The organism is Ruegeria sp. YTSC002, from assembly GCF_059609845.1.
Genome location: NZ_JBXWML010000004.1, coordinates 112,622 through 168,934, shown reverse-complemented (window position 1 = coordinate 168,934; position 56,313 = coordinate 112,622). Strand labels below are relative to the sequence as shown.

Here is a 56,313-nt window from a genome sequence, read left to right as displayed (position 1 = left end):
ACGATCCGGGCTGAGCGCCAAGGCAAGGATCGGGCGACGATCCAGAGTGAAATCGCGTTCTTCACCGGTGGAAAGGTCCAGTATTCGGGTCACTCCGTCAACGGCACCGTAAGCGATCCAGTTGTCCTGTTCATTCAGGACCAGTTCGTTGATGCCGAACCCGTGTTCGATGAGCCGGGTGATCTCTTGTCCACTCCTTACGTCCCAAATGCGCAGCGATCCATCCATGCCCGCTGAATAAAGCTGTGTGCCGTCTGAAGAAAACACCACGGCGTTCACACCGCTTCCGGTCGGCCCAAGAGTTGTGGGGGCGGTTCCGTTCACGGGCCAAACCCCAATCGTTCCGTCCCAACTGGCGGTTGCGACGTGGGTCTTGGACGCTGCCAGACCCACGATCTTGCCCTGATGTCGCCCAACCACGTCGCCGCCGGGCCACTTGCGCAGAGTGAAGTCATCTCCGGCGGAATAGATGGCCGTGCCATTGAAGGCAACGGCGTTCACGGCGGCTTCGTGACCTTCCAGCCATTCGGGGGTCCGATCAGCCCAGAGCCCGACGGAATTGTCGAAACTGGCTGTTGCGATCCGCCCGTCCGGGGCTGTGGCGATCCCCATGATTGGGCCGCCGTGTCCCTTGAGCGTGAAGAATTCGGCCATGGCGGGCAGCGGGATCAGCGCCAGGGCCAGAACCAGCCCCCGCATCTATTCAGCGGGCGAGGTGGCGGTCTTGCCAGCCTCTTTTTCCTGAACTTCCTCCAGCCACAAAGAGTGGTGTTCACGGGCCCATTGTTCTTCGACCTCGCCGGTGCCCATGGCGTCAAAGGCGCCCTCCATTCCGACCGAGCCGAGATAGATATGCGCCACGATGATCGCAATGAACACATAGGCCACCATCACGTGCCAGACTTGGGCATATTGCATTTCTTCCTGCGGCGACATCTGCACCGGCAGGTTCAGGCCCATCATTTGCGGAATACCGGTCGAATTGGCGATCTGGAAGGTTTTGGCAAACAAGGGCATCTCGAACGGGAACAGCAGCGACAGACCCGACAGGCTGATCGAGACGCCCAGCAGGATGCAGGCCCAGAATATGATTTTTTGTCCGGCGTTGAACTTCTTTGCCGGTGGGTGGCTGTTTTTGGTGAACAACCCGCCACCCGCGGCCAGCCATTTCAGATCGACGCGGTTGGGGATGTTGTGGGCAATCCAGTTTACCGTGACGATGATCAGCCCAAGCATGAAAGCCCAGGCCAGATTGTTGTGCAACCACTTGCAGCCCTGCGCGATGGTTGCAAACCCCTCTTTCCCGAAAACCGGGATCAGGTAGTCGCGGCCATAAAGCGTCAGCAGGCCCGTGACGCCAAGGATCAGGAATGACCCGGCAAACAGCCAGTGGCCGAAGCGCTCGAACCCGTTGAAACGCGTGACCGTGCGTCCGGTTTTCTCGCCGTCGATGCGAATCTTGCCGCGGATCAGGAAAAACAACAGGATAATGCCCAGCATCCCGGCAATGACATAGGTGCCGTACTCGCGCAGCGGTCCGGTGCGGAAGGTCAGCCACCACATGCCGCCATCCTGAATCAGCACGCTGTCTGCCGGACCATGAGAAGACACCGTCACATCAGCCGAGCCATAGCGCAAAGCGCGATACACGTCACTGTCCGAGGCCACACCGCGCGTGCCAAGCTGCCCCAGCAACCCCTCGGCATTGCCCTGACCTGTGTTCTCGGAACGATAGCTGTTGTCGACGGTTTCACCACGCTGCCGGGCGAGAATGTCTTCCAGGGTTGTTGCTCCACCGGTCGAGGTGCGCTCATCTGCCGTGGGTTCAGAGGTCTCTTGCGCCCATGCGGCTCCGGTCAGAAAAATCGAAACCAGCAGATACTGGATCAGACGCATAGGGGTATCCTCCTGTGCAATTTCATATCAGCGGTCAAACCCGCCAATTTGCTGGTGAAAGACGGCGCCGACCGGTGCGAGCGCTTCGCGAAGATCATCCTTGGCCGGACCATACACGTCCAACCCCACTGGCGTCAGAAGGGCCAGAAACCGTTCAGCAAAATTGGCACCGAAGTTTTGCATATGTATCATGGCATCTTCGGAACTGGCGTAGCGTTCGAAGATATGGACGGCCGAACCGGTCATGTGCCATTCATAGCTTCTGGCGCCGGTCTCTTGCTGCGTGGCCGTGACCATTTCTGCCATAAGCGCTTCGAACTCATCCTTTTTATCCAGATCAAGGTCAAGCTTCAGCAGCCAGTAAACATCATTGGTCATGCGTGCCTCTCAAATATGTTTGGTGTGACGTTTCAGGAAACGGATCCCCGATCACATCACCTGAAAAGCCCCCCGCAAAGGGCGGGAGGCTGTTTTTTCAAGGCCGGACTTCAGCCGTCTTTCTGGTCGTAGGCCGTGCCCCAACCCCAGGCGCCCGAACCGAAACCGCGCGCCACGACGCGTTCGCGGTAAACTGCGGAAACCACGTCGCCGTCTCCGGCGAGCAGGGCCTTGGTGGAACACATCTCGGCGCAGATGGGCAGCTTGCCCTCGGCGATCCGGTTGCGACCGTATTTGGCGAACTCTGCGGTCGAGTGCGTTTCCTCGGGGCCGCCGGCGCAGAAGGTACATTTGTCCATCTTGCCACGCGATCCGAAGTTGCCAGCCTGCGGATATTGCGGCGCACCGAACGGGCACGCGTAGAAGCAATAGCCGCAGCCAATGCACAGGTCCTTGGAGTGCAGCACGACCCCTTCTTCGTTCTGATAGAAGCAGTCGACCGGGCACACCGCCATGCAGGGCGCGTCTGAGCAATGCATGCAGGCGACCGAGATCGAGCGTTCGCCCGGGTTGCCGTCATTGATCGTCACCACCCGGCGGCGGTTGATGCCCCACGGCACCTCGTGTTCGTTCTTGCACGCGGTTACGCAGGCGTTGCACTCGATGCAGCGTTCAGCGTCGCAGAGAAACTTTGCTCTAGCCATTTGTCGTCCTCCTTACGCTGCCCAGATCTTGCAGAGAGTCGCCTTGGTCTCCTGCATCTGGGTCACTGAATCATAGCCATAGGTCTGGGCGGTGTTGGTGCTTTCACCCAGCACATAGGGGTCTGCACCAGCGGGGTATTTCTCCCTCAGGTCCTCGCCCTGGAAATGGCCGCCGAAGTGGAACGGCATGAAGGCCACGCCGGCACCGACCCTGTTGGTCAGCATTGCCATCACCTTGACCTTTCCGCCCTCGGGACCTTCGACCCAGACCTGTGATCCGTCCCGAATGCCAAGGTTGTTGGCGTCGCGCGGATTGATCTCGACGAACATGTCCTGCTGAAGCTCCGCCAGCCACGGGTTCGACCGGGTTTCATCACCGCCGCCTTCATACTCGACCAGACGACCTGACGTCAGGATTATCGGGTAATCCTTTGAAAAGTCGTTCTTTTGAATCGATGCGTAAAGGGTGGGCAGGCGATAGGCCTGACGGTCCTCGTAGGTCGGATAGTCGGCCACCAGATCGCGCCGGTTCGTATAGAGCGGTTCGCGATGCAGCGGAATCGGATCCGGGAAGGTCCAGACAACCGCGCGGGCCTTGGCGTTCCCGAAGGGCGCACAGCCATGTGCGATCGCGACCCGCTGGATACCGCCGGACAGGTCGGTTTTCCAGTTGGTCTTTGGCCCCGCCACGGCGTCGATGGCCGCGCGTTCCTCGGCCGTCAGATCACCGTCCCAGCCAAGATCCATCAGCATCTGCATCGTAAATTCAGGGTATCCATCCTGAATTTCCGATCCAACGCTATAGACCCCTTCGGCCAGCAGGTTGTCGCCGTCGCGCTCCACACCGAAACGGGCACGGAAGGTCAGGCCGCCTTCGGCCACCGGTTTGGACATGTCATAGAGGTTTGGTGTCCCCGTATGGCCCATTTCCGGTGTGCCCCAGCACGGCCACGGCAGACCGTAGTATTCGCCGTCGTTTGGTCCACCAATGGCTTGCAACGTGGTTCTGTCGAACGTGTGCTGGTTGGCCATATGGCTTTTCAGACGTTCCGGCGACTGACCGGTATAGCCGATGGTCCAGAGGCCCGCGTTGAACTCGCGCGTGATGCTTTCAACATTCGGGGTTTCGGGGTCTTCCATCTCGATATTGCGGAAGAACCGATCCGCCCAGCCGAACTTGTTGGCGAACTTGGCCATGATGACCTCGTCCGGCAGACTTTCGAACAGCGGGTCAACCACCTTGTCACGCCATTGCAGCGAACGGTTCGACGCCGTGACCGAGCCACGCGTTTCGAACTGCGTACAGGCCGGCAGCAGGTAAACGCCATCGGTGCGGTCATGCAGAACGGCAGAAACGGTGGGATACGGGTCGATCACGACCAGCATGTCCAGCTTCTCCATCGCCGTCTTCATTTCCGTCATCCGGGTCTGCGAGTTGGGCGCGTGGCCCCACAGAACCATGGCGCGGACATTGTTGTCCTGATCCATGTTCGCCGGGTCTTCCAGAACACCGTCGATCCAGCGGGAAACCGGGATGCCGCGCTCGTTCTGCAACGGCTTGTCCTTGCCGTCCTTGTCCTTGATCGTGGCGAATTGACCGGCCAGCCACTCCGGGTCTTCTCCCCAGACGCGGGCCCAGTGACCCCATGCGCCTGCGGACAGGCCATAATAGCCGGGCAGGGTGTGGGACAGAACACCAAGGTCGGTTGCGCCCTGAACGTTGTCATGGCCGCGGAAGATGTTGGTGCCTCCGCCCGAGGTTCCCATGTTGCCCAAAGCAAGCTGAAGTACGCAATAGGCGCGGGTGTTGTTGTTGCCGTTGGTGTGCTGGGTGCCGCCCATGCACCAGACAACCGTACCCGGACGGTTGTTGGCCATCGTGCGGGCAACACGCTTCAACTGCGACCCCGGAGTACCGGTGACGCGTTCCACCTCGTCCGGATTCCACTTGGCAACTTCTTCGCGGATCTGATCCATGCCCCAGACGCGGGTGCGGATGAACTCTTTGTCTTCCCAACCGTTGTCGAAGATGTGCCAGAGGATACCCCAGATCAGCGCAACATCTGTGCCGGGGCGGAAACGGACATATTCATCCGCATGCGCCGCAGTGCGTGTAAAGCGCGGGTCGCAAACGATCAGCGGTGCGTTGTTCTGCTCTTTTGCGCGCAGAATATGCAGCAGCGAGACGGGATGCGCCTCGGCCGGGTTGCCGCCGATGATGAAGATCGCCTTGCTGTTGTGCATGTCGTTGTAGCTGTTGGTCATGGCACCGTAGCCCCATGTATTCGCAACACCCGCAACGGTGGTCGAGTGGCAGATACGGGCCTGATGGTCCACGTTGTTCGTGCCCCAATAGGCCGCGAACTTGCGGAACAGATAGGCCTGTTCGTTGTTGTGCTTGGCGGAACCCAACCAGTATACGCTGTCTGGCCCGGATTCTTCGCGGATGCTCATCATGCCGTCGCCGATCTCGTTGATCGCCTCTTCCCAGCTGATGCGCTTCCACTCTCCGCCTTCCTTTTTCATCGGATATTTCAGGCGGCGTTCGCCATGGGCGTGCTCGCGAACCGATGCCCCTTTGGCGCAGTGTGCACCCAGGTTGAACGGGCTGTCCCAACCGGGTTCCTGCCCGATCCAGACCCCATTCTGAACTTCGGCAACGACCGTACAGCCGACCGAGCAATGCGTGCAGACGGATTTGATATTTTCAACGGCTTGGTTTGCCGCTGTCTGGGCACTGGCTGGTGTCACGGTTCCACCCGTGGCGCTGATCGCGGCGAGGCCGCCGATCGTCAGGCCCGAGCCACGCAGAAATGCGCGGCGATCGACGGTTTTCTCGCCGACCTGGGACAGGATACTTGTCCGCTGGGGGCGTCTCGCAACCCCGTTGGTCTTTTTCCTAAGCATTTGTTTCCTCCCTTGCGCGCCGTGTATGCCACGGCTGGCTTGGTACTGCTGAAGCCGACGTCGGGGCCAATCGCAACCGTCAGTCGGGTGTGAAAACGTCCGATCCTAGAACCGGGTGCTCTCGATGTAGGCGCGCGTATGCGCGGTATCCTGAATGCGGGTATCGTCTGTCGGCAGTTCGGCCGCTTCGGCTTTCCCGGTCAGGCTGGCGGCGGCAACGGCAGCTGGTGCTGCGGTTCCGGCCAGTTTGAGGAAGTCGCGGCGTGTGGCGCCTTCTTCCTTGGTCTTGCTCATGGGCTCCTCCTGTCCCAATTGCGGTTTGGTGCCCACAGGGCACCGGCGATGTGCGGGCTACCCCGCCGTCATCCGGAACGCTTCGCGCTCGATCTCCATGAACACCCGACCGGCGGTGCCGACGGATGCATAGAGAACCGAGTTCTCGGCAGCTTCCAAATCCGAATAGAAATGTGCGGCCCAGGGGCCGATATGTTTGCTCCAGAACGCTTTCTGGTCACCAAGGGATGCCGGGCTGCCAAAACGCCCAACGATCATGCCTGCCATCATCTCCATCAATGAGGCGATGTTGTCCTCGGGCTCAAACACGTTCTGGGCGCGTGTGATCCCACGCACCGCCATGTCATTGCGCAGCTGCGCCAGTGGTTTCTCGTTCAGGAAGCCCGTGAGGTAGAAGCTGGCATAGGGCAGCAATTCGCCCCGACCCAAACCGATGAACAATGCATTGAATTCCCGTTCCGCGGCGGCGGGCTTGGTGACCTTTGCAACCCGCGCCATGGCTTGGATGGCCTGACCAAGATCAGTGTCATCCCCGCTGAGGCCCGCCATTTGATCCAGCAGCATCTGGTTGGGCGGGCCGGCCAGAAGCAAGCCCAGAAAGTTGTAGAAATCCGCGCGCAGGCGATCCTCGGCTGAAACGTCCAGAGCGTGCGCGTCACTTGCGGTCATTCGGTCATCCTTCAAATTCAAATGTCATTCGACGTGGCACCGGGGGAAGGTCGACTTCTTCCGGCTCTTCCGCCCGAGCGACTGAAACCGGCTCGGGAACGGGATCGGGTTCGACCGGCGCGGCCTCGGGTTCAGCGCGCGTACCGGCTTCGTCTTCGGGTGCATCATCTTTGGCCTCTTCCGCGTCGGCCGCCAGTGCTTCGATATGTGCCAACATACCTTTTCCAACCTGATAGGCGGTTTGCATGTTTTCGATCACGCAGGCCGCATCGGTATAGTCCTCGCCGTAATCAACCAGCCCGTCGACATTGGCCAGAACCGGGTTCAGCCGCCACAGCCGACGCAGGGCGCGGCGACGCAGGCGATCGGGCACGGCCTTGGCCATGAAGCCCGAAACATCGTCACCGGGTTGCAAGGTCTCTGGGTCGGGAAGGTTGAACTCGGCCAGAATCTCGGCGTCATTCTTTCCTTCCAGCTCCGCTTGCCGTTCTGCGATTACCTGTTCTTCAAGGGCCAGCGCTTCGGCTTTGGCTTCGGCCTGAACGGCGGCCTTTCGGCGAGACCAGAAACCATCGGGCCGGGTCATTGCAGCGCCTTTCTCGGGGCGCGGTACACGTCCGACGTCTGCCGGATGCGCGCGTCACCCTTGCCGTCTTCAACCAGATCTGTCCGCTTCTTGTCGCGGCGGCGCTTGACGAACACTTCGTGCTGATGATGTTTCAGAGCGAAATCGCGAACCCAGGCAATCAACCCTTCGGTCATCGGGATTTTCTCGACAATTTCTTCGCCGGTATCCGCATAGTCCTGCCCCTCGAACGGAGAGGCGGTGATCAGCACTGCATTCAGGGGTGTTTCGCCCTTCAGTTCGTCCCGCAGCACAAGGTACAGCGAAGGCTGACCATCCGACAGGTTGACCATGTAGGCTTCGGTTTCATCTGCCCAGAGCGTCAGGGGCAGGGTGGCCGCGTGATACTCGACCGCATCGCCTTCGCGGCGCAACTCCTGCCAGTCGGCCGGCCCCGCGCCGGGTAAAAGGGCCACGGCACGCCAGTTCCACCGGGCCCAACGTGTGACCCCGGGTGTCTTGCGCACGATGACGCCAACCGGCATTTCACTTTGGCTTGCGGCCTTGGCCACTGGCTCCTCCCCGAAAGGCTCTCACGTGCCTTTCCACGTCCACTATGGTACACAAACCGGCTTTGTGCCAAGCCTATGCTCTACGACTTTGGTCGTAGTCCAAGGTAGCAACTGCGTGAGCAGGCCCCGTGAATGCTTGTGTTTCCTGGCATTTATTGCCGAAATTCAACCCTGTGCAGGAAATGCGGCAAGGGGTTGAAGTTGCTTTCCCGGGGGTACAGCCTAGTGTGCATGGAACCGGGACGGTTTCCCGAGGAGCGGATATGGCCACGAAACTTCTGCTATGTGATTGCGCCGGTACTCAGGCGCTGGACCCGGACGTGATTGAGAGCGCTTGCAGTATCAGGTGTTCCAGAGTGCATACCGCGCTTTGTGCATCCGAACTGGAAACAGCCGCCAAGCTGATGCAGGAAGGCGAAACAGTCATTGCCTGCCTGCAAGAGCAGGAAGTTTTTCGGTCACTGGCCGAAGACCTGAATATCGACGCGCCCGGGTTTGTCGATCTGCGCGATCGGGCCGGGTGGTCCGACCAAGGTGCGGATGCGACCCCCAAGATGGCCGCATTGGCGGCCGAGGCCGTTCTGGCGCAACCGGTAACACCCAGTGTGGATGTCTTCAGTGAAGGCACTTGTTTCATCATCGGGCCCGGTGCGGTGGCCTTTGATCTGGCTGAGCGTCTGGCGGATTCGTTGGCAGTGACCGTTATGACGACTGATCTCACGGAACCTCTCTCGCGGGACTATGACGTGGTGCGGGGGCGGTTGCGTTCGGTTTCCGGTGCGCTCGGTGGGTTTTCGCTGCGTCTGGACGCGCTTCAGCAGGTCGTGCCCGGTGGGCGCGGCGCGTTTGCATGGACCGATCCAAAGGACGGCGCGCATTCCGCGTGCGACATTGTCATTGACCTGGCAGGAGAAACGCCTTTCGTACAGGCCCCGGTCAAGCGCGAAGGCTATCTGCGGGCTGATCCCAGGGATGCGGTTGCGGTGGAAAGGCTGGCTTTTGAAGCCGCGCAATTGGTGGGAACATTCGAAAAGCCACTTTATGTGCGGGTGGAAGAAACCCAGTGTGCCCATTCCCGGGCCGGGCAGGTGGGCTGTTCCAACTGTCTGGATATCTGCCCAACCGGAGCGATTTCCCCGGCGGGCGAGCATGTCGCGATTGACCCGATGGTATGTGCAGGCTGTGGTGCATGCGCCGCGCTGTGCCCTTCGACGGCCATAACCTATGAAGACCCACCTGTTTCGGCGCTGTTGTCGCGGATGCATATTCTGGCTCGCACCTATCGACGGGCCGGCGGCACCGCGCCTCGGCTGCTTGTCCATGACGCCCACGGGGCCGAGATGATTAGGTTGGCCGCGCGTTTCGGGCGTGGATTGCCTTCGGACGTCATCCCTTTGGAACTGAACGTGATATCCGGCTTTGGCCATGCCGAGATGCTGGCGGCTCTGGCGCATGGGTTTGCACGGGTGGATGTTCTTTTGGCACCGTCGACCGAACGCGAAGCGCTGAACCGGGAACTTGAATTGGCACATGCCATTGCAGGCCCAGAGGGCACCGGCCTGATTGATGAGGCTGACCCCGATGCGATGTCCGATCTGCTGTACGGGCAAGCGGTGCCCCGGCCTTTGTCCGATCCGGTTCTGCCTATGGGCAATCGCCGGCAAATTGCACGGCTGTCAGCGCAGGCGCTGAACCCGCAGGCCGACGCGCCTTTGCCATTGCCCGAGAATGCGCCTTACGGGGCGGTTGCAGTGAATACCGACAGCTGCACCCTGTGCCTCAGCTGCGTGTCGCTATGCCCATCCGGTGCCTTGATCGACAACCCGGACAAGCCGCAACTGAACTTCCAGCAAGACGCCTGTCTGCAATGCGGGATGTGCAAGACCATTTGCCCCGAGGATGCGATCACGCTTGTTCCACAACTTGATCTCAGCGACGCGGCCCTGTCACAGCAGGTTCTGAACGAAGAAGAACCTTTTGCCTGCGTGGAATGCGGGGCGCTGTTCGGCGTGAAATCCACGGTCGAGCGGATCATGGAGAAGCTGTCGGGCACGCACCCGATGTTCGCGACTTCGGATCAGGCGCGGATGATCCAGATGTGTGACGATTGCCGGGTGAACGTGCAGTTCCAACAGCAAGACAATCCGTTCCAGTCAAAACCCAGGCCTCGGGTCGTCACGACCGAGGATTACTATTCAGACAGAAAGGATCACTGAAGCTTAAGGGGGGCGCCCAAATCTGCGGCGTCGATGCGCGATACGAACGCTAGAATCGCGTCAAGATCATCCAATGTCATCTCAACCGGGTGAATTGGGGAAGGGCGTTCGGGATCAAAAGGGGGCGTCAGCCCGTCGATCTGCGTGAATGCAGGGTGGGGGTTCAGGGCGAAAAACGCCTCGAACCGCCGCGACCAGTCAGGCATTGCGCGCAGAACGGCGAAAGAGGGCGTCGACCCCAGGCCATTCATACGGTTCCTTGGCCCGATGACATGACAGCGCCCGCAATGGGTCATCGACAATTCTTCGCCGAGTTGGTTGTCGCCTTCGACGATGTCACCGGACTCAACCTCGACAATATCAAAATTGGCAGAGTAGGGCCCTCCGTCTGTCGGGGCAAAGCTTTCCACCGTGCGCTTGCCGATGTCCGACTTCAGCCATTCCAGAAAACGGGCCTGGCGGTCACTGTCTTCGATACGCAGGTGATAGATCACCTCGCCGCGGGCAAAGACCGGATCACCGGGCGGCGCGGTTTCCAGCACCATAACCCCGGCGTCGTCTGCAATAACACGGATCCCGGTCTTGAGAGAGAAGCGAGGAAGGATATGTTGCAACAGGCCAGAGTCTTTAACCTCGGCCGGGGCCGCAAGGCCAATCGCCTCTTGTGACCAAGAGGGGGTGGCAGAGAGCGTCAGGCTCAGGCACAAGAGGACAAAGCGCATGGCTCAACGTAACTTCGCGGGGCGGGATGCGTCAAATGAACAGACAAAGACGGAGACACGTGCAATGAGCGGCGAGTCGATATGCGCGCCCCTGTCAGCAGGGCACATCAAGGGGAACAAGCATGAGTGTTCGTGACGCGGTTCTGGCGAACCTGAAAAAGATCACCGACCCGGTATCCGGGCAGGACATCGTAAGCGCGGGCATCGTGCGCGCCCTGAATGTAGATGGCGACACGGTACGCTTCGTGCTTGAGATCGACCCGAAGCACGCGGAAAAGATGGAACCCGTCCGCGCCACGGCTGAAAAGGCCGCTCAGATGGTGGAGGGCGTTGCAAATGTTTCGGCCTTGATGACCGCGCATTCCGATAAGGCCCCGCCGGAACTGAAACCGAAACCCAAGCCATCGCAAACCGGGCCGCAGGCGGTGCCGGGTGTGGATCGGATCATTGCCGTTGCGTCCGGCAAGGGTGGGGTAGGCAAATCAACCGTTTCGGCCAACCTTGCCTGCGCATTGGCTGCGGAAGGGCGACGTGTGGGTCTGCTGGACGCCGATGTCTACGGGCCGTCGCAGCCCCGGATGCTGGGTGTCTCGGGCCGCCCGGCCAGCCCTGACGGCAAGACGATCCTGCCGCTGCGCAACCACGGCGTCACCATGATGTCGATGGGTTTGATGACCAATGAAGGTCAGGCGGTTGTCTGGCGTGGGCCGATGCTGATGGGTGCGCTGCAACAAATGATGAGCCAGGTGCAATGGGGCGCGTTGGATGTTCTGATCGTCGATCTGCCACCCGGTACAGGCGACGTGCAACTGACGCTGAGCCAGAAGTTCCAGGTGGACGGAGCCATTGTCGTCTCGACGCCGCAGGACGTGGCCCTGATCGATGCCCGCAAGGGGATCGACATGTTCAATCAGCTCAAGACACCCATCATCGGGATGATCGAAAACATGTCCACGCATATCTGTTCGAACTGCGGGCATGAAGAACACGTTTTCGGTCATGGAGGTGTCAAGTCCGAGGCAGAGGCGCTGGGCGTGCCGCTGCTGGGCGAAATCCCCTTGCATCTGGACATCCGGGTCGCCGCTGACGGAGGCGCGCCCATCGTGGTCAGCAAACCTGACAGCCCGCAGGCCGAGGCATTCCGCAAGATCGCCCGCGACATGATTGCCAAAGGCAACGCATGAGCCTGCCGGTTTTCCCACCCTTGCTGACGGGCCACCCGGTTCAGGGTGGGGAAGACCCGTTCGAGCGCGCGCTGGCAATGGCTGCGCTGGGCTGTGATGCGGGGACGGTGGTTTACAATATTCAGGCGGATTTCCTGCGGGTGGCAATTGTTTTTGCCCCCGAGGTGCCATTGCAGGATGCAGTGGTGATGTTGCCACTCTGCGCTGTGGGATTCCAGAACGCGCTGGGCGCTTTGGCCCCACCAGAAGTTGCGGTGCATCTGGGTTGGGATGGCTTGATTTGCGTGAACGGGGCGCGGTGCGGCCGGCTCCGCGCGGCTGCGTCAACATCAATGCCCGAGGAAGAGCCGGACTGGCTGGTCGTCGGTTGGGAGCTGACGCTGTTGCAAACCAGTGATGCGCCGGGTGAAACCCCAGATATCACCGCGCTGTACGATGAAGGCTGTGCCGAGGTTTCTGCAACGCAGTTGGTGGAAAGCTGGTCACGACACATGTTGACCTGGCTCAACCGTTGGCAGGAGGATGGCAACGCGTCCTTGCACGCCGAATGGATGGGCCTGCTGCGCGGCGTGGGCGAACCGCTGATCGATGGTGGCGTATTCCTTGGAACGGATGAACGTTTCGGGATGCTGATCCGCGACGGGGTCGATACGCATCTGCGCCCCCTGACCGACTTGTTGGAGAACCGAGAATGAAACTGGCCCGAGCGATCCATTTCGACGAAAGCGACATGAACGTGTTTCATTCCCCGGCGCGCACCGGTGAGTGGTGCGTTTCGGGCGGGTTCGAGTTTTCGAACTGGGGTCAGGGTGATCTTGAAGGCAAGGCGCGACAGGCCTTTGCGAACGGTTGGCTGGGATTGGAAACCTTTGGCCGGGTAACTTTTGTGGCCGTGACGCAGATCGAAGCCGCAGAGAAAAACCAGATCACGCGTGATCTGGCCGAACATTTTGTGCAGTTCTATGGCGCACCTTCGGTCGAGGCCGCATTGGGCGTTGCGCAAGCTGAAATCGACCACATGTCAGAGTTGTGCGAAGACCATCCGGCCAACACGCTGTTGACCGTCGCAAGGGAACTGACAGAGACAGGCGTGCACGAAGCCTTTCGCGTGATCACTCCGCAGGACGCGGAACTGGAAGCGTTGGCCGTTCACGGGTCGCTGGACGATTAGATCAGGTCGACAAACCCGCCGAACTGCCCGCGTTTGAAGATCAGCCCTTTGCCGGTGCGATACATGACCTGTTCCACCTGACCCACGATGATCAGATGATCCCCAGCGTCATGACGGGCATGAAGGCGGCAATCGAACCGGGCCAGACACTGGGCCAGATGTGGACGCCCGGCCTCATCCTCGGTCCAGTCCGCATGTGAGAAATCCGCCCCATCGCGTGCAAACCGCAACGCCTGATCCTGCTGATCCTGCGCCATGACGTGGATCGAATAGAGATCACAGGTACTGAACGTATCAAATCGGAATGATTCCTTGGCCAGACACCAGAGGACCAGTGGCGGATCCAATGAGACTGAGGCAAATGAATTCACCGTAATGGCACGCGGGCCATTGTCGGATTGCGCGGTAATCACCGTGACACCGGTGCCAAAGCATCCCAGCGCTTCCCGAAAGGCGGGGCTTTGATCCGGGGTCGGTCTGAAGGTCTTTTCGGTCATTGCGCGCTTAATCCTTGGCCGCGCATCAGGTGCCATGCGTGGCCCGGATTGTCCATGAAAAGCTGACTGCCGAGTGCAATTTGTGCCGTCAGTTCATATCTTCCAGCAAACGACCATGTTTGCGGGTTTCCATAATCACCTCGCCAAAAGTCGTGAGGCCGCGTGCTTGCAGGATCGGCAGCATCTTGATCAATGCCTCGGCCGTGGCAACCGCGTCGCCCAGTGCGGTATGGCGCAACGTTTCGGGGATCGTGATTTCCAGCCGTTCACACAAGGCGTCCAGTGTGTGCGTATCGCTTGCCCCGAACAGCACCGCAGACAGCAAAACCGTGTCGAGTATCGGATGATCCCACTCGACACCCATCCGTTTGGCATGGCGGCGTAGGAACGCCATGTCGAACGGGGCATTGTGCGCCACGATCACCGCGTCGCGCGAAAACTGATGGAATACGCGTCCGGCTTCGGCGATATCGGGCGCCCCCTGAACCATACGATCGCTGATCTTGTGTACTTTGGTCGAGGCCGGGGGAATCGGAATGCCGGGATCAACCAGCATGTCCAGATGCTCACCCTGAACGATTTTACCATTCAGAACGCGCACTGCGCCGATCTGCACGATCTCATCCTTGTGAGGTAGCAAACCGGTTGTTTCCGTGTCGAAAACCACGAAACATAGATCCGATAGGGGGCGGTTCTCGAACGCATCATCCCCCGGTGTATTGAGAAGTTCGAAATCATAGACCAGCGGGCGGGCATCGTCCGGTGACATATGTGTCGCGCTGTCTTCGAAGACAAGCATATATCCGGGTGCATCGCCCAAGGGTTTCATCCGGGCGGAATAAGTCTGCCGACCGTCCACGCTGGACAGGGTGCAATAGACGTCCTTTCCGGTTTTGCACATCTTGGCATATGCGTCTGTCAGGCCGGTGGCTTCGAGATATTCGAAAAGAGATGCGTTCAGACGAGGATGCGCGATCTGGGCGAGAACCTCGGCGGCCTGACCGTCGTACAGAACGATCTGATGTTTCGGACTAGCCAGCAGCATGGCCACCGGGATTTCCGTCAGCAGCGCGGTCAGGCGCTGTTTTTCGGCGGCCAGATGCGCGGTTTCGGCGGCCACGGCCTCGGCCGTGCGCATGGCGTTCGAGGCCAGTTGTTCCGCCAATCCCGCCGCTGCCGGGGCAAGATCACCCAGATACCGCGCGGCCTGCATGTCCAGGTCGGTGCTTACACCGGCATGAGCACGGGCACGCAACTGGGCGGAAAGCCGTTCGATCGGTTTGGCGACGTTGTCGTCAAACAGCAGCCAAACACCTGCAACCAGTGCCAGCAATCCAAATCCGATCAGGATTTCAGCAAAGACGAAATCATTCAAAAGATCAGGATTTCCCGCGCGGGAATAGGTGATCCAGAGAGCGGTGGCACTTATCGCAACCCCTCCAAAAGCAAGGAGGCAGAAGAACAGAAAAATCCTGAGCCTCAAACTCAATCCGGTCAGCATGATCACACCCCGCAAGTGGCTGCGATGACGGGGTCATTGGCTCCGGCTGCAATCCAGTCAGCGTTCACCAGACGCCCGTCCTCGGCAAATTCGGCACCATCCGCCAGGTTGGCGCGGCGGTTTTCTGCACAGTTCACGGCCACCGGCAGTTTCGAAACCGGAGCCCAGCGGCCAAAGAAGTAAAGATCGACAAGCCGTTGTTCCGGAACGTTTTCATTTGTCCGCACAGATACGGTGTCGATTGCCGCAAAGCGATCAACGAATGGCACCGCGTAGGTCCAGGGACGATAAAATGCGCGGCTTTCGACTTCTTGCACGATTGTCATCTCTTCGGGCAGTTGGTCGCGCGTGCGGTCATACCAGGAGTATTCACTGGTGATGGTCATTCCGATCATTCCAAGACCGGCCGCAACCGGAGTGGTCCATTTCGGCAAACGTCCTCCGGTCAGCTTGTTCAACAGAAGAACGATGCCTGCAAATGCGATACCCGCAAAAACCGTGCCGATCAGTTCCAGAAACATGTGGTCTCTCCGTTCCTCAGACGCATGTCAGCCCAGCATTCCCTTGCCGTGGCCAACTGCCGATTGCATCGTTTTTACCACCACGAAAGCATCACGCAGATGACTTCGCTCAAAGTCCGACAATTCGGACGGTGGCAGGTAGTTGTCGGGCATCGCTCCGGATTTAACCAGCCGAACCTGATGTTCCAGCCGGGTTTCTGCGATCAGATCATAGGCATCCAGCAGGTCACGCGCACCAGAGGGGCTGAGCACACCGCTGGACTCGGCTGCTTTCAGGCGGGCGCGGGTGTTGGCCTCGGTCAGCTCGCCTTTCAGCGCGTAGATGCGCGCCAGATCGACGACGGGCACCACTCCGTTGTGTTTCAGATCCAGCGTGTTGCGATGCTCGCCCGAGCGGATCGTCGCGAAACCGCGCAGCAGGCCCAAAGGGGGCGTATGTTTGAGCGAGTTCGAAATCATGTGCGCGACGAAGATCGAGTTTGCCCTGGCCGCTGCCAGAGTGTCCGCTTGCAGATCGGCAAACAACTCAAACGCGCCGCCGATGGGGCGCAGGTCGAACATGACCGAGGCCAGCATTTGCGCCTCGGGGTTTGGCTTGGCAATCCAGCCTTTGAAATAGTCGCGCCAGACACGAACCGGCTGGCACCAGCGCGGATTTGTCGCCATCATGTCGCCGGGGCAGAAAAAATATCCGCAGACGTCCAGCCCGTCAGAGACGAATTTGGCCAGTTTGGTGAAATAGGACATATCGGCGTCGGTGACGCTGTCATCCAGCATCAGGCAATTGTCCTGATCGGATACGCCGGTCTGTTCTTGCCGCCCCTGTGAGCCGCAGGCAAGCCACAGATAGGGTACAGGGGGCGGCCCCAGTTCGGTTTCAGCCAGTTTCAGCAGGCGGCGGGTAACGGTGTCGGCAATATCGGTGATCAGCCGCGTGACAATCTCATGCCGGTTCCCACCAGCAACCAACTGAACCAGCAACTGCGGAATTTCCGCCGTCACCCGCGCCATTTCTTCAGCGCTGTCGGCCTTTGCGATCCGACCAACCAGCTCGGCCGAGTTGACGGCCTGATAATGGGTCAGATCGGTCTGTGTCACGATCCCGACCAGACGACCGCCTTCGGAAATCGGGATGTGGCCAATGCCGCGCTCCATCATGATGTGAAGAACATCCGAACCGACATCGCTGGGCGACAGGGTCACGGGGTTTGCGGTCATGATTTCGGAAACCCGTGTGGTTGCGGGCAATCCGTCGGCGACAAATTTGCCCGAAATGTCCCGCAGGGTGGCGATGCCCTGCAACTTTTCTCCATCGGTCACGCAAAGCGACGAGATATGTTTGTCGCGCATGATTCGTGCCGCTTCCTGAACCGACGTGTCCGCAGGGCAGGTGGCGGGATTGCGTGCCATCAGAACGTCAATCGAACTGGTCGCAAGGCTTTGGGGGCCGCTGCGATCACCTCGGGTTCGGTTGAAGAATTTGGCGACGACGTCGTGGTTGTCGATCAAACTCCGCACCAAATCCGGTGGCAGCACCACCAGGACCGATGGTGTATGCGCGCGGGCTTTGGTGGCGGCCTTGCCGTCTCTCAGCAAGCCGCGCTCACCAAAGGAATTGCGCAACCCCAGATGAGAAACGACTGCACCGTTCTCGTCGGTGATCTCAACCTGTCCTTCATAGATCACGAACACACCGGGCAGGGTATGGCCGAGTTCATAGACTGACGCGTTTTCCTCAACCTCCCAGACCTCGATCTGCTTGACGATCTGGTCCAGCGCGTCAGCGGGCAATGCGTCATAGGGATGAACGGATTTCAGAAACCGGGCAATTTCATCGTGGGACAGGGGCATCTGATGTCTCCGGTGTTCTGGTTAAAAAATCCCGCCCGGTGGTATGCCGGGCGGGAACAGTGGATCGAAAGACGCGGTCGAAGGCAAGTGCCGACAACCGCATCATACTCAGTGATCCTGAGCTGCGCCCGCACCACGGGGAATGCGTACGCTTTCGACCAGATCCTTGATCTCCTGCGGAGTTTCCTTGGTCATGCCTGCAACGATGTAGGCCGTCGCAAAGTTGACCATGGCACCAATCGCGCCGAACGAGGTCGACTTGATCGGACCCAGCAGGGGGTCTGCATCGGTGAACGAGTTGGTGCCCGGAATGAACAGCCAGCCCTTGTGCAGGAAGATGTAGACCAGGGTGACGGTCAGACCAGCCAGCATGCCTGCGACCGCGCCGGTGTTGTTGATGCGGGTCGAGAAGATCCCCATCATCAGCGCCGGGAAGATCGAAGCCGCCGCCAGACCGAAGGCCAGCGCCACTGTCTGCGCCGCAAAGCCCGGTGGGTTCAGACCCAGATAGGTTGCGACAACGATGGCAACAGCCATTGCGATCCGAGCCGACAGAAGCTCGCCTTTTTCCGAGATCTGCGGGTTGATCGCACCTTTGATCAGGTCATGCGACACAGCCGACGAGATTGCCAGCAGCAGACCCGCAGCGGTGGACAGGGCAGCCGCAAGACCACCAGCCGCGACCAGACCGATCACCCAACCCGGCAGGTTGGCAATCTCGGGGTTGGCCAGAACCAGGATGTCGCGGTTGAACTTGGTCAGCTCGTTACCGACCCAGCCTTTTTCTTCGGCAAGTGCCTGCATGTCGGCATTCTTGTCGTTGTAGTACTGGATCTTGCCGTCGCCGTTCTTGTCTTCCCAATCCAGCAGACCGGTTTTCTGCCACGTGGCCATCCAGTCATAGCGGGCGTCATTGTCGATTTGTTCAACAGACACAGCTCCGCCTTCGATGCCACCATTGGGCCACATCATGTCACTGATGTTCAGACGCGCCATGGCACCAACCGCAGGGGCAGTCAGATACAGCAGAGCGATGAAGACCAGCGCCCAGCCAGCAGACCAACGTGCGTCAGCCACTTTGGGAACGGTGAAGAAGCGCATGATGACGTGCGGCAGACCCGCCGTACCGATCATCAGCGACAAGGTGAACAGCACCATGTTCAGTGTGTTCGAGTGGTGGGCCGTGTATTCATTGAAGCCCAGCTCGGTCACGATGGCGTCCAGCTTGGTCAGCAGGGGTTCACCGCTGGCGGTGTCACCAAACAGACCCAGCGCCGGAACCGGCGTGCCGGTCAGCTGCAACGAGATGAAGATCGCCGGAATGGTGTAGGCGGTGATCAGCACGCAGTACTGAGCAACCTGGGTGTAGGTCACGCCTTTCATTCCGCCAAACACCGCGTAGGCAAACACAACCGCTGCACCGATCAACAGGCCCGAGGTGTTTGACACTTCGAGGAAGCGGCCAAAGGCCACGCCGACGCCGGTCATCTGACCGATCACGTATGTCACCGAGGCAACGATCAAACAGATCACCGCAACGATACGCGCGGTCTGGCTGTAGAAGCGGTCGCCGATGAACTCGGACACGGTGTACTTGCCGAATTTGCGCAGATAGGGCGCAAGCAGCAGAGCCAGCAGCACGTAACCACCGGTCCAGCCCATCAGGAACGAGCTGTTGTCGTAGCCGGTGAAGGCAATCAGACCCGCCATCGAGATGAACGAAGCCGCAGACATCCAGTCTGCCGCCGTTGCCATACCGTTGGTGACAGGATGGATGCCGCGACCCGCAGCATAAAATTCAGATGTGGACCCCGCCCGGGCCCAGATCGCGATGCCGATGTACAGCGCGAAGGATGCGCCGACAAACAGCAGGTTGATGGTAAACTGATCCATGGGGTTTACTCCTCAACACCGTATTCGGCGTCTAGCTTGTTCATGCGCCAGGCGTAGTTGAAGATCAGCACCAGAAAGACCAAAATCGATCCCTGTTGTGCGAACCAAAAGCCCAGATCGGTTCCGCCGACGGCGATCCCCGACAGCATCGGACGCAGCAGAATGCCGAATCCAAACGACACCAGCGCCCAAATCGCGAGGCTGATGTAGATGAGGCGCAGGTTGGCCTGCCAATAGCCCTTGTCGGACTCGGCAGTCTGCGCGGAGTTTGTTGAATGATCCGCCATCGCGGGTTCCTCCTTCGCTTCCTCGTTGGACGGCCCGATGCCTACATCCTCCAGTGCGTCGGGCCGCTTCTCACTTGCGCCAGACGCCACGTGACGTCAGGCAAAACTCCACCAGTCCGCCAAGGCGGTCTTTTGAAGTATTCTGTTTGGGATCAGAGCCTTGCGGCTCTTATCCACCCCCTAATTCATTGCTTCGCCAACGATCCCTTCAAGTTCATTGGCAATGTCTTCGATCCTGCCCATGGCGTTTGCACGCTTCAGCACGCCCTGACCGTCATAGTAGGCGATCAGTGGTGCTGTCTGCGCGTGGTACGCTGCAAGGCGCGAGGCCACCGTTTCGGCATTGTCATCCGCGCGGCGCTTGAATTCGGTATGACCGCATTTGTCGCATTTGCCTTCTTCGGCAGGCTTCTTGAACTGGTCGTGGTACCCTTCGCCACAGCCGGCGCAGGTGTAGCGGCCCGAAATACGGGTCACCATTTCTGCGTCTTCCACCTCGAGGCTGATCGCGGCGTTGATCTTCTGGCCGTTGGAGGCCAGCAGGCTGTCCAGCGCTTCGGCCTGAACCGTCGTGCGCGGGAAACCGTCCAGAATGACGCCCTTGGCGCAATCCGGCTGTGCCATGCGGTCGCGCAGGATGGCGATGACGATCTCGTCGCTGACCAGATCGCCGGCTTCCATTACGGCCTTTGCCGCTTTGCCGGCTTCGGTTCCGGCCGCGACGGCTTCGCGCAGCAGGTCACCGGTGCTGAGTTGAACAAGTCCGAATTTCTCTTCCAGCATCCGGGCCTGTGTACCTTTCCCGGCACCCGGAGGGCCGAGAAGGATGACAACGGCGGGCGTGGTGATCGTGGCAGCGTCCATCACATCCTCACTTGTTCGCACGGTTTTCGATCAGGTCTTCGACCACCGACGGATCGGCCAGTGTCGAAGTGTCGCCCAACGATCCGAAATCGTTCTCGGCGATCTTGCGCAGGATACGGCGCATGATCTTGCCCGAGCGCGTCTTCGGCAGGCCGGGTGCCCACTGGATCACATCCGGAGACGCAATCGGGCCGATCTCGGTGCGGACCCATGTGCGCAGCTCTTTCATCAGCTCGTCCGAGGGCTCGCGATCATTCATCAAGGTGACGTAGCAATAGATGCCTTGCCCTTTGATTTCATGAGGGTATCCAACCACGGCAGCCTCGGCCACAGCAGCATGCGCAACCAGCGCGCTTTCCACCTCGGCCGTGCCCATGCGGTGACCGGACACGTTGATCACGTCATCTACACGACCGGTGATCCAATAGTCACCATCTTCGTCGCGGCGGCAGCCGTCACCCGTGAAGTAATAGCCTTTGTAATCCGAAAAATAGGTTTTCTCGAACCGCTCATGATCGCCCCAGACGGTGCGCATCTGGCCGGGCCAGCTGTCTTTGATACACAGAACGCCCTCGACACCGTTGCCTTCGATTTCGACACCGGATTGCGGGTCCAGAACCACCGGTTCGATGCCAAAAAATGGCTTCATTGCCGATCCGGGCTTCATCGCATGTGCGCCGGGCAGCGGCGTCATCAGGTGACCGCCGGTTTCGGTCTGCCACCAGGTGTCGACGATGGGGCATTTGCCTTTGCCGACAACGTCGTTGTACCAGGTCCAGGCCTCGGGGTTGATGGGCTCGCCCACGGTGCCCAGGATGCGCAGGCTGGACAGGTCGCAATTTTCGACGAACTCGTTGCCCTGACCCATCAGCGCGCGGATTGCGGTGGGGGCGGTGTAGAACTGGTTCACCTTGTGCTTTTCGCAGACCTGCCAGAAACGCGAGGCATCGGGATAGGTCGGCACGCCTTCGAACATCAGCGTGGTCGCGCCATTGGCCAGCGGCCCATATACGATATAGCTGTGGCCAGTCACCCAACCCACGTCCGCAGTACACCAGTACACGTCACCTTCGTGATAATCGAATGTGATCTCGTGTGTCATCGCAGCATAAACCAGATAGCCGCCGGTCGTGTGCACAACGCCCTTGGGCTGACCGGTCGAACCCGACGTGTAAAGAATGAACAACGGATCTTCGGCGCTCATCTCGGCAGGGGCGCAGTAGTCGTCCGCCTCAAGCGCCATTTCGTTGTAGTCATAGTCGCGACCGTCGATCCAGGTGGTCTGACCGCCAGTGCGCTTGACCACAAGGCATTTCACCGTGTCCTTGCAGTGCAGCAGGGCGGCGTCTGCGTTGGACTTCAGCGGCGTTTTGCGACCACCGCGCGGGGCCTCATCTGCCGTAATCACGACCTTTGCGTCGCACCCATTGATCCGTGCGGCCAGAGCGTCGGGCGAGAAGCCCGCGAAAACGATCGAGTGAATTGCGCCGATCCGCGCACAGGCCAGCATGGCATAAGCGGCTTCGGGGATCATCGGCAGATAGATGACGACGCGATCGCCCTTGCGTACACCCAGGGATTCCAGAATGTTGGCCATCCGGCAGGTGCGCCGGTGCAATTCTGCGTAAGAGATATGCTGGGCCGGGTCATTCGGATCATCCGGTTCCCAGATGATCGCGGTCTGGTCGCCGCGGGTTTTCAGATGACGATCCAGGCAGTTGGCCGATACATTCAACGTGCCATCGGCATACCAGTTGATCTTGACCGAGCCAAATTCGTAACTGACGTCCTTGACCTGAGTGAAGGGCTTGATCCAGTCGATGCGCTTGCCTTGCTCGCCCCAGAACGTGTCGGGGTCGCTGATTGAGGCTGCGTACATGTCGGCATACTTTGCGGCATCGACATGCGCACGAGCGACGGTTTCTGCGGATGGCGGATAAGTCTTGGCATCTGCCTGGGCAGCGGTGGTCATCTTTGAGGCTCCTCCCTCTGGACTGGATTGCATGTGGATTTTTTGCCTGTCATTCAGGCAATGTCGATCCTGTTCCTCCCCAAGTTTGAATATTACCGCGTTCTGAAAATAAATAAATAAATTGGTGTAATCCTTGGATTTCTTTGTAAAGAAATTTTTGCAATGTGGATAGATTTGTAAAAAACTTGGAAAGAAGATCGTCAAAATATAGTGAAAACAAAAGCTTGAATGTAATGAGAATTGTGGGTGCTGCCTGTCAATTGCGTTTGCAAGGACGGCTGAGCTCAGCGCTTCTGTCGTTTTAGGTCATTTTGGGTCTACTTCCCAAAAATTACGCAAATCCCGGACAGGGTTGGCACGATCGAATGTTGGCGCTAGCTTGATCGACAAGCGCCTCGGTAGGGGGCGCACCTATGGGAGACGAAACTATGAAAAAGATGTTGAGCGGTGCCGCAATCGCCGCCCTTGGCGTTGCTTTTGTGACCGAAGCCGCCGCAACGGAATGGAACGCATCCGTCTGGGGCAAGCGCCGCGCCTTTACGGAACATGTAGAAAAACTGGCCGAACTGGTCAGCGAGAAAACCGGTGGCGAATTCACCATCAATGTCAGCTATGGCGGGTTGTCCAAACCCAAGGAAAACCTGGACGGGATCGAAATCGGCGCCTTCGAGATGGCTCAGTTCTGTGCCGGCTACCACCGCGACAAGAACCGGGCGATCACCGTATTGGAATTGCCGTTTCTGGGTGTGAACAACTTGCAGGAAGAAGTTGCGGTCAGCCATGCGGTATACGACCATCCGGCAGTCAAGGAAGAGATGGCACAATGGAATGCCCGCATCATCATGACCTCGCCAATGCCGCAGTATAACCTTGTCGGCACCGGCGAGCCGCGGGATGAACTTGCTGAATTTGACGGAATGCGGGTCCGGGCGACCGGTGGCCTTGGTCAGGCCTTCGAGGCGGTCGGAGGAGTGCCCACATCGGTTCCAGCGACAGAAGCCTTCAATGCGATGGAATCGGGCGTCGTCGACACCGTGGCCTTTGCCCAGCACGCGCACCTGTCATTCGGGACGATCAACGAAGCGGACTGGTGGACCGCGAACCTGAATCCGGGAACGGTGAACTGCCCGGTTGTGGTCAACATCGATGCCTACGAGGCGCTGCCAGCCGAACATCGTGAGGCTCTGGACAGCTCGATCGATGAAGCGATCGACCATTACCTGGCGAATTATGGCGGCCTGCTCGAACAATGGGACAGCGTCCTGGAAGAAAAGGGTGTCCAGAAGGTCATGATCGACGACGCGGTAATTGAAGAGTTCCGCACGAAGGCCGCTGATCCGATCCGTGAAAAATGGATTGCGGACATGACCGCACAGGGTCTGCCGGCGCAGGACCTTTACGATCTTGTCCAGACGACGCTGAAGCAACAGCGCGGCGGCAACTGATCCACAAGGCCGGGTGCTTTCAGGGCGCCCGGCAACAAACAACAAGGAATCACCGGGATGGCAGGACAAGCCACGGTTCTGGTAGACGGCAGCCGTCTGAGCCAGTTGGATCAGCGTTTGCTCGTGCTCGAACGGTTTCTGGCGCTGATCAGCGGATTGGCGGTTTTTTCACTGATGGTGTTGGCCGTCGTGTCGGTCAGTGGTCGGAATGCGCTGAATGCTCCTTTGCCGGGCTATGTTGACTGGATCGAACAGGCGATGCCTCTCATCGCTTTTCTGGGCATTTCATATGTTCAGCGCGATGGGGGGCATATCCGGATGGATATCGTCATTTCCCGCTTGCACGGACGGGCGTTGTGGCTGTTTGAACTGCTCTCGGTGGTTCTGATTCTGATCCTGATGCTGGCTCTGGTTTGGGGCAGCTGGTCTCATTTCGACCGGTCGTTTGATTTCGGCGCCCCAATGTGGAGCCGGGACAGTTCGATCGACATCGGCATTCCCTTATGGCCGGCCAAGCTTCTGGCACCCGTTGCATTTTCCGTTCTCTGCCTGCGCCTTGCGCTGCAAGTCTGGGGGTATGGCCGGGCGTTCTGGCTGGGGCTGGACGCTCCGGCGGCCGTTCCGTTGATACAGGATGCAGCGGCGCTGGCAGCGGCCGAGGCCGAACAGTTCGAAGGGCAGGACTGATACATGGACACGATTGAGATTGGCCTCTGGGTCACAGGCGGCCTTCTGGTTCTTGTCGTGGCGGGTATGCGGGTTGCCTTCGCAGCCGGTTTGGCGGGGCTTGTCGGACTGGTTTGGATTTTCTGGGCCAAGTTCGGTTACGATCCGGAACGGTTTGGCAAGGCGCTGACAGTGGCGGTCAAGACCGCGGGGCAGGTGCCACATTCCAAGGTCGCGTCCCACACTCTCAGCCTGATTCCGACCTTCATCCTGATCGGGTACCTAGCATATTACGCGGGGCTTACCCGCGCTTTGTTCGAGGCCGCAAAACGCTGGGTCGCATGGGTGCCCGGAGGTTTGGCGGTGTCGACCGTTTTCGCCACGGCCGGCTTCGCTGCGGTGTCCGGTGCTTCGGTCGCGACGTCCGCCGTCTTTGCCCGTATCGCGATTCCCGAAATGCTGAAGGTGGGCTACAACAAACGCTTCGCAGCCGGTGTGGTTGCCGCAGGCGGGACGCTGGCATCCCTGATCCCGCCTTCGGCCATTCTGGTGATCTACGCGATCATCGTCGAGCAGGATGTCGGGAAGCTGCTGTTGGCGGGTTTTATTCCGGGCGCGTTTTCCGCAATCGTATACGGCCTTCTGATCGTCGGGATCGCCGTGATCTTCAAATCCGTTGGCCCGCCGGTCACGGGGTTTACCTGGAAACAGCGCGTTGCGGCACTTCCCGGTGCCTTCCCGATTGTCGCCGTCATCCTGATCATCATCTGCTTTGTCTACAATCCGTTTGGTGAAAAGGCGTGGGGCACTCCGACGGAAGGCGGTGCCATTGGTGCCTTCATCGTGTTCTGTTTTGCCTTGTTCCACGGAATGCGCTGGGCCGAGCTCAAATCCGCGCTGTTGGAAACCGCCAAACTGACGGCGATGATCTTTTCGATCATCTGGGGCGTTCTGATCTATGTGCGCTTTCTTGGTTTTGCAGACCTGCCGGGTGCTTTCTCGGATTGGATCACGGGGCTCGAGATGTCGCCGATGATGATCCTGATCTGCATTCTGCTGGCATACGCGGTGTTGGGCATGTTCATGGATGCAATTGGAATGCTGCTTTTGACCTTGCCCGTGGTCTATCCGGCGGTGATGGCCTTGAATGGTGGTGAAACCGTCAGTGCCGCCGACAGCGCGTTTGGAATGTCCGGTCCGATGTGTGCGATCTGGTTTGGTATTCTGGTTGTCAAAATGGCCGAGTTTTGCCTGATTACACCACCTATCGGGCTGAATTGCTTTGTCGTTGCCGGTGTACGCCCGGACCTGAGTGTTCAAGATGTGTTCAAAGGCGTCACGCCCTTTTTCATCGCTGACGCCCTGACCATCGCTGCGCTCGTTGCTTTCCCGGGTATTGTCCTCTACCTGCCATCGCTTGCGGGATAGCTAAGAAGCGAGGCTCTGCCTCGCGCTCCGGGATATTTGTGGCCAGATGAAGTTCTGACCCCTTGCTTCATCTGGCTGAAAATATCCCGGGGGAGGCGCGCGCAGCGCGGCGGGGGCAGCGCCCCCAAGATTGCGTGCTATCCGGCTCGCATTAACATTCCGAACAGATCGCGCGGATCGTCCGGGTCGGCCAACATGTCCAGAGGTTCAAAGAAGGTTGTACCTTCAATCGCCTGTTTCACATAGCGCAGGGCCGAGAAATCCTCGATGGCAAAGCCTACACTGTCGAACAAAGTGATCTGCCGCTCATCGGTGCGCCCCTTGGCCGCGCCAGTGATGACCTGCCACATCTCAGTCACAGGGTGATCTGAATCCAGCGCCTGAATTTCGCCTTCGATCCGGGTTTGTTCAGGGTACTCGACGAAGATGTCCGAACGTAACAGGATGTCGCGATGCAACTCGGTCTTGCCGGGGCAATCGCCTCCGATGGCGTTGATGTGCACACCGGGCCCGACCATGTTGTCGGTCAGGATCGTTGCGTATTTCTTGTCTGCCGTGCAGGTGGTGATGATCTGGGCACCTTCGATGGCGTCTTCCGGCGTTTTGCAAGGGATGACTGTCAGGCCCTTGCCCTGCAAGTTCGCAGCGCATTTCGACGTGGCATTCGGATCGATGTCGTAAAGCCGAACGGTGTCGATCCCGCACATTGCCTTGAAGGCGAGGCACTGGAATTCGGACTGTGCGCCATTGCCGATCATGGCCATTGTCCTGGCATTTTTAGGGGCCAGATAGCGCCCGACCAATGCCGAAGTCGCCGCCGTGCGCAGCGCGGTCAGCATAGTCATTTCGGTCAACAGCGTCGGATATCCGGTGTAGACATCCGCCAGCAGGCCGAATGCAGTAACGGTTTGCAGCCCCTCGGAGGTGTTCTTGGGATGACCGTTTACGTATTTGAACCCATATGCCTCACCATCCGAAGTTGGCATCAGCTCAATCACGCCATGAGGAGAATGCGCTGGAATGCGCGGCGTCTTGTCGAAGCTCTCCCATCGTTTGAAATCGGCCTCGATCTGAGCGGCAATCTGCGTGATCATCTGTTCGACGCCAATGTGGTGAACCAGTCGCATCATGTTGTCGACGGAAACGAATGGTACCAGGGCCTTGTCTGAAGGTTGCATGGTGCTCTCCTATCGGCGGGCAAGGTGAACGCCTGCAATCATGCAGCGCACGGACCCACCGGCGGTTTCAATTGTTGGAACGGACAGCGGCAACGGTGTTGCACTGTTCTGGATTGTTGCGATTTGGTCTGGTGTGAGGGCGGCGAGTGACCTGCTGGACAGGGCCAGCACCAACCCGTCCCGCCCGGTCAGTTCAATGGCGTTACCTGCGAACTCGGCGATTTGGTCGTGCGTCAGGTCAATGACCGTTCGACCGGATTCCTCCAGCCGGTTGCGAACGGTCACGCGGCGAGCCGGGTCCGATATCATATCGAGGCAGATCAAGGCGTAATGCGTGCCGATACCCATCAATACGTTGGTGTGATAAACGTCCCGGCCCTTGGCATCGCGGGCCTCAAAGGCGATTGGCTCATAGTTGAAATGTGTACAGAACCGTTCCAACAGGACCGGATCGGCGCGATTGGACGTCACCGTGTAAGCGATGCGGGCCACGTGATCCAAAACCATCGCGCCGGTCCCTTCCAGAGCCAGGTTATCTTGTTCCAACCCGGAATAGTCGATGACATCCTGCACGCGGTATTCCTGTTTGAGCAGTTCGATTACATCGGTCCTGCGTTCGCGTCTGCGCGATGGCACGAACATCGGGTAGATCGCCACATGGCCGCCGGGATGCGTTGAGAACCAGTTGTTGGGAAAAACGCTGTCAGGTGTGTTGAGGTCGCCGAAATCGTCAAACACATGAACAGTGACACCGGCGTCGCGCAATTGCTGTACCGCCCGATCATGTTCATCCCTGGCCGCGTCCGATGTCGCCTCGGCAGATACGGTGCTCAGCGTTTGAAAGGCGTTGTCATCACGTGTTTCCGGGTTGGATGCAAAAGCGTGTGGCCGGATCATGACAACGGCGGATGGCGCTTGAAGTGACAGCATCAGAAACTCCGGGTTGGGCGATCGAAGATACGGCGACCCATCAGAGAGGCAGCCAGATCGACCATCAGTTTTGCGGTTCGGCCCCGGTCATCCAGAAACGGGTTCAGTTCGACCAGGTCCAGCGAGCAGACAAGCCCGCTTTCGTGCAGCAGCTCCATGGCCAAATGGGCTTCACGCTCGGTCGCACCACCGGGCACGGTCGTGCCGACTGCGGGTGCCACTGCCGGGTCGAGGAAATCGACATCCAACGACACATGTAGCAAAGCGTTTTCTGCCCTGACGCGATCCAGAAAGGCCAACAGGGGGGCCTTGATGCCATTTTCATCGATGCTGCGCATATCCGCCAGCATGGCGCGGTCGTGTTCCAGCGCCGCCCGTTCCGCCGGGTCGACAGAGCGCAACCCGATCATGCCGACGCGATCCGTCGGTATGACGGCGGGCAAAGGGGGAAAGTCCTCGAATCCGGGCCTGCCGGTGAAATACGCCACCGGCGTGCCGTGCAGATTGCCGCTGCCGGTACTGTCCGGAGTGTGAAAGTCGCTGTGGGCGTCAAGCCATAGTACGAACAGGGGGCGATCGATCCGAGCAGCATGGGCGGCCATCCCGGCCACCGTCCCCATGGACAGGGCGTGATCACCCCCCATGAAAATGGGAATTCCCTGACCTGCCGCGTCTTGCGCAACCTTGCTGAGAGCGCGCGTCCACCCCACACATTCGGGCAGGGCGAACAGGTGCGGGTGTTGGGGAATGTCGACGATCTCGGCCTGCACGTCGCCCCAATCGTGAACGGTGTGACCAAGATCAGACAGCGCTTGATCCAACCCTGCCACGCGATACGCATCAGGGCCCATCCGGCATCCCTGACGACGTTTCCCGGCGTCCATCGGGGCGCCAACCAGTATGATATCCTTGAGTTCCATGTGTTCATTTAGGCCGTCGGACTGTCTTGCGTGAAGTCGGCAAATTGCTCAAAATGGTCTCGGAAAATCCTTTATGAGAAGATGCCATGGACGAATTGGACAATCGGCTGCTCAATGCGTTGCAACGGGATGCACGGGCAAGCCTGTCAGAGCTGTCGGAAACACTGGGCGTGACGCGCACCACGGTGCGCAGCAGGTTGCAGCGGCTGAAACAGTCCGGTGAAATCGTTGGCTTCACCGTCCTGACGCGTCGCGATCTGGCGCAAAGCCCGGTGCGCGGGTTGATGATGCTCGAGATTGAAGGGCGTGGTACGGAACGCGTGATGGCCCGGATCGGAGCCATGCGTCAGGTGACGGCGGTTCATTCGACAAATGGCAGTTGGGATCTGATCGCCGAGATCAGCACCGAAACCCTGGCTGAACTGGATGAAGTTCTGTTTCAGATACGAAAAATCGACGGCGTGACGCGTTCGGAAACGAACCTTCTGCTGTCAACACGCAAGGGGCGGCTCTAGCGCTTTGAGATAAATACAAAATGTGCCAGTGTTGGTCTACAAGTGAAGTCTTGATGACCGACGGGCGGGTGAGCCGGGCGTGGTATCTGTGATCGGAAACTGGCGGGGACGTGCAGCATGACCAATGCGGAAAGTGACGGTGAACCTCTGGCCGTGCACTGGGTTGAAAAGCTCACGGCAATGTTGGAAAAACCCTGGTTGCGGATTGCGATACCGGTTCTTGTGACCGGGATCGCACTGACGGTTTTGCATGATTTGTCGGCGCATGTGAAATGGTCGGATGTCCAGACCGATGTCGCGATGACGTCGTGGAAACTTATGCTTTTCGCCTTGCTCTGGACTGCGTTCAGTTTTCTTTCTCTGTCGCTCTATGATGTGTTTGCCGTGCAGAGTGTGGCAGGCGGCAAAGTGCCTTTGCCTGTAGCCGGATTGGCAGGGGCCAGCGGCTATGCCGTATCGAACTGCCTGGGGTTTTCCTACATCACCGGGACGGCGATCCGATATCGGATATATGCGTCTCTGGGATTGGATCTGGGGCGGGTGGCCGGGGTCATCGCAACGTCCTGGGTCGCGTTCTGGATGGGGCTTGTTCTGGTTCTGGGTGTGTTGCTGACCGTGCATCCGGACGGAATCTCCAAAGTGATGCCTGTCAGCGAAACGGTGGAAACCGCCATCGGATTGTGCCTTTTGGGGGCATTGGTCGCGATGTTCATATGGTTGTCCAGCGGGGGCAGGCGATTGGCCGTCGCAGGTATCGGGTTTGACTTGCCGGGTGGCAAACTGGCCAGCCTTCTGACACTGGCCGCCATCGGAGATCTGGTTGGCGCGTCCATGGCGCTCTATGTCCTGATGCCGGACGATCTGGGCGTCGGCTATCCCTATTTCTTCACGATCTACATCGCCGCCATCGCCGTTGGCATCCTCAGCCACGCACCGGGCGGGCTTGGGGTATTCGAAGCCACGTTGATCGCGGGGCTTGGGGCGTCGGGGCGTTCGGATGTGATCGCAGCCTTGTTGCTGTATCGGGTCGTTTACACCTTCTTGCCCTTCGGTATCGCCAGCGTGTCCATAGCGGTCGCGTCGGCACTGACGCAGAGGCACAGGATCGGCGGGGCCGCGACATGGGTCTATCGGGTCATCCGCCCTATCGTTCCCATGGTGGCAGCCGGGGTTGCGGCAGTGGCCGGAGTGATCCTGCTGGTGTCCGGAGCGTTGCCAGCGGGCACGCAGAACCTTGGCGTTCTGAGAGAGGTTTTGCCGCTGTCGTTCGTCGAGGCATCGCACCTTGCCGGCAGTGCTGTCGGAGTGCTGCTTTTGCTGGTGTCTCGCGGTTTGTTTCGAAAGCTCTACCGCGCATGGGTGGTGGCAATGCTGTTGATGGTGGCCGGGTTCTTTGCCTCGCTGGCAAAGGGGCTGGACACTCACGAAGCGCTGTCGATGCTGGGCACGATTGGCCTTCTGGCCATGTTCCGTGGGGCGTTTTACCGGGTCAGTGGCGCGTCGATCTTCAGGCTGAATATTCCCTGGTTGGTCAGTGTCGTGGCGCTGCTGGCGGTGATATTCTGGATCGGACTGTTCGCCTATTCCCATGTCGAGTACCAGAACGCCCTGTGGTGGGAATTTGCCTGGAACGGAGATGCTTCGCGCTTTTTGCGCTCCAGCCTCATCGTGGCGGTGATCGTGGGCATCGTGGCCGTGAACTCTCTGTTCGGGCGAGAGATTCCGACACCTGTGCGCACGGAAATCCCCGGAGTGGTCGAAAGGCTGGTGATGGAGAGCGAAGATACCGAATCCCAAATCTCGCTTACCGGTGACAAACAGTTCCTGATTTCACCGGATGAGACCGCATTCATTGCGTATGCAGACACGGGCAACGCTCTGATCTCGAAGGGAGAGCCGGTTGGCGATGAAGCCGCGGGGCAGCAATTGATCTGGCAGCTCAGGGAAATGGCGGACCGAGAAGGCAAGCTGTGTGCCTTCTACAGTGTTTCAACCAAATACCTGCCGACATTTCTGGATCTGGGCCTGTCGATCCTGAAGATCGGCGAGGTCGCACGGGTGCCGCTCAAGGATTTCTCGCTGGATGGAAAGTCGCGCAAGCGGTTCCGGCAGGCCAGGAACCGGGCCGAGCGGGAGGGCTTTGTATTCGAAATCATTCCGAAAGAAGACCTGGCCTCGGTTTTGCCGGAATTGCGTGCTATTTCCGATCATTGGCTGGCACAAAAGGCGGGTGCTGAAAAGGGCTTTGCACTTGGGGGATTTGACGATCAGTACCTGTCCTATTTTGATCATGCGGTTCTGCGTGACGGTAAAACAGGCAAGATCATGGCCTTCGCCAACCTGTTTCAGGGCGGCAACAAATCCGAGCTGTCACTGGATTTGATGCGCTATGAACCTGACAGCCCAAGCTTTGTCATGGACGCGCTGTTTGCAGAGATGATGAACTGGGGATCACAGCAGGGGTTCCATTGGTTCTCGCTGGGTGCGGCGCCGTTCTCAGGCATCGAAAACCGTCAACTTGCCTCGCTTTGGAACCGCATCGGCGGCTTTGTCTATGAGCATGGCGAGCAGTTCTATCATTTCGAAGGGCTGCGCGCCTTCAAACAGAAATTCGATCCGGAATGGAGCCCCAACTATCTGGCCAGCCCCGGCGGGCTGGCCGCGCCCCGCATCCTTTACGAGGTCAATATCCTGATCTCGGGCGGTCTGCGCGGGTTGACCAAGTAGCGCTTAGTTCAGGCTGGCTCGGGTCGGGGTTTTTTCAAGCAGATCGCCCCAATCAGTGCGATAGGCCATTTCCGCCAGCACGGTTTCAGGCAGGAATTCCTGGTTCTGACGGATCTGCCATCCGCCTCCCAGACCCTTGTAAACCGCAACCAGATTGCTGGACACCTGCTGCCGCGCTTCGATCAGGTTTGCCTGCGACCGCAAAAGCGCGGTCTGGGTGTTCAGAATGCGTGAATAGCTGGCGATACCGTCCCTGTACTGGCTGACGGCGATATCAGCGGCCTTGCGTGAGGCATCGACGCTTTTCTGATAGAATCCAACCTGTTTGCGCGCCTGTGCATAGGCGACCATTGCGCTTTCCACCTCGGAATACGCGGTCAGTACGGTGTTCTGGTAATTGGCGATCAGCGCCTGATAGGCAGCGTCCTGAGCGCGGACATTGTTCTTGATGCGGCCATAGTTGAGCACGTTCCAGACCACGCCGGCACTGGCCAGACCGGTGGTGCTGTTGCCGCTGAACAGATCGCGCCCGCCCGATGCCTGCAAACCGATCGCGCCCGACAGCACGAATTGAGGATACAGGTCAGCCATTGCGATGCCCACCTGCGCCGATTGAGTCGCGGCGGCCAGTTCTGCCGCGCGGACATCCGGGCGGCGGCGCAGAAGTTCTGCCGGCACGCCAACGGCCACATTTGTTCGCGCAGACGGGATACGGCCAGAATTTCCCAGAAGGCTGGTCATCCGGGACGGCGTGGTTCCCAGCAGCACGGACAGGGCATTCTTGGTCTGTTGCAGGTCGCTTTCCAACTCGGGCACCAGGGCCTTGGTATTGTTGAGCAGGGCTGTGGATTCCTGAACGTCCAGTTCGGTCGTGACTCCGTTGGTGAACCGCAGCTGTGTCAGGTCCGCCGATTCCTGCTGCAATTTGATGTTTTCCCGGGCGACCGCCAAAGATTCCTGCAACGCGCGGATATTGACGTAGAGCGCGGCCACGTCGCCGGTCAGTGTCACCAGCGCATCATCATAGTTTGCGACCTGCAAGGCCAGATTTGACCGAGCCGCCTGAACACCGCGCCGTTGTGCGCCCCAGACGTCCAGTTCCCACTGGGCATCGAACCCAACCTGCGACGTCGAAAACTCGGTATCCAGGGGGATGATCCGGTTGATATCGGCAACAGGCCCTAGGTTGTCGCTGATTTGCCGTCTCTGCAACGACCCGCCAATCGCTTGCGATTGTGGATAAAGCTCTCCAAAAGCGATCCCCAACTGCGCCCGCGCTTGCAGCACCCGTGCCCCCGCGACCTGAAGCGTCAGGTTCTGGGCATAGGCCTCGGCAATCAGCCGGTTGAGGGTCGGGTCATTGAATGTCTCCCACCATTTCACCACGGGTGCGCTGCGCGATGTCAGGCCGCTTTGGCCAACGCTGGGGCTGTTTACCTCGATCCATTGCTTCACGACCGGAGAGTTCGGGCGCACGAAATCGGGCCCCACGGGCGTGCAGGCCGCGAAAGTGGCGGCGCAAAGAGCGGTTCCCATCAACCGGCGGAGTGTCATGGCGCGCATCCTCAGATATCCAGCGGTCGGATGAAGTTGGCGAAGGAATAGAGACGGATGTTGATGCGTCTCAGGAACTCAAAGCTTTTGCCCTGTCCGGTGTAGATCGCCACTGCGGCGTGGCCGCCAGCCGGGAAAGTGTGCCCTTCAGGTACATCGACGGTGATCTGCACGGCAATTCGACCGGGCAGTTTCGGCAGTTCAAAGCCGGGCAGGCGGCCTGAAGGGATCAGTTGCCCCTGGCGCGTGGCCCACCAGATCGCCTCGACCTTGCCCGTCAGGATTTCGCCCGGGTAAAGATCAAGCGCCACTTCGACCTCTTGCCCCGGTTCCACGAATTTCAGGTTCTGCTGGCGAAAGGTCGCAAGAATATAGGGGCTGTCCTCGGTCACGAAACTGGCGATCGCGCCCAGTCGCACATCGCCCACGACCAGCCCGGGGCGGGCTTGCTGCGATACGATAATGCCGTTTTCAGGCGCGTAGATCGTTGTGTTTTCGAGAAAATACTCAGCCTCGGCCAACTGCGCCCTTGCCTGAAGAATACCCGTGTTCACACCGTCTATCTGGGATTCCACAGCCAGCTGTGCTTTTTCCAGGTTTGCTTCGGCCTGTTTGACGGCAGCAAGGTCTTCGGTCACCTGCTCGTTCCAGCGGTCCAGTTCGTCTTGCCGCGCTCCACCGGCGGGCACGAGAGTTTCATAGCGCGCTTGCTGAGACTGCGCATAGGCCAGTTGCGCGTTTGCGCGTTCAACAGCTTCGGTCGATGCGATCACATCCTGTTCCAGAATCTTGGCATTCTGTTCAGCGGCGACCAATTGCGCCTTCGCATTGTCCACCGCCAGTGAAAACACCGTGTCGTCAAAGCGATAGAGCGGATCACCCTTGGTGACCGGTGTGTTCGGTTCCACAAGAACTTCGGTCAGGATCGTCGGCTGTGTCAGTTTGGGAATGATCTGTATGGTCGAACGCACCACGTGGCTGTCGGCCGAGAAGGGTTGAAAGAACCGCAATGCGACCAGAAAAATCAGCAACAGGTGCGCGCCAACCCAAAAGGATACGATGCCCCAGGCGATGTTGAATTTCAGCAGTTCCAGCTTGAAGAAAATAAGCCAGACGAAAATGATGTAAAATAACGTGATGCCAAGGGCGACGAACATGTTTTGTGACTTCCTTTGGCCTTAGCTTTGTTGGGGATCGTCTGTGTCCAGACGATCTTGATATTCAGGCCGGACATCACCACCCAGACGTTTGATTTCATCACGAATGGCGTCTTTTTCCTCGTCAGGGCCACGGCGAATGTCGACCGTAACGCCATCATGGAACGCCCACATAAAAGCATGGACCCAGGGCACCACGGCCAGAAACCCCATCCAGCCCATGATCTTTACGGCTTCGGCATGGGGATGGTTGCGTTTGATGGCGATCCGACCCGGAAGGCCCATGAGAAAGAGAAACAGTGCCATCACCGCCGCCAGAAGCAGGATCAATGCCACGAAAGTCAGATAGTCATAGTAGCCAAGCGGCTGTCCCAATAGTCCCATGCTCGCGCCTCCTTTTGGGGAAGGTTACGGTATCTTCAGTTGCCGGCGTCCAATTCGTCAATCAACTTGTAGCTTGTCGGCGGGTCGGCGCAGATACCCGGTCCGCATTCCAACAAGGTTGAACCCGCGTTCAGCACCGCCAAAGCCAGCATGACGAAAAACGCGATCTTGGCCAGAGTATTTCCGCCGAACCTTGGTTCCTGACCAGAAGGGTCGGCGTATTGGCGATCAAACAACAGCATGATCGATGTGCCCAGCAACACAAGGAAAAAGGCGATCCCGGCCCAGGTATAGTAGTGCAGGCCCAAAACAGGTGAGCCATAGTGCCCGGTGCCGGGTACGATATGCAGAAGAATTTGGCGGATCGATACAGTACCGCCATACAGGGCCGCAATCAGCACGATGGCATAGTGTTGCGGCCGTGGACCGTAGAGCAGGTTCAAACCAAGCCCCACGCCGACGGCAACGAACCCAACACGTTGCAGCAGGCAAAGCGGGCAGGGCAGTTCATACAGGACAAGCTGATAGAAAAACGCCAGCGCCAGTACAAGGCAGACGGCAAGCATACCGATCGCGTTGAGGGTGCGGGACAGTTTAGGTGTCATGGCAAGCCCCTCAAAGTTGAATTGTCAGCGGTGTGGTTGCGTGGAATTTCAGCCAGTAGATACACATGGCCAACGTGACGAAAAACAAGGCGTTGCCCGCCCTGGTCAACTTGAAATAGTTCAGCCCCATCGTGGCAATAAACAACGAAAACAAAAGCGCAATCATGGCCCGGTCCTCCCCTCCCGTGCACAAATTCCTGTATGAAGGATAGTGTCAGGCCGGGTCCCATCTGGCAAGCCGCGCAACTTGCCCGAACGTTGTTGTTTGCCCGCCTCTAGTCGCAGATGATGACGTCTGTTTGCCACTCGCGACAGTGCTCTGGCAGCTTTCCGGGCAGGGGAAGGTCGGTATAGACCGTGTCAAGTTCGGCGATTGATCCTATTCGCGCCGGGGCCGAGCGTTGAACCTTCGAATGATCGGCAACCAGAAAAGTGCGGCGCGCCTGTTCGATGATGGCCTGGCTGACCTGAACCTCCTGAAAGTCGAAGTCCAAAAGATCGCCATCCGTGTCCAGGGCCGAACATCCTATGACAGCGATATCGAACTTGAATTGCCGGATGGCCGATACGGTCAGGTTGCCGATCAGACCCCCATCAGACCGGCGCAGAACGCCACCGGCCAAGATAACTTCGCAGTCCGGGTTTTCGACAAGGATGTTTGCGACGTTCATGTTATTCGTCACCACCAACAGGTTTTTGTGGTCTAGCAATTGCCTTGCCACAGCCTCGGTCGAGGTTCCGATATTCATGAAAATTGACGCGCCATCGGGGATATCAGCCGCACATGCCTGTGCGATACGGGTCTTGGCCTCCGCGTTCAGCGCGCGGCGGTCTTCATATCCGATATTTGAAACGCCTGATCGCAGAACCGCGCCCCCGTGAACCCGGTCCAACTTGCCCGCATCTGCAAGCTCGGTCAGGTCGCGCCGGATTGTCTGAACGGTGACACCAAAGCGTTCAGCAAGCCCGTCGACGGTAACGCGCCCTTCGGTGCTGGCGATTTCCAGAATGTCGGATTGGCGAAAGGACAAGGACATGGGCGGTTCCGGTGCAGAGGATTGGTTTTCGTTTTTGTTCTTTTTGTTGATTTAGGCAAGCCGGATTGCTGAAAAATCATAACAGTGTTGCAAAAGGAAAATAAACGAACATAAACATTGACGAAGCGAAAGCCATTCTGGCTAATGCCCGCAACCGGGTCAGGCAGGGAATCAATGGATATGCAGTCAACGGACAACCAGATCACAGACCTTTTCATTATCGGTGGCGGGATCAATGGCTGTGGAATTGCTCGGGACGCCGCCGGGCGGGGTCTTTCGGTGATGCTGGCCGAGATGAACGATCTGGCTTCCGCCACATCTTCGGCCTCAACCAAATTGTTTCACGGCGGATTGCGATACCTTGAGTATTTTGAAATTCGGCTGGTGCGTGAGGCCCTGATCGAGCGTGAAACCCTGCTGCGCGCCATGCCACATATCAGCTGGCCAATGCGTTTTGTGCTGCCCTACCACAAGGACATGCGGTTTGATTCCGAAACGCCGACCTCGCGGTTGCTCAGCACGGTCATGCCGTGGATGCGCGGGCGGCGTCCGGCCTGGCTGATCCGGTTGGGCCTGTTCATGTATGACAATCTGGGCGGGCGCAAAATCCTGCCGGGAACGACATCATTGAACCTGCGGTCGGCACCGGAGGGGGGCCCGTTGCAGGACAAGTTCGAAACGGCTTATGAATATTCCGATTGCTGGGTCGAAGACTCGCGACTGGTGGTCCTGAATGCGCGTGACGCCGAGGCACGCGGCGCGCAGATCATGGTGCGGACCGAGGTGACCTCGGCCGAGCGGGTCGGTGATCTTTGGGAAGTGTCCATTCGGGATCGAAGCAGCGGTGAGACCCGTTTGGTCCGGGCCAAAATGCTGATCAATGCAGGCGGACCCTGGGTGGGCGACATCATTCAAACCAAGATCCGCGTGAACTCTCGCGAGGGCGTACGGCTTGTGCGGGGCAGTCATATCGTGACGCCCAGGCTTTACGATCACGACAAATGCTACTTTTTCCAGGGTGAAGATGGCCGCATCATTTTCGCCATCCCATACGAGCAGGATTTTACTCTGATCGGCACAACGGATCAGGACCATCCGGACCCGGCCACGAAACCGGTCTGCACCGAAGCCGAGCAGGATTACCTGTGCGCCTTCGCATCGAAATACTTCAAACGCGCCGTGACCCGCGACGATGTCGTTTGGACCTATTCCGGCGTACGGCCGCTTTATGATGACGGGGCAAGCAGTGCCACTGCCGCGACACGGGATTACACGTTGAAAGTCGACGCGCAGGGCGGGGCGCCTGTTTTGAATGTGTTTGGCGGCAAGATCACGACCTATCGCAGGCTTGCGGAAAGCGCGCTTGAGAAGGTTGGAGAATTTTTTCCGAACCTGCCCGGCCCCTGGACCGCTGGTGCCGCTCTGCCGGGGGGTGATTTTCCGGTGGATGCTGTCGAAACCCTGAAAGGCGATCTTCTGGTGGCCTATCCCTTTTTGACCGAAACCTGGGCTGCCCGCCTGATTAGAGCTTACGGGATAGAAGCAAGGGATGTTTTGGGAGATGCGAAACACGTATCCGATCTGGGAGAGGACTTTGGCGCGACCCTGACCGCGCGAGAGGTCGCGTGGCTGATGGACAAGGAATATGCCCGCTCCGCCGAAGATGTGGTTTGGCGCCGCAACAAATTGGGCTTGCGGCTGAGTGCCGAACAGATTTCGCGGATCGATCAATGGATGTCCGCACGGTCTGAGGATGAAAGCCAGCTTAAAAACGTCTGAAGCCGATTAGCGGAATTGCATAAAAGCCCCACCAGCTCAGGTGGGGCTTTTATTTGCTCAGGCGGCTTCTTCCGTAGGGTCGGGGTCCTTTTTGCTGCCCTTCAACCATTCTCGCAAGCCCTGCATCAGGGCGTAGAGCACGGGCACCACGATCACTCCAACCAGCGTCGCGGCCAGCATCCCGCCGAACACCGCGACACCGATCGCTTTCTGACTGGCGGCACCGGCTCCGTTCGCGGCCAGCAGGGGGACAACACCGAGGAGGAAGGACAAGGCAGTCATCATCACAGCGCGGAAACGCTGATACGCAGCCTCTGCGGCGGCCTCTTTGATGGAAAGCCCCTTGGCGCGTTGCTCCATGGCGAACTCGACGATCAGAATACCGTTCTTCGAGGCCAGCCCCACAAGCATGATCATTCCGATCTGCGTATAGAGGTTGATGTCACTGCCCACGATGGCCACCGCCGCCACGGCCCCAAACAAGGCCACGACAACGGAAAGCAGGATTGAAACAGGCAAGGTCCAACTTTCGTACTGACCCACCAGGAACAAATATCCAAACAGGATGGCGAGCCCGAGGATGATGATCACCAGACTGCCCGAGGCCAGCTGTTGCTGTGCCGTCCCTGTCCATTCGAACGCATAACCCGGGGGCAGGGCGGTTGCGGATTCCTCGGTCATCACGTTGATTGCGTCGCCGCTGGACAAGCCGGGTGCAGGGACGGCCGTCACCGTGGCAGACCGGAACAGGTTGTGGCGCTTCAGCAGAACCGGACCCAAAACGTTTTCCACGTCGATCAGTGTGCCCAGCGGCACCATGTCGCCGTTTTGAGAGCGGACATAGAGGTTCGCGATATCCTCGACATTGTCCCGATAGGTGCCATCGGCCTGAATCATCACGCGGTAGACGCGGCCGAACAGGTTGAAGTCATTGACATAGTACGACCCCAGTTGTGCCTGCATGGTCTGAAAAATCTCGGCGACCGAGACATTCAGCGTTTTGGCTTTTTCGCGGTCCAGATCAACGAACAGCTGCGGGACGTTGGCGCGGAAGGTTGTATAGGCCTGCCCGATCTCGGGCCTCTGATTGGCAGAATACACGAACGAACCCACGGCCGAGGCCAGATCCTGCGGTGTGCCACCGCCGGTTTGCTGAACCTCCATTTCTACGCCCGCTGACATACCAAGACCCTGGATGGGTGGTGGGTTGAAGGCCAGGATCGAAGCCGCTGATTCACCATTCGCAATCGCCAGTACCTTGGCCAGAATGGCATCAGCGCTCAGATCGTCTTCTTGCCGTTCGCTCCAATTGTCGAGATTGACGAAAATCGCAGCGCCGTTTGTGATCGTGCCGTTCAGCATCGAAAAGCCGTTGACAAGAACCGTGCTCGCAACGCCCGGGATTTCGCTTATCTGTTCGTCCAGACGTGCGGTGACCGCCTCGGTCCGTTCCAGTGTGGCAGCATCCGGCAACTGAACATCAACGAACAAGTACCCGTTGTCCTCAAGCGGGATAAACCCGGCAGAGGTGTTGGACATGATTGTCCCCGTACCAAAACCAAGACCGACAACGATGGCCAGCGCGATGGCAGGGAAAACCAGCAGTTTTCGTACAATTGCCACGTAGCCGTTGCGCACGGTGCCGATGAAGCTTTCGAACATCGCAAGCACCCCTTTGGGAGGGCCGGATCTGGCACGCAGGACCAGCCCGCACAGGGCAGGCGAAAGGGTCAGCGCGTTGATGGATGAGATAACGACTGCGGTCGAGATCGTGACCGCAAATTGGGAATACAACCGCCCCGAGATGCCGGGCATGAACGTCACCGGCACGAACACCGCCAGAAGAACCAAAGTGGTCGCGATGACCGGACCAGTTATCTGGCCCATGGCTTTTCGGGTCGCTTCAGCAGGGGGCAACCCTTCATCCGCAATGATGCGCTCCACGTTCTCGACGACGACGATGGCGTCGTCCACCACGATACCAATGGCAAGCACCAGGGCGAACAGCGAGATGGTGTTCAGGGACATCCCAAATGCCAGCAGGAAGGCAAAAGTGCCGATCAGGGACACCGGAATTGCCACCGCCGGAATGATCGTTGCGCGCCAGCTTCCCAGGAACACGAACACAACCGAAATAACCAGAATGAAGGTCAGGATCAGGGTCGAGACCACGTCGTTCAAAGAGGCCTCGACAAAGTCGGTTGTATTGAAGGGGACATCATATTCGACATCCGTCGGAAAGGCGCGGGACAGCCGCGCCAATTCCGCCTGCACACGTTCCGAAACCGCCAAAGCGTTTGCACCGGGGGCCTGATAGATGCCGATGACCGTGGCAGGAACCGCCTGAAAATAGCCCGAAGCCGCATAGTACTCTGCGCCTAGCTCAACCCGAGCGATGTCTTTGACGCGGACGATGGCGCCGGCGTCACCGGTTCGGATCACGATGTCACCGAATTCTTCTGCGGATGTCAGGCGGCCTTTGGATTTGATCGTGTATTGAAACGTCTGCCCTTCGGGTACAGGTGGTGCACCGATCGAACCGGCAGACACTTCGATATTCTGTTCCCGGATTGCATTGATGACATCCCCCGGTGTGATGGACAGCGCCGCCATCTTGTCCGGGTCCATCCAGATCCGCATGGCGTATTCAAGGTTGGTCAGAACATCGGCCTTGCCGACGCCCTGCACACGCGCCAGCGCATCGCGCAGATTGATCGAGGCATAGTTCGACAGGAACACACTGTCATAGGTCCCATCGGGTGAGGTCAGAGTGACCAACATCAGCATGTTGGTCGAGGATTTCTGTGTCACCACGCCGGACGAAGTGACCTCGGCTGGCAATGACGACATGGCCTGCGCCACCCGGTTTTGAACGTTGACCGATGCGATGTCAGGATCGGTGCCCACCTCAAAGGTCACATCCAGCGAGTAGGACCCGTTGTCCGACGATCTGGACGTCATGTAGATCATGTCGTCCACACCGTTGACCTGCGCTTCAATCGGCGCGGCAACGGTGTTTTCAACGGTTTCGGCATTTGCACCGGTATAGGTGGTTGAGACGTTGACCACAGGCGGCGTGATATCCGGAAACTGCGCGACCGGCAGTACCAGGTACCCGATGCCGCCCATGATGGTCAGCACCAGTGAGATGACAAGCGCCAGCTTGGGGCGGCTTATGAACAGGGCTGAGAACATCTGTTACTCTCCCGGCTGCTCAGAGGCCACGACCGCGTCAACCGCGACACCGGGGCGGACCCGCTGCAAGCCCTCGACAATGACGCTTTCACCTTCACGCAGCCCGTCCAGCACAATAATCGCAGTATCAAAAGTGTCACCTGTTGTGATGTAGCGCTGTTCAACCATTTGCTTGTCGTTGACCACCAGGACAAAATCGCCCCGCTGATCGCGCTGCAAGGCGGCTTGCGGCACCAGAACCTGCAAGGTCGGTTCAAGCGCTTCGATCTGCACATTCACGAAAGCGCCGTCCAGGATCAGCCGGTCCGTATTGTCGAATTGGGCCCGCATCGTGATTGCCCCGGTCAATGGGTCGATACGGTTGTCAACGAATACAATTCTGCCGGTTTCATCCAACTCTGTTCCATTGGGCAGTTTGACATGGACGTTTGGGCTTTGCGGACTATCCGCAAGAGAGGCTGAGTTTTCGCCAACGGTCTGCAAAACAGAGGTAAAGAGCTTTTCGTTCAACGAGAAATTCACGTAGATCGGCGACTCGCTGACGATATTGACCAGAGGAGGGTTGTTTGGGCCAACAACATCGCCGACGCTTGTGGTGATCCTGCCGATACGGCCATCAAATGGTGCGTGGATCTGCGTATAGCTCAGGTCAAGCTCGGCCTGCCGGATCGCAGCTTTGGCTGCTTTCACCTCTGCCTCTGCGACCAGTTCATTGGCGCGGGCAATGTCGCGTTCCGATTCCGGCGTCGCGTCACGTTTGTAAAGCTCTTCTTTACGCGCCAGATCAACCTTTGCCAGCTCAAGATTCGCTTCCGCCCGGTTCAGATCGGCCTTTCGGGCCTCAAGCGTGGCCTCATACAGGTCGGGTTCGATGGTAAACAGCAGGTCGCCTTCCTTTACCGTCGCTCCATCCTCGACTTCGCGGCTGTTGAGAAACCCGTTCACGCGCGCCACGATATCGACCTTGTTGATTGCCTCGGCGCGCCCGATGAACGTGGCCTCGTCGGTGATTTCCTCGGTATAGGCCGCCGCTATGGAAACCTTTGGCGGTGCCCCTTCTTCTTGCGCGATCGCAGGATGCGCCAAACCCAAGGACATCAGCACGAATACGGCGGCCAAATGCCTGCTGGTCTTGTTGGGCGAAATGAATGCTGGGGACATGGCGAAAGCCTCGTTCGATGCAGAAACAAAAGATACCGACCCGGTCGCCAGGGCGACCCGAGTCGGAGGAACTTGGTCTCAGGATGACTTTTTTGTGCCGATATCTCAAGCGTGATGAATCTTGAGTCGATCGGGGCCGATGTCAAAAATTTCAGCACTTATGCTGGCTTAGGTCCCGGCGTGGTCATCGGGCCCGAACGAGAAGGGGGCCGGAATGGCCCCCCCTGGTTCTTGGTATCGGATGGTTCAGTCGCGGGTCCCAGCGAATTTCTCTTGCCATTCTTCACGCTGTTCATCCGTTATTTTGGCGAACAGAACGTCGGGCACGGTGAAGTCGTGGCCGGACGGCAAAGCGTTCAACGCAGTGGCGACATCGTCCGGCCAGCTGGTATCCAGCGTGTTCATCGCGCTCAGCATACGGGCCGAGGTGTCTGGGATGAACGGCGCGCTGAGAACGGCGTAAAGCCGGATCAGGTTCAGGCCAAGACGTACCTGCGCGGCGGCCTGCTCGGGGTCTTCCTTGAACGTGGACCACGGAGCTGCGGCCTGTAGATATTCATTTCCTGCAACCCAGATTGCCCGTAGCTCCTGCGCGGATTTGCGAACTTCCATCGCCTCCATGTGGCCTTCATAGGTGCGGACGCGTTTGGTGAGCTCTTCGATCAAGGCCTGCTCGCGCGGGCCGAACTGTCCACCGTCGGGCACGGCCTCACCAAATTTCGAGCGGCAGAATTTGGTGATCCGGCTGACAAAGTTGCCCAGAACGTCTGCAAGGTCCTTGTTCACCGATTGCTGGAAGTTCTCCCATGTGAACTCACTGTCGCTGCTTTCCGGCGCATGGCTCAGCAGCCACCAGCGCCAATAATCGGCGGGCAGAATGTCCAGCGCCTGATCCATGAACACGCCACGGCCCTGGCTGGTCGAAAACTGGCCGCCGTCATAATTCAGGTAGTTGAACGACTTGATGTAATCGACCAGCTTCCAGCGTTCGGGAGATCCGGTCTCTTCATTATGCGTATTGGTGCCCAGGATGGTGGCCGGGAAGGACAGCGTATGGAACGGCACGTTGTCCTTTCCCATGAACTGGACATAGCGCACATCATCCGCGCCCTTGTCGGTGCGCCACCAGCGTTCCCAATCCGCATCGGCCCTTCCGTTGGCGTCCGCCCATTCCTTGGCGCAGGCGATGTATTCAATGGGGGCGTCGAACCAGACGTAAAAGACCTTGCCTTCCATCCCCGGCCAATCCTGATCGCCTTTTTTGACCGGCACACCCCAGTCCAGATCGCGGGTGATGCCACGGTCCTGCAAGCCGTCACCGTCATGCAGCCACTTCTTGGCAATTGACGTGGTCAGGACCGGCCAGTCCGTCTTGCTGTCGATCCACGCATCCAGCTTGTCTTTCATCGCGGATTGGCGCAGATACAGGTGCTTGGTTTCACGTACCTCCAGATCGGTCGACCCGGAAATGGCCGAGCGCGGCTCGATCAGGTCCGTCGGATCCAACTGCTTGGTGCAGTTTTCGCACTGGTCGCCGCGCGCGCGGTCATAGCCGCAATTGGGGCAGGTGCCTTCGATATAGCGATCAGGCAGAAAGCGGCCATCGGCGTTGGAATAAACCTGTTTCTCGCTGACTTCGCGGATGAGGCCCGCGTCATCCAGCTTGCCCGCAAAGTGCTGGGTCAGGCGCTTGTTCTGTTCGCTGGACGAGCGGCCGAAGTGATCGAAGCTGAGCCCAAACCGGTTGGCGATATCGGCCTGAATCGCATACATGTCGGCGCAGTATTCCGCCACCGGCTTGCCAGCCTTGGCTGCCGCCAACTCGGCGGGTGTGCCGTGTTCATCCGTGGCGCACAGGAACATGACCTCGTTCCCCCGGCCGCGCTGGTAACGTGCATACAAGTCGGCAGGCAATTGCGAGCCGATCAGATTGCCGAGGTGCTTGATCCCGTTGATATAGGGGATCGCCGAGGTGATGAGAATCCGAGCCATGATCCGTTTCCGCGTAACTGTCTGCGCGCCCGTCTACATGATGTGATCGTCCAGCAAAAGCCCGACATTGACCTGCAAGTCAATTTGGACGCCGAATGGTCCGAAAATCGCGCTGCCCCGGCGATCTGGTGCGCGTTCCCGGACCTGGGCAATCGCAACGCGTTGGATCTGAGATGGACAGACCCGTCCTTGTTTCATGCAAGGCCGACCGAAAAGACCGGGCCAATCACGAAAGGCATGCAAAAACCAGCGGGTGTCTAGTTTTTCGAGTTTTCCCGCGACCGTTTCAAAAGACGACCAATCGTGAATGAGGTCCGCGGGGCGTAAACATAATTCGTGCGCTCCTCGGGGGTGGGGCGGGACCGCATCCGCGCCAGACCAAACACGATCAGGAAGACATGCCCGAACGCCACGAAGGCAAAAAGGGCACCGGGCCCAAATTGCTGGATCAGAGTCGAGGTTACGTAGGGCGATGCAATCGCCCCCAAGGCAAACCAGAACATCAGGGCCGCAGACAGCTCCACCCGTTCCTCGGTCGTGGCGAAGTCATTTGCGTGGGCGGAAGAGACCGAGAAGATCGGGAAGGTTGTCAGGCCAAAGAACACCGCCGCCGACATGACGCCGATCGTTCCGGTGCCGCTTGCCGCCATGGTGACGCCGCAGCTGAGTACCGCGGCAGCCGACAGCCAGATCAGGACCCAGCGCCGGTCATATTTATCAGCCAGCCAGCCGACGGGGTATTGAGCAAGCGCACCACCCAGTACGAAAGAGGCCAGGAAGAATGCGATCTGATCGACGCCAAGGCCGACCTCTTGCCCGTAAACCGGACCCACCATTCGGAACGAGGCCGAGCTGAGCGCGGCCACGATCACGCCTGCCACGGCCAAGGGTGAGCTGCGCCAAGCCAGCTTGGGTTTCAGGCGGGGCGCGTCAGGTGTTTTGGGCTGGCTTGCTTTGGTCAGGGTCAGCGGCAGCAGCGACGCACAGCACAGGATCGCCAGCAGGTTATACGAGACGTAAGAGGCCGGGGGCAGAACGGCGATAATCAACTGGGCGCACAGGGACGCGCCCATATCCGCGATCCGGTACGTGCCCATCGCACGCCCCCGGGTTTCATTTGTGACCTTTGCGTTCAGCCAGGCCTCGATCACCGTGTACGCGCCTGCCACGCAGGTGCCCGAGGCCACACGCAAGGCCGCCCAGATGTATGGGTTTTCGGTCAGCGTATGTCCGATGAGGCCCATCGCGCCCAACGCGGTGCAAACTGCAAATGCGCGCGAATGACCAACATTGCCCATCAGACGGGGTGCCCACCAGCAGCCGATGAAAAAACCCAGAAAGTGCGAAGATCCCAACAGGCCGATCTGTTCTGTCGTGAAATCCAGCGTGATGCCCGATATGGCATCAAGTGGCCCGACGCCTCCTGTCGAAAGCTGTAGCAGAATGACCGAAAGAAACAGGGCGGCAAATGAAATGATCGTGCGCATGGTGGTCTCAGATTGGCAGGGTCGCCGCACAATGCGCGCATCAAATCGACTTTCGCGAGTCGTTTTTTGCAGTTCGGCGGTCAGGTCGCGCGGATAATCTCTGCGTGGATGTCCAGGCCGACAGTGTCATGAACCAGGTCAGCATAGCCCGAAGCGCCGAAGTCGTGCCGGTTCAGGGCGCCCTTCAGGCCAATGGTCAGACGGCTCAGATCGTTCACTTCACTTCCCGCCTGCCGGTACAGATTGGCCTCCAACGTGATCGGGCGGATCACGCCGCGGACCGTCAGATCACCCGTGATCCGAGCGCCATCCGATATTCGCCCTTCCGGGCCCAACTGTATGTCCGTTGACACGAACCGGATCGTTGGGTGCTGTTTCGCGTCCAATACGCTGGGGCTGAGCATGGGCATACGGGCAAAGGGCAGCCGCGTTCTGGCTTTGCTGACGTCCAGTGTCACAGTGACCTGACTGTTCTGTAGCCGACCTGTGTCAATCTGAACATCGGCGGTCCGGATCGGCATTGTCCCTGACTGAGCCACCCCCGCAAGATCAAAAGTGAACCCGATCCGGGTGCCTTCATCCGACAAGATATATGGCCGCAATGCGGCATGTGCCGCCCGGGTCAGGGGCAGGGTTGCCAACCCGGCAAGCAGGCTGCGACGGGTCAGAAGGGTCATGCTATAACCCGTTCTCGTCCGGGGCGGGATCTCCTGAGCAGCATCAGAACGATCGCAATGTTCAGGCCATTCCAAAGAATGCCATTCACGAACGCCAGTTGGTAGTTTCCGGTGAGGTCGTATATCCACCCTGACATCCACCCTCCGAGAGCCATGCCAAGAATGGTCATCATCATGACGAACCCGACCCGCGCGCCAGCTTCCTGCGGCGGCATGTATTCGCGGACAATCAGCGCATAGCTGGGCACGATGCCGCCCTGTGCCAGGCCAAAGAGCAGGCTGATGGCGTAAAGCGATACCATTCCGTCGTAGGGCAGGAACAGGAACAGGGCGATGCATTGCAGGAGCGAACCGATCAAAAGCGTCATGACTCCGCCCAGCCGGTCAGCCAGCAGACCCGAGATGATGCGGCTGACAACGCCACCCAATAGCATCAGCGACAGCATCTCGGCCCCGACTGCGGGCCCATATCCCAGCCCGACGCAATACGAGACGATATGAACCTGCGGCATCGACATGGCGACGCAACAACCGATCCCGGCCAGGCCCAGAATATATTGCAGCGCGCGTGGTGATACACCGACGCTTCGTGCATTGATGTGGGCGGATGCCGCAGCGGTGCCGTGTGCCTCGATCGGCACCCTGCGGCGTAGTAGCAGCGACAGGGGAATGACGACGACAAGCGTCAGCACGGCGAGCGTCAGATAGACCTGCTGCCATCCATCCCGCGCCAGAATTCCGGACAGCATGGTGGGCCAGATGGCGCCGGACAGGTAATTCCCACTGGCGACCAATGCGACGGCAATGCCGCGCCGTTTCATGAACCAATGTGAGATATCGGCGATCAGCGGGCCAAACCCAATCGACGTGCCCAGCCCAAGCAAAAGATGCGCCGCGGATAGCAACATTATGCTCGGTGCCAGCGTTGCCAGCACATAGCTCAGCGCGCTCAAGACGGCTGCTCCGATCAGGGCGCTGGTGACGCCCAGCCGGTCCACCAACTGCCCCAGCCACATGTTGCCCAGGGCAAAACCGATCATCGCCAGAGTGTACGGCATCGAGGCTTCGGCACGACCGGCCCCGAATTCGGCTTCGACTGCGGGCATGACCACGATCACCGCCCACATGCCCACATTCGCCACTGTTGCAATGGCGAGCGTGATCAGAAGGCGAAGCCAGGAATAGCGGCTGTCATGGATCGGATGGCTCATGTGGTGACGCTAGGGCGCGGCCCGGGTTTTGACCAGTCACATCTTGCGTGATCCGCGTGGCTTTAAGCCGGTGTGTCTTCGGTTTCGATCCGTTCCAGATGCAACCCGGCACGGGCGGCGGTCATGGTGGCCTGCCATGTGACCGGGGGCAGGGCACGGGCGCGGCGGCGGGTCAGGGTCCAGATCCGAGCCTCGTCCCGATGGGTGGCCGCCATATGCCAGCGCGTCTCAACCCCTTGCGCGCCACCGTCTCCGGGTGTCAGCAGCAAACCAAGCGGAGCCCGCCCCATCGCCCCCCCTTGTTCGGCGGCCAGATGCATCCGGCGTATCGGTGTCAGCCCCGGCGCGCCGGGCAGGTCGCCGACGATCAGCGGAATGGCCCCGCTGCGCAGCGCCTCCTCCAGACACCACAGCAGATCCTCGGCACGGGTGGGCTGAACAAAGATGAACCGGGCCGGATCGGCAAAGGCCATCATCCCATCGGGGTTCAGCTGGCCGGGTTCCCACGCGGGGGAAATCCACAAGACCGGCCCCTGTGTCTGACTGGCCAGCCACATGGCAAAGCTGCGCCGGGCGGGGCCGCATGCCTCGTGCACGCGGCCCAGTTGCAGGGTGATCTGCGGATGGAGGCTTACCCCCGGTGCCTGACGCGCAGGTTTGTGGCCAAGAAGCTGAGTGGACATGCCGGAACATTAGCATGTTCTATTTTTGTTCTCAAGCGGCCAGGGCCGTCAACGGGACAAGATCAACTTGCCATTTGCAAATTGGACGCTCGAGAAACGATGCAGGTATTCCATCCCCAAAAGCGATTTATCCAGTTCGCCTTCATTGACCCAGGCCGATACGTTCTGATCGGTAATGGGGCCTGCGGTCAGGGTCTCAAGCCGCACCGGCGCTGTGCGCACCTCGCCGTTGGCGGTCAGGGCGCGGCCGAAATAGTTCAACTGATCAGGATCGATACCTACGCGCGCAGCGTCCTGAGCGCTGAGCACGATCTGGCTGGCGCCTGTGTCGACAAGAAAGTTGATCGGCTCACCATTTACCAAAACCGGAAGGTAATAATGACCATCATAGGCACGAGGCACCTCGATCGCGTTGCCGGTGACGGTCATCTGCGGGGCAGGGCCAACCGAAGACCGGATGTCTTCCCACAGGCCGATGACGGCGATGACGCCAACGAAAATGAACACCCAGGCCATCACCTGCTGCAACGTCTTGTTCAGCGACTGGCGGTTTTGCGAAACGAACCAGAACGCGACGGCCAGCCCAAGCACGACCAGATAGACCAGTTGTCCGATATCGACGCTGTCCACAGGGTTCACCCCACTCAAGTTGCACGTCACATATATGGGGGTTTAAGACGCAAAACCAAAGGCCTTGAGGCCATCGAGAATGAACTGCACCGACAAGGCGGCCAGCAGCATTCCCAGCAGCCGGGTCAACACGTTCAGCCCGGTCTTGCCCAAAATCCGTGCGACCGCGCCAGAGGTCAGATACATCACGAAGACCATCGCCAGCACAACCAGCATCACGCCGATGACAATGGCAAGGCCCTGAATGCCCGGCTGCTGGCCCGCAAGCAGAATCATCGTTGCAATCGATCCGGGGCCTGCAATCAGCGGGATGCCCAGGGGAAAGACGGACGGGTCCGGGTGTTCCTCTTCCTCGGCGCTGCTTTCGCGTCGCTTGGTGCGGCGTTCAAACAGCATATCCAGCGCGGTCAGGAATAGCAGGACGCCTCCTGCAACGCGGAACGCTTCCATCGAGATGCCAACAAACCCCAGCAGGGCTTCGCCAAAGGCGGCAAACAGGGCCAGGATGAAGCCCGCCGTCAGGCAGGCCCGAACCGCGATGGAGCGGCGCGTATGCCAGTCCATGCCCTGAGTCAGAGCCACGAAGATCGGCGTTTGCGCGGGCGGGTCGAGGACCACGAAAAGCGTTGTAAACGCGGTAATCAGAAATGCGCTGTCCATTGCTATTTGCTGCTCCGTTGCAGGTCTTGCAGGATACGCATGGCATCTTGCGAACACCCTGATGGGACATAGACGTGATCGTGGTGATACCCCGCGACCATGTTTGCGGGAATGCCGGCCCCAGCCAGCGCGCTGGAAACGGCGGCGGTCAGACCAACACCTTCCAGCGAGGAATGGACCTGCAACGTGATGCATCGCATCGCGACGGCACCTTGCGGTGCCGCACTGATCGGGACGATGAGAGACAACCCTTCGTCCTCGACACAGCTGGCCCGCGTGCCCTTTGGCCAGGGTTTGTCTTCAGGCCATACGACAAAGGCAAACTCACCGGGCTGCAAGTGGGGATGCATACCGGCAATCATAGCGTCGGTGTCTTTGACGGGTGTTTTCATGCTGTTTCTGCCTGTTCAAGCCGTTCGGCGGCGGCGATCCATAAAGCCTCGGCTTTTTGCATGGCCTCGGTGACTTCGGTGAACTTGCGGTTCCAGGTTTCTAGGTCGTTGATCCTGTCGTCCTCGTACAGCGCCGGATCGGCCAGTTTGGTCGAAAGCTTGTCATGCATTTCCGCCAGCTTCTCGATCCGGTCCTCGCATTTGCGCAGATCCGCGCGCAAGGCCAATATCGTCTCGCGCGGGGGGCGTTTCGATTTGGCCGTCCGGTGCTTTTCCCTGGCGGGTCTGTCGCGCGCCAGCAGCAGGGACCGATAGGCTTCAAGGTCGCCGTCGAAAGGTTTGACGGTACCGTCCGAAACCAGCCAGAGACGATCCGCGACAAGGCTCAGCAGATGCATGTCGTGGCTGACCAGAACCACCGCGCCGGAATAGGCCGTCAGCGCCTCGACCAGCGCCTCGCGGCTTTCGATATCAAGGTGGTTGGTCGGCTCATCAAGGATCAGCATATGGGGCGCGTCGATCGTGGCGAGCAGCAGTGAAAGGCGCGCTTTCTGTCCGCCCGACAGACGTCCGACCTCGGTTTCCGCCTGATCCGCGTTCAACCCGAAACCGGCCAGTCGCGAACGCCACTTGCCGGGCGCCTCGTCGGGGCGCAGACGGCGCAGGTGGTCCAGCGGTGTTTCGTCCACATAGAGCTCATCCACCTGATGCTGCGCAAAATAGCCGATGCGCAGCTTGCTGCTGCGGGTCATCTTGCCCGCCAAAAGGGGCAGCCGGTCCGAAAGCAGTTTGGACAGGGTCGACTTGCCCTGTCCGTTCTTGCCCAACAGCGCGATTCGGTCATCCTGATCGATACGCAGGTTCAGGCGACGCAGCACTTCGGTTTCGCCATAGCCGGTGACGCCACCTTCGATCTGGATGATCGGCGGCGACAGTTCCTCGGGTTCCGGAAAGCTGAAGGCGCGCAGGGCGGCCTCTTGTGGGGTCGAGACCAGTTGGATGCGTTCGATCATCTTCAGGCGCGACTGGGCCTGAACGGCCTTCGACGCCTTGTAGCGGAACCGGTCCACAAAGCTTTGCAGATGTGCGATGCGGGCCTTGGCCTTGGCGTTTTCCGATTCCGCCTGTGCCAGCCGTTCCGCACGGCGTTCCGCGAACTTGTCGTAGGGCACGGCGTAATAGGTCAGCTTGCGGTCTTCCAGATGCAGGATCGACCCCACGGCGCGGTTCAGAAGGCCGCGGTCGTGGCTGATGATGATCACCGTGTGCGGATATTTGGCCAGATAGCTTTCCAGCCACAGCGCGCCTTCGAGGTCCAGATAGTTTGTCGGTTCGTCCAGCAGCAGCAGGTCGGGCTGAGAAAACAGCACCGCCGCCAGCGCAACACGCATCCGCCAGCCGCCCGAGAAATCCGAGCACGGGCGCTGCTGGTCTTCGTCGTCAAAGCCCAACCCCTTGAGGATCGAAGCCGCGCGGGCCTCGGCGGACCAGGCGTCGATATCGGCCAGACGGGTCTGAATCTCGGCGATACGTGTCGGGTCTTCGGCGCTTTCGGCCTCGGCCATCAATGCACTGCGTTCGGTATCGGCGGCCAGAACCGTGTTGATCAGCGAAACGTCAGAGGAGGGCACCTCTTGCGCCACACCGCCAATCCGAGCGCGCTTCGGGACCGAGATATTTCCCGATTCCAAAGCCAACTCGCCCCGGATCAGGCGGAACAGCGTGGTCTTTCCGGTTCCGTTCCGACCGACAAGGCCAACCTTGTGACCATCGGGAATCGTCGCGGTTGCGCCATCAAACAATGGACGACCTTCAACGGCATAGGTGATGTCTTCGATCCGTAACATGGGCCGAGCACTGAGGCACGGCCCACGGCTTGTCAATGGGGGCAATGGGCCAATTGGCCGTCAATCCAACACGCTGGCAGCCTTTTCGAATGGGTAGGATTTGAACCCGACCAGAGGCTGATCGCCGTCCTCGCTGAAAGCGAAAACGTGTATTTCGTCATGGTGCACGGTCGCGCGGCAGAAAGTTCCCGGGCCCTGCAACGCCACGGGACATTCCTCGAGGTCGACATGCGGAACCGCAGTTTCGAACAGTTCATATTCCATCGGCAAGGGGGCCTGATCTGCCAGCGCGGATGAGGCAAGAAGACAGGCGGGGATAACGATTTTGTATGTCATGGTCGTGTCTTTCACAGGTTTCGGAATCTGTTCGCAGAAAAAAACTTACAAAAATAGTCAGAAATTTGAAACCGAAATCTCCGTGTGCGACATTCCACCGCTTCGGAACGCGCCATTAGATGACCAGGGCATTGGGCATGGGCTTGCAGACCCGCATGTGGTAGCCGTCTCGGGAACGCAAAACGGTAGTTGGAATGCGCGCGGCACAGACTTCGCCCTCTTTGGTGACCCTTGTCCTTGCGACCGGTCTGTCGGTGCTGTCGCTGAACATGTTTCTGCCGTCTCTTGCCAACATGGCGGTCGACTTTCGTGCGGATTATGCACTGGTGAACCTGTCGATCGCGGGCTACCTGGCGGTTTCCGCGGTTCTGCAACTGATCCTTGGGCCGATGTCCGACCGGTTCGGGCGCAGGCCGGTTCTCTTGGTCTGCATGACGGTTTTCGTGGCGGCGTCACTGGGCTGTGTTCTGGCGGAGTCGATCTGGACCTTTCTGGGGTTTCGTCTGATGCAGGCCACCGTGGTCGGGGGCTCGGTGCTGTCTGCCGCGTCGATCCGCGACCAGTTTCCGCCCAACGAGGCCGCCAGCAAGCTGGGATATGTTGCCATGGCAATGGCTTTGGCACCGATGCTGGGCCCTATACTGGGCGGCAGTTTGGACATGCTGTTCGGGTGGCGGGCCGGGTTCGTCTTTTACACTGTTGCAGGGGCGGCGCTGCTGACGCTGCTCTGGGCGGACATGGGCGAGACCAACCACAACCGGTCGGCCACCTTCGCCGCGCAGATGCGCGAATTCCCGCACCTGTTTCGTGCCCGGCGGTTCTGGGGCTACGCGTTGTGCGCGGCGTTCTCGATCGGGGGATTCTACAGTTTCATCACCGGGGCGCCCCTGGTGGCCGCCGCCTGGTTCGATCTGAGCCCCGCGACGCTGGGCCTGGGGATCGGAATCATCACCGGCGGTTTCATGGTCGGCAATTTCGTGACGGGTCGGATCGCCGCGCGTACTCGGTTGACGACGATGATTCTGGCCGGACGTATCATCGCCTCGGTCGGGCCGTTCTGCGGGCTGTTGCTGTTTTTAGGTGGGATGGGGTCGGTTTGGGTATTTTTTGGATCAGCCATCTTTGTTGGTTTTGGAAACGGTTTGACGAACGCTAACGCGTCTGCGGGCGTCATGTCGGTTCGACCGAAACTGGCCGGCAGCGCGGCGGGCCTTTCAGGGGCCCTGATCGTCGCGCTCGGTGCGGTCATCACTTCGATTACCGGAGCGGCGGTCAGCCCCGAGAACGGCCCGTATCTGGTGCTGTCGATGATGGCAGCCAGCAGCTTTCTGGGTCTTCTGGCGGTTCTGTATGTCCGTTGGGTGGATGCACGAGACCCGCTTCCCGACGCAATCTGACGCCCAAAGGCGCAATCGCGCCATCATTCCACTTTTCACCGGCGAAATACCGTGTTAGGCGGCGCGCGATGAATTTCGCGCGGCCCAGCCCGCGCCGTCAGACCAAGGAGAGGCCCGATATGGCACTGGAACGCACTTTTTCGATCATCAAACCCGATGCAACCCGCCGCAACCTGACCGGCAAGATCAATGCCAAGTTCGAGGAAGCTGGCCTGCGCATCATTGCGCAGAAGCGCATCCACATGACCAAGGAACAAGCCGGCAAGTTCTACGAAGTTCATGCCGAGCGTCCGTTCTACGACGAACTGTGCGAGTTCATGTCGTCGGCTCCGGTCGTTGTTCAGGTTCTGGAAGGCGAAGGCGCCATTGCCAAGAACCGCGAAGTCATGGGCGCAACCAACCCGGCGGACGCAGCACCCGGCACCATCCGTGCGGAATTTGCTGAATCGGTTGGCGAAAACTCGGTCCATGGTTCGGATGCACCGGAAACCGCGGCTGTTGAGATCGCATATTTCTTCTCGGGCATCGAACTGGTCGGCTAAGCCGGTTTTATGCCGAAAGATCGGGCCGCTCCGTCAGGGGCGGCCTTTTTTGTTCAGACCTGCTTTAGATCTTTGGGTGCAACGCGGACCCCGATGGCATCCAGATCAGCAACCATCCGGTTTTCCGGCGCGGTGCTGTTGCCGGCCTTGATCGCGTCGAAACGCTGTCGCAGCTTCTTTTTCTCTTCACCCTTGCAATCATTCCAGGGGCGTCCCTGAAGCCCCATCACCAAAACATAGTAGCCGATGAAATGTGCTTTGGTGCCAGCCCGCAAAAGCCGGGCATAGGCCTCATCCGCTCCCAGCTCTCGCAGTTCATCAGCCGAGTGGATGCCGGCACGCGCGCAGGCCTGCTCGAAAGCCGGGCCAAGGTTGCGGATCGAAGAAACCGGATCGCTCATGAGCCTGTCTTAATTGCACCTCTGGGGTCTGTCACCCATGTTTGCGCATTGTCGAAACATAATGTCTTGCTGTCTTGTGGTGTTTCCGCTCTCATGAGGTCATGCTGCCTCGGCGGTCCGGGTTTCAAAAGCCGAAAGACACAAAAGCGGGTCGGTCCAGGGCCAGACAGTCTGCTGGCCAAGGTAACAGCCGAATAGGCTGAACGTGATGAAGGATCAGAACCGTCGAAGAAGGAACCAACGTGCCGAAGACCGTTGAGACCAGCGTCAATGAATACCTGAAAACGCCCCGGATTGGTGGATCATGACCGAACCTTCAGGTATTCAGTGCATTCTGTCCCAATCCATTGACCAGTCGCTTGTTGAAAAGCTCATTCCCGGGTTTGCGATCAGGATCGGTCCACCAACGGAATCGAGATCTTTCGTGCTTTTGGATTGCCACGATCAATCGTTGCGGAATTCAGGTCGTGTTCTGCTTGAGGTCGGAGAAACACTGTGGCTTTTCCGAAATGGCCGTGCGCCGCTGTCTCAACGCTGCAAGGGGCAGGGGCGGTTTGTTCAAGAGCTACCGCAGGGCCCCGTGAAAGCGGCTTTGAAGGGTTTCCCCAAACTGCGCGCGCTGATGCAGATCGGAGCCGGGGAGATTCAGGTGAAATCCCTCGCCGTATTGGATGAGCTTGACAAAACTCTGGTCAGGGGAACGGTCTGGTGCC

General features: G+C 59.1%; 53 protein-coding genes (2 of these 53 only partly in view). 13 read left to right on the top strand and 40 right to left on the bottom strand.

Annotation, left to right across the window (positions count from 1 at the left end; genetic code table 11):
* The 9 genes from AC2FFD_RS10400 to AC2FFD_RS10360 all read right to left on the bottom strand — a co-directional run.
* Positions 1–699: the 5' portion of a c-type cytochrome gene (locus tag AC2FFD_RS10400; protein WP_496873011.1), read on the bottom strand. The gene continues 564 nt to the left of window position 1, outside the view; the window shows 699 of its 1,263 coding nt (coding positions 1–699); its start codon is at positions 697–699; the stop codon falls past the left edge of the window.
* The gene (locus tag AC2FFD_RS10395; protein WP_170344663.1) at positions 700–1,896 is read right to left on the bottom strand and encodes a formate dehydrogenase subunit gamma; all 1,197 of its coding nucleotides are present in this window, start codon (positions 1,894–1,896) and stop codon (positions 700–702) included. It abuts the gene before it with no gap.
* Positions 1,897–1,923: 27 nt separating this feature from the next.
* A complete protein-coding gene (locus tag AC2FFD_RS10390; RefSeq protein WP_496873010.1) occupies positions 1,924–2,274 on the bottom strand; it encodes a putative quinol monooxygenase in 351 nt (116 codons plus the stop codon).
* A 110-nt stretch (positions 2,275–2,384) separates the two neighbouring features.
* Entirely contained in the window at positions 2,385–2,978 is a 594-nt protein-coding gene (gene fdh3B, locus AC2FFD_RS10385; RefSeq protein ID WP_010439472.1) for a formate dehydrogenase FDH3 subunit beta, read from the bottom strand.
* A gap of 12 nt (positions 2,979–2,990) precedes the next feature.
* Positions 2,991–5,885, bottom strand: a complete 2,895-nt coding sequence (locus AC2FFD_RS10380) for a formate dehydrogenase subunit alpha (RefSeq protein ID WP_496873009.1) — start codon at positions 5,883–5,885, stop codon at positions 2,991–2,993.
* A gap of 105 nt (positions 5,886–5,990) precedes the next feature.
* Positions 5,991–6,179: a ubiquinol-cytochrome c reductase iron-sulfur subunit N-terminal domain-containing protein gene (locus AC2FFD_RS10375; protein ID WP_117869254.1), complete on the bottom strand. Its 189-nt coding sequence runs from the start codon at positions 6,177–6,179 to the stop codon at positions 5,991–5,993.
* A gap of 57 nt (positions 6,180–6,236) precedes the next feature.
* The gene (locus AC2FFD_RS10370; protein ID WP_496873008.1) at positions 6,237–6,848 is read right to left on the bottom strand and encodes a TorD/DmsD family molecular chaperone; all 612 of its coding nucleotides are present in this window, start codon (positions 6,846–6,848) and stop codon (positions 6,237–6,239) included.
* A 4-nt stretch (positions 6,849–6,852) separates the two neighbouring features.
* Entirely contained in the window at positions 6,853–7,434 is a 582-nt protein-coding gene (locus tag AC2FFD_RS10365; RefSeq protein ID WP_496873007.1) for a DUF3306 domain-containing protein, read from the bottom strand.
* Positions 7,431–7,985 carry a DUF3305 domain-containing protein gene (locus AC2FFD_RS10360; RefSeq protein ID WP_257600552.1) on the bottom strand — a complete coding sequence of 185 codons (555 nt, stop codon included), beginning with the start codon at positions 7,983–7,985 and terminating at the stop codon, positions 7,431–7,433. The genes AC2FFD_RS10365 and AC2FFD_RS10360 overlap by 4 nt, the downstream gene beginning before the upstream one ends.
* 263 nt (positions 7,986–8,248) lie before the next feature.
* Here AC2FFD_RS10360 and AC2FFD_RS10355 point away from each other — a divergent pair, with 263 nt between their 5' ends.
* The gene (locus AC2FFD_RS10355) at positions 8,249–10,201 is read left to right on the top strand and encodes a 4Fe-4S binding protein (protein ID WP_496873006.1); all 1,953 of its coding nucleotides are present in this window, start codon (positions 8,249–8,251) and stop codon (positions 10,199–10,201) included.
* On the opposite strand, the gene AC2FFD_RS10350 is transcribed toward AC2FFD_RS10355, so the two are convergent.
* Entirely contained in the window at positions 10,195–10,923 is a 729-nt protein-coding gene (locus tag AC2FFD_RS10350; RefSeq protein WP_496873005.1) for a c-type cytochrome, read from the bottom strand. The genes AC2FFD_RS10355 and AC2FFD_RS10350 overlap by 7 nt on opposite strands.
* A gap of 122 nt (positions 10,924–11,045) precedes the next feature.
* Here AC2FFD_RS10350 and AC2FFD_RS10345 point away from each other — a divergent pair, with 122 nt between their 5' ends.
* Genes AC2FFD_RS10345 through AC2FFD_RS10335 form a run of 3 tightly spaced genes read left to right on the top strand, consistent with a single transcriptional unit; the run spans position 11,046 to position 13,278 of the window.
* The gene (locus tag AC2FFD_RS10345; protein WP_170344655.1) at positions 11,046–12,107 is read left to right on the top strand and encodes an Mrp/NBP35 family ATP-binding protein; all 1,062 of its coding nucleotides are present in this window, start codon (positions 11,046–11,048) and stop codon (positions 12,105–12,107) included.
* A complete protein-coding gene (locus AC2FFD_RS10340; protein WP_496873004.1) occupies positions 12,104–12,802 on the top strand; it encodes a biotin/lipoate--protein ligase family protein in 699 nt (232 codons plus the stop codon). Before AC2FFD_RS10345 ends, AC2FFD_RS10340 begins: the two co-directional genes overlap by 4 nt.
* On the top strand, positions 12,799–13,278 hold the full coding sequence (locus AC2FFD_RS10335; RefSeq protein ID WP_496873003.1) for a DUF6505 family protein: 480 nt from the start codon (positions 12,799–12,801) through the stop codon (positions 13,276–13,278). The genes AC2FFD_RS10340 and AC2FFD_RS10335 overlap by 4 nt, the downstream gene beginning before the upstream one ends.
* On the opposite strand, the gene AC2FFD_RS10330 is transcribed toward AC2FFD_RS10335, so the two are convergent.
* The 8 genes from AC2FFD_RS10330 to acs form a co-directional block, all read right to left on the bottom strand.
* Positions 13,275–13,775 carry a flavin reductase family protein gene (locus AC2FFD_RS10330; protein ID WP_171204599.1) on the bottom strand — a complete coding sequence of 167 codons (501 nt, stop codon included), beginning with the start codon at positions 13,773–13,775 and terminating at the stop codon, positions 13,275–13,277. The two genes, AC2FFD_RS10335 and AC2FFD_RS10330, sit on opposite strands and share 4 nt — an antisense overlap.
* Before the next feature lie 88 nt (positions 13,776–13,863).
* Complete coding sequence (locus AC2FFD_RS10325; RefSeq protein ID WP_496873002.1) at positions 13,864–15,276, bottom strand: 3'-5' exonuclease; 1,413 nt, start codon at positions 15,274–15,276, stop codon at positions 13,864–13,866.
* Between the two features lie 2 nt (positions 15,277–15,278).
* The gene (locus AC2FFD_RS10320; protein ID WP_170344650.1) at positions 15,279–15,797 is read right to left on the bottom strand and encodes a hypothetical protein; all 519 of its coding nucleotides are present in this window, start codon (positions 15,795–15,797) and stop codon (positions 15,279–15,281) included.
* A 27-nt stretch (positions 15,798–15,824) separates the two neighbouring features.
* The gene (locus tag AC2FFD_RS10315) at positions 15,825–17,648 is read right to left on the bottom strand and encodes a DUF294 nucleotidyltransferase-like domain-containing protein (protein ID WP_496873001.1); all 1,824 of its coding nucleotides are present in this window, start codon (positions 17,646–17,648) and stop codon (positions 15,825–15,827) included.
* Between the two features lie 108 nt (positions 17,649–17,756).
* A complete protein-coding gene (locus AC2FFD_RS10310) occupies positions 17,757–19,541 on the bottom strand; it encodes a sodium:solute symporter family protein (protein WP_170344648.1) in 1,785 nt (594 codons plus the stop codon).
* Positions 19,542–19,546: 5 nt separating this feature from the next.
* Positions 19,547–19,828: a DUF4212 domain-containing protein gene (locus AC2FFD_RS10305; RefSeq protein WP_170344753.1), complete on the bottom strand. Its 282-nt coding sequence runs from the start codon at positions 19,826–19,828 to the stop codon at positions 19,547–19,549.
* Between the two features lie 180 nt (positions 19,829–20,008).
* Positions 20,009–20,692 (bottom strand): adenylate kinase, encoded by a 684-nt coding sequence (locus tag AC2FFD_RS10300; RefSeq protein ID WP_170344647.1) that lies wholly within the window; start codon positions 20,690–20,692, stop codon positions 20,009–20,011.
* A 7-nt stretch (positions 20,693–20,699) separates the two neighbouring features.
* Positions 20,700–22,664: an acetate--CoA ligase gene (gene acs, locus AC2FFD_RS10295; RefSeq protein WP_170344646.1), complete on the bottom strand. Its 1,965-nt coding sequence runs from the start codon at positions 22,662–22,664 to the stop codon at positions 20,700–20,702.
* Between the two features lie 428 nt (positions 22,665–23,092).
* Here acs and AC2FFD_RS10290 point away from each other — a divergent pair, with 428 nt between their 5' ends.
* Genes AC2FFD_RS10290 through AC2FFD_RS10280 form a run of 3 tightly spaced genes read left to right on the top strand, consistent with a single transcriptional unit; the run spans position 23,093 to position 26,203 of the window.
* Positions 23,093–24,109, top strand: a complete 1,017-nt coding sequence (locus AC2FFD_RS10290; protein ID WP_257600561.1) for a C4-dicarboxylate TRAP transporter substrate-binding protein — start codon at positions 23,093–23,095, stop codon at positions 24,107–24,109.
* Between the two features lie 57 nt (positions 24,110–24,166).
* The gene (locus AC2FFD_RS10285) at positions 24,167–24,796 is read left to right on the top strand and encodes a TRAP transporter small permease (protein WP_170344644.1); all 630 of its coding nucleotides are present in this window, start codon (positions 24,167–24,169) and stop codon (positions 24,794–24,796) included.
* Positions 24,797–24,799: 3 nt separating this feature from the next.
* Positions 24,800–26,203: a TRAP transporter large permease gene (locus AC2FFD_RS10280; RefSeq protein ID WP_496873000.1), complete on the top strand. Its 1,404-nt coding sequence runs from the start codon at positions 24,800–24,802 to the stop codon at positions 26,201–26,203.
* Positions 26,204–26,340: 137 nt separating this feature from the next.
* Here the strand turns inward: AC2FFD_RS10280 and ocd are convergent, their stop codons facing one another.
* From ocd to rocF, 3 genes are read right to left on the bottom strand one after another with little or no spacing between them, the layout of a single operon-like run.
* A complete protein-coding gene (ocd, locus tag AC2FFD_RS10275; RefSeq protein ID WP_257600565.1) occupies positions 26,341–27,381 on the bottom strand; it encodes an ornithine cyclodeaminase in 1,041 nt (346 codons plus the stop codon).
* A 9-nt stretch (positions 27,382–27,390) separates the two neighbouring features.
* On the bottom strand, positions 27,391–28,311 hold the full coding sequence (ctlX, locus tag AC2FFD_RS10270) for a citrulline utilization hydrolase CtlX (protein ID WP_496872999.1): 921 nt from the start codon (positions 28,309–28,311) through the stop codon (positions 27,391–27,393).
* On the bottom strand, positions 28,311–29,231 hold the full coding sequence (gene rocF / locus AC2FFD_RS10265) for an arginase (protein WP_257600568.1): 921 nt from the start codon (positions 29,229–29,231) through the stop codon (positions 28,311–28,313). The genes ctlX and rocF overlap by 1 nt, the downstream gene beginning before the upstream one ends.
* 86 nt (positions 29,232–29,317) lie before the next feature.
* On the opposite strand from rocF, the gene AC2FFD_RS10260 reads away from it, so the two are divergent.
* Both AC2FFD_RS10260 and mprF read left to right on the top strand, forming a co-directional pair.
* The gene (locus AC2FFD_RS10260) at positions 29,318–29,746 is read left to right on the top strand and encodes an Lrp/AsnC family transcriptional regulator (protein ID WP_170344639.1); all 429 of its coding nucleotides are present in this window, start codon (positions 29,318–29,320) and stop codon (positions 29,744–29,746) included.
* 117 nt (positions 29,747–29,863) lie between these two features.
* Positions 29,864–32,473 carry a bifunctional lysylphosphatidylglycerol flippase/synthetase MprF gene (mprF, locus tag AC2FFD_RS10255; protein WP_496872998.1) on the top strand — a complete coding sequence of 870 codons (2,610 nt, stop codon included), beginning with the start codon at positions 29,864–29,866 and terminating at the stop codon, positions 32,471–32,473.
* Positions 32,474–32,476: 3 nt separating this feature from the next.
* On the opposite strand, the gene AC2FFD_RS10250 is transcribed toward mprF, so the two are convergent.
* From AC2FFD_RS10250 to AC2FFD_RS10225, 6 genes are all read right to left on the bottom strand, one after another.
* Entirely contained in the window at positions 32,477–34,027 is a 1,551-nt protein-coding gene (locus AC2FFD_RS10250) for an efflux transporter outer membrane subunit (protein ID WP_496872997.1), read from the bottom strand.
* An 11-nt stretch (positions 34,028–34,038) separates the two neighbouring features.
* A complete protein-coding gene (locus tag AC2FFD_RS10245; protein WP_496872996.1) occupies positions 34,039–35,184 on the bottom strand; it encodes an HlyD family secretion protein in 1,146 nt (381 codons plus the stop codon).
* A 21-nt stretch (positions 35,185–35,205) separates the two neighbouring features.
* Positions 35,206–35,568 carry a DUF3302 domain-containing protein gene (locus tag AC2FFD_RS10240; protein ID WP_170344636.1) on the bottom strand — a complete coding sequence of 121 codons (363 nt, stop codon included), beginning with the start codon at positions 35,566–35,568 and terminating at the stop codon, positions 35,206–35,208.
* Positions 35,569–35,603: 35 nt separating this feature from the next.
* Complete coding sequence (locus AC2FFD_RS10235; protein WP_496872995.1) at positions 35,604–36,173, bottom strand: disulfide bond formation protein B; 570 nt, start codon at positions 36,171–36,173, stop codon at positions 35,604–35,606.
* 10 nt (positions 36,174–36,183) lie between these two features.
* A complete protein-coding gene (locus tag AC2FFD_RS10230; protein WP_170344634.1) occupies positions 36,184–36,339 on the bottom strand; it encodes a DUF5993 family protein in 156 nt (51 codons plus the stop codon).
* Positions 36,340–36,448: 109 nt separating this feature from the next.
* Complete coding sequence (locus AC2FFD_RS10225; RefSeq protein WP_257600570.1) at positions 36,449–37,210, bottom strand: DeoR/GlpR family DNA-binding transcription regulator; 762 nt, start codon at positions 37,208–37,210, stop codon at positions 36,449–36,451.
* 180 nt (positions 37,211–37,390) lie between these two features.
* On the opposite strand from AC2FFD_RS10225, the gene glpD reads away from it, so the two are divergent.
* A complete protein-coding gene (glpD, locus tag AC2FFD_RS10220; RefSeq protein ID WP_496873098.1) occupies positions 37,391–38,989 on the top strand; it encodes a glycerol-3-phosphate dehydrogenase in 1,599 nt (532 codons plus the stop codon).
* A 57-nt stretch (positions 38,990–39,046) separates the two neighbouring features.
* On the opposite strand, the gene AC2FFD_RS10215 is transcribed toward glpD, so the two are convergent.
* The 12 genes from AC2FFD_RS10215 to AC2FFD_RS10160 form a co-directional block, all read right to left on the bottom strand.
* A complete protein-coding gene (locus AC2FFD_RS10215; RefSeq protein WP_480684492.1) occupies positions 39,047–42,184 on the bottom strand; it encodes an efflux RND transporter permease subunit in 3,138 nt (1,045 codons plus the stop codon).
* A 3-nt stretch (positions 42,185–42,187) separates the two neighbouring features.
* Positions 42,188–43,345, bottom strand: a complete 1,158-nt coding sequence (locus AC2FFD_RS10210) for an efflux RND transporter periplasmic adaptor subunit (protein WP_496872994.1) — start codon at positions 43,343–43,345, stop codon at positions 42,188–42,190.
* Positions 43,346–43,591: 246 nt separating this feature from the next.
* Positions 43,592–45,337 carry a methionine--tRNA ligase gene (gene metG, locus AC2FFD_RS10205; protein ID WP_496872993.1) on the bottom strand — a complete coding sequence of 582 codons (1,746 nt, stop codon included), beginning with the start codon at positions 45,335–45,337 and terminating at the stop codon, positions 43,592–43,594.
* Positions 45,338–45,594: 257 nt separating this feature from the next.
* Positions 45,595–46,824, bottom strand: a complete 1,230-nt coding sequence (locus AC2FFD_RS10200) for an MFS transporter (RefSeq protein ID WP_425078124.1) — start codon at positions 46,822–46,824, stop codon at positions 45,595–45,597.
* Positions 46,825–46,904: 80 nt separating this feature from the next.
* A complete protein-coding gene (locus tag AC2FFD_RS10195; RefSeq protein WP_496872992.1) occupies positions 46,905–47,501 on the bottom strand; it encodes a YceI family protein in 597 nt (198 codons plus the stop codon).
* Positions 47,498–48,712: an MFS transporter gene (locus AC2FFD_RS10190; RefSeq protein ID WP_496872991.1), complete on the bottom strand. Its 1,215-nt coding sequence runs from the start codon at positions 48,710–48,712 to the stop codon at positions 47,498–47,500. The genes AC2FFD_RS10195 and AC2FFD_RS10190 overlap by 4 nt, the downstream gene beginning before the upstream one ends.
* Positions 48,713–48,774: 62 nt before the next feature.
* Positions 48,775–49,395 carry an ImuA family protein gene (locus AC2FFD_RS10185; protein WP_170344625.1) on the bottom strand — a complete coding sequence of 207 codons (621 nt, stop codon included), beginning with the start codon at positions 49,393–49,395 and terminating at the stop codon, positions 48,775–48,777.
* 48 nt (positions 49,396–49,443) lie between these two features.
* Positions 49,444–50,025, bottom strand: a complete 582-nt coding sequence (locus tag AC2FFD_RS10180) for a retropepsin-like aspartic protease family protein (protein WP_496872990.1) — start codon at positions 50,023–50,025, stop codon at positions 49,444–49,446.
* A gap of 42 nt (positions 50,026–50,067) precedes the next feature.
* The gene (locus AC2FFD_RS10175) at positions 50,068–50,685 is read right to left on the bottom strand and encodes a MarC family protein (RefSeq protein WP_170344623.1); all 618 of its coding nucleotides are present in this window, start codon (positions 50,683–50,685) and stop codon (positions 50,068–50,070) included.
* A 2-nt stretch (positions 50,686–50,687) separates the two neighbouring features.
* Positions 50,688–51,077 (bottom strand): ACT domain-containing protein, encoded by a 390-nt coding sequence (locus AC2FFD_RS10170; RefSeq protein ID WP_170344622.1) that lies wholly within the window; start codon positions 51,075–51,077, stop codon positions 50,688–50,690.
* Positions 51,074–52,924 (bottom strand): ABC-F family ATP-binding cassette domain-containing protein, encoded by a 1,851-nt coding sequence (locus tag AC2FFD_RS10165; RefSeq protein WP_496872989.1) that lies wholly within the window; start codon positions 52,922–52,924, stop codon positions 51,074–51,076. The genes AC2FFD_RS10170 and AC2FFD_RS10165 overlap by 4 nt, the downstream gene beginning before the upstream one ends.
* 60 nt (positions 52,925–52,984) lie before the next feature.
* Complete coding sequence (locus tag AC2FFD_RS10160; protein WP_425078131.1) at positions 52,985–53,260, bottom strand: hypothetical protein; 276 nt, start codon at positions 53,258–53,260, stop codon at positions 52,985–52,987.
* 194 nt (positions 53,261–53,454) lie between these two features.
* On the opposite strand from AC2FFD_RS10160, the gene AC2FFD_RS10155 reads away from it, so the two are divergent.
* Entirely contained in the window at positions 53,455–54,657 is a 1,203-nt protein-coding gene (locus tag AC2FFD_RS10155; RefSeq protein WP_496872988.1) for a multidrug effflux MFS transporter, read from the top strand.
* A 119-nt stretch (positions 54,658–54,776) separates the two neighbouring features.
* Complete coding sequence (gene ndk / locus AC2FFD_RS10150; RefSeq protein ID WP_170344618.1) at positions 54,777–55,199, top strand: nucleoside-diphosphate kinase; 423 nt, start codon at positions 54,777–54,779, stop codon at positions 55,197–55,199.
* 53 nt (positions 55,200–55,252) lie between these two features.
* Here ndk and AC2FFD_RS10145 read toward each other — a convergent pair whose 3' ends face one another.
* On the bottom strand, positions 55,253–55,600 hold the full coding sequence (locus AC2FFD_RS10145) for a TfoX/Sxy family protein (protein WP_170344617.1): 348 nt from the start codon (positions 55,598–55,600) through the stop codon (positions 55,253–55,255).
* A 304-nt stretch (positions 55,601–55,904) separates the two neighbouring features.
* On the opposite strand from AC2FFD_RS10145, the gene AC2FFD_RS10140 reads away from it, so the two are divergent.
* Positions 55,905–56,313 carry the 5' end (the start) of a CHAD domain-containing protein gene (locus tag AC2FFD_RS10140; protein WP_496872987.1) on the top strand. 1,112 nt of this gene lie beyond the right edge of the window, so only the first 409 of its 1,521 coding nucleotides appear in the window; it begins with the start codon at positions 55,905–55,907; the stop codon falls past the right edge of the window.

Excerpts from the sequence above, each read along its gene's own strand:
- AC2FFD_RS10285 (WP_170344644.1), top strand. The coding sequence starts at position 24,167 with ATGGCAGGACAAGCCACGGTTCTGGTAGACGGCAGCCGTCTGAGCCAG.
- AC2FFD_RS10165 (WP_496872989.1), bottom strand. The coding sequence starts at position 52,924 with ATGTTACGGATCGAAGACATCACCTATGCCGTTGAAGGTCGTCCATTG.
- rocF (WP_257600568.1), bottom strand. The coding sequence starts at position 29,231 with ATGGAACTCAAGGATATCATACTGGTTGGCGCCCCGATGGACGCCGGG.
- AC2FFD_RS10160 (WP_425078131.1), bottom strand. The coding sequence starts at position 53,260 with ATGACATACAAAATCGTTATCCCCGCCTGTCTTCTTGCCTCATCCGCG.
- ctlX (WP_496872999.1), bottom strand. The coding sequence starts at position 28,311 with ATGCTGTCACTTCAAGCGCCATCCGCCGTTGTCATGATCCGGCCACAC.
- AC2FFD_RS10325 (WP_496873002.1), bottom strand. The coding sequence starts at position 15,276 with ATGCTGACCGGATTGAGTTTGAGGCTCAGGATTTTTCTGTTCTTCTGC.
- AC2FFD_RS10310 (WP_170344648.1), bottom strand. The coding sequence starts at position 19,541 with ATGGATCAGTTTACCATCAACCTGCTGTTTGTCGGCGCATCCTTCGCG.
- AC2FFD_RS10190 (WP_496872991.1), bottom strand. The coding sequence starts at position 48,712 with ATGAGCCATCCGATCCATGACAGCCGCTATTCCTGGCTTCGCCTTCTG.
- AC2FFD_RS10200 (WP_425078124.1), bottom strand. The coding sequence starts at position 46,824 with ATGCGCACGATCATTTCATTTGCCGCCCTGTTTCTTTCGGTCATTCTG.
- AC2FFD_RS10230 (WP_170344634.1), bottom strand. The coding sequence starts at position 36,339 with ATGATTGCGCTTTTGTTTTCGTTGTTTATTGCCACGATGGGGCTGAAC.
- AC2FFD_RS10390 (WP_496873010.1), bottom strand. The coding sequence starts at position 2,274 with ATGACCAATGATGTTTACTGGCTGCTGAAGCTTGACCTTGATCTGGAT.
- AC2FFD_RS10185 (WP_170344625.1), bottom strand. The coding sequence starts at position 49,395 with ATGTCCACTCAGCTTCTTGGCCACAAACCTGCGCGTCAGGCACCGGGG.
- AC2FFD_RS10250 (WP_496872997.1), bottom strand. The coding sequence starts at position 34,027 with ATGACACTCCGCCGGTTGATGGGAACCGCTCTTTGCGCCGCCACTTTC.
- fdh3B (WP_010439472.1), bottom strand. The coding sequence starts at position 2,978 with ATGGCTAGAGCAAAGTTTCTCTGCGACGCTGAACGCTGCATCGAGTGC.
- AC2FFD_RS10375 (WP_117869254.1), bottom strand. The coding sequence starts at position 6,179 with ATGAGCAAGACCAAGGAAGAAGGCGCCACACGCCGCGACTTCCTCAAA.
- AC2FFD_RS10215 (WP_480684492.1), bottom strand. The coding sequence starts at position 42,184 with ATGTTCTCAGCCCTGTTCATAAGCCGCCCCAAGCTGGCGCTTGTCATC.
- AC2FFD_RS10395 (WP_170344663.1), bottom strand. The coding sequence starts at position 1,896 with ATGCGTCTGATCCAGTATCTGCTGGTTTCGATTTTTCTGACCGGAGCC.
- AC2FFD_RS10335 (WP_496873003.1), top strand. The coding sequence starts at position 12,799 with ATGAAACTGGCCCGAGCGATCCATTTCGACGAAAGCGACATGAACGTG.
- ocd (WP_257600565.1), bottom strand. The coding sequence starts at position 27,381 with ATGCAACCTTCAGACAAGGCCCTGGTACCATTCGTTTCCGTCGACAAC.
- AC2FFD_RS10210 (WP_496872994.1), bottom strand. The coding sequence starts at position 43,345 with ATGTCCCCAGCATTCATTTCGCCCAACAAGACCAGCAGGCATTTGGCC.
- AC2FFD_RS10300 (WP_170344647.1), bottom strand. The coding sequence starts at position 20,692 with ATGGACGCTGCCACGATCACCACGCCCGCCGTTGTCATCCTTCTCGGC.
- acs (WP_170344646.1), bottom strand. The coding sequence starts at position 22,664 with ATGACCACCGCTGCCCAGGCAGATGCCAAGACTTATCCGCCATCCGCA.
- ndk (WP_170344618.1), top strand. The coding sequence starts at position 54,777 with ATGGCACTGGAACGCACTTTTTCGATCATCAAACCCGATGCAACCCGC.
- AC2FFD_RS10235 (WP_496872995.1), bottom strand. The coding sequence starts at position 36,173 with ATGACACCTAAACTGTCCCGCACCCTCAACGCGATCGGTATGCTTGCC.
- AC2FFD_RS10280 (WP_496873000.1), top strand. The coding sequence starts at position 24,800 with ATGGACACGATTGAGATTGGCCTCTGGGTCACAGGCGGCCTTCTGGTT.
- AC2FFD_RS10320 (WP_170344650.1), bottom strand. The coding sequence starts at position 15,797 with ATGTTTCTGGAACTGATCGGCACGGTTTTTGCGGGTATCGCATTTGCA.
- AC2FFD_RS10240 (WP_170344636.1), bottom strand. The coding sequence starts at position 35,568 with ATGGGACTATTGGGACAGCCGCTTGGCTACTATGACTATCTGACTTTC.
- mprF (WP_496872998.1), top strand. The coding sequence starts at position 29,864 with ATGACCAATGCGGAAAGTGACGGTGAACCTCTGGCCGTGCACTGGGTT.
- AC2FFD_RS10315 (WP_496873001.1), bottom strand. The coding sequence starts at position 17,648 with ATGCCCCTGTCCCACGATGAAATTGCCCGGTTTCTGAAATCCGTTCAT.
- AC2FFD_RS10350 (WP_496873005.1), bottom strand. The coding sequence starts at position 10,923 with ATGCGCTTTGTCCTCTTGTGCCTGAGCCTGACGCTCTCTGCCACCCCC.
- AC2FFD_RS10195 (WP_496872992.1), bottom strand. The coding sequence starts at position 47,501 with ATGACCCTTCTGACCCGTCGCAGCCTGCTTGCCGGGTTGGCAACCCTG.
- AC2FFD_RS10260 (WP_170344639.1), top strand. The coding sequence starts at position 29,318 with ATGGACGAATTGGACAATCGGCTGCTCAATGCGTTGCAACGGGATGCA.
- AC2FFD_RS10145 (WP_170344617.1), bottom strand. The coding sequence starts at position 55,600 with ATGAGCGATCCGGTTTCTTCGATCCGCAACCTTGGCCCGGCTTTCGAG.
- AC2FFD_RS10290 (WP_257600561.1), top strand. The coding sequence starts at position 23,093 with ATGAAAAAGATGTTGAGCGGTGCCGCAATCGCCGCCCTTGGCGTTGCT.
- AC2FFD_RS10345 (WP_170344655.1), top strand. The coding sequence starts at position 11,046 with ATGAGTGTTCGTGACGCGGTTCTGGCGAACCTGAAAAAGATCACCGAC.
- glpD (WP_496873098.1), top strand. The coding sequence starts at position 37,391 with ATGCAGTCAACGGACAACCAGATCACAGACCTTTTCATTATCGGTGGC.
- AC2FFD_RS10380 (WP_496873009.1), bottom strand. The coding sequence starts at position 5,885 with ATGCTTAGGAAAAAGACCAACGGGGTTGCGAGACGCCCCCAGCGGACA.
- AC2FFD_RS10155 (WP_496872988.1), top strand. The coding sequence starts at position 53,455 with ATGCGCGCGGCACAGACTTCGCCCTCTTTGGTGACCCTTGTCCTTGCG.
- AC2FFD_RS10365 (WP_496873007.1), bottom strand. The coding sequence starts at position 7,434 with ATGACCCGGCCCGATGGTTTCTGGTCTCGCCGAAAGGCCGCCGTTCAG.
- metG (WP_496872993.1), bottom strand. The coding sequence starts at position 45,337 with ATGGCTCGGATTCTCATCACCTCGGCGATCCCCTATATCAACGGGATC.
- AC2FFD_RS10355 (WP_496873006.1), top strand. The coding sequence starts at position 8,249 with ATGGCCACGAAACTTCTGCTATGTGATTGCGCCGGTACTCAGGCGCTG.
- AC2FFD_RS10245 (WP_496872996.1), bottom strand. The coding sequence starts at position 35,184 with ATGTTCGTCGCCCTTGGCATCACGTTATTTTACATCATTTTCGTCTGG.
- AC2FFD_RS10370 (WP_496873008.1), bottom strand. The coding sequence starts at position 6,848 with ATGACCGCAAGTGACGCGCACGCTCTGGACGTTTCAGCCGAGGATCGC.
- AC2FFD_RS10170 (WP_170344622.1), bottom strand. The coding sequence starts at position 51,077 with ATGAAAACACCCGTCAAAGACACCGACGCTATGATTGCCGGTATGCAT.
- AC2FFD_RS10305 (WP_170344753.1), bottom strand. The coding sequence starts at position 19,828 with ATGGCGGATCATTCAACAAACTCCGCGCAGACTGCCGAGTCCGACAAG.
- AC2FFD_RS10340 (WP_496873004.1), top strand. The coding sequence starts at position 12,104 with ATGAGCCTGCCGGTTTTCCCACCCTTGCTGACGGGCCACCCGGTTCAG.
- AC2FFD_RS10225 (WP_257600570.1), bottom strand. The coding sequence starts at position 37,210 with ATGTCCTTGTCCTTTCGCCAATCCGACATTCTGGAAATCGCCAGCACC.
- AC2FFD_RS10330 (WP_171204599.1), bottom strand. The coding sequence starts at position 13,775 with ATGACCGAAAAGACCTTCAGACCGACCCCGGATCAAAGCCCCGCCTTT.
- AC2FFD_RS10175 (WP_170344623.1), bottom strand. The coding sequence starts at position 50,685 with ATGGACAGCGCATTTCTGATTACCGCGTTTACAACGCTTTTCGTGGTC.